Below are 54,556 nucleotides of genomic sequence, written 5' to 3'. Positions count from 1 at the left end.
CACCGCCCAGCGTGGCGTCACTTCACCGGCGCGTACTCCACAAGCGCTGGCCGCTGCCACGGCACAGGGCGATCCACCCGCGCACACCGGCCCGGCGCGAGGGCGCTTCTCCGCCCACGGGTACGCCGGCTCCGGGAACGATTCGTAGCCGGTAGACGACGGCTCGGCGACCGTGTCGTCGGCGAACACGAGGACCCACGGCCCGTGGGACACCCCTACCGACGAGGCGGAGATGTCCTTGTTGGCGCACACCTTCACGTCTGCGGCGCCCCACACGTAGCCGGGCTGCTCGTCGGGGCGGGGCGCGCTCTTGGCGACGTTGTGCCGGTAGCCGTACACGGTCGCGGTGACGTACCCGTCGGCGGTGCGGTCGCGCCTCTTGCCGAGGGGCAGCGGTGTATCCGGGTTGACGGACGGGCTCGGGCTGGCGGTGGGGCTTCCGGTCGGTGAAGAGCTGGCAGTCGGCGGTGGTGGCGAAGATGGCGGCGCGGCTGCGGGCTTGGTGTCGCTGGAGCAGCCGGCGAGCGCGGCGGCCAGGGCGACGAGCGCGGCGGTGGCGGGGAGGGCGCGGATCATCCGCGCACCGTAGCGGCGGCGGTCAAGCGGGACTGTCCGGGAGGCGACAGCCGCCCCGGTAGGATCGGCGGCGCGGTGCTGCCCGGTGACGTCCCGGCCAGCGCCGACCAAACCTCAGCGGCCCTTCTCCGGAGTGGGAGGGCGGGGCCGGTCCTGGGGTGCGGCGAGCGCGGCGAACAGGCCGACGGCGCAGATCAGGTCCTCGTGCTCCTGCAGCACCCAGCGTGCCCGGCACTCGTCCCCGTGCTCCTTTCGAAGCCGGTTGACCAGCGCCTCCAGCGTGTCGGCCAGGCTGTCCACGGTCCTCATCCTCTGAGGGATCGGGCGCCGAGACCACCCCGGGCGGCAGCATCCGGCCGAGGATGCGGAACAAGCGGAGGCGGTCCTGAGGGGTCAGGGCGCTGGTCGGGGTGGCGGTGGCGGGCTGGCTCATGGGATTCCTCCAGGTCGGTACGGGGTGGGGCCGACCTGGTGGTCGGCCCCGGGGGGCGGTCAGCGGTCCTGGGCGGGGAGCCCGGCCCGCCAGGTGGCGGCGGCGAGGGCGGCCGGCGTTGAGCAGGATGCCGGTGGCGGCGGCCAGGGCGGTGCCATTTGGACAATCGGCGGGCGGCGGTGCGGATCGGGCGGCGGTCTCCCTCGGTGCGCTCCCCTTACGCCAGCTGGTTTGGCACAACGGGTTGGCGTGACGCAAGCGGGTAGGCCAAGTTGTTTTGCCAAGCTGGTTGACACTCGGCCCATGGATGAACTGGAGCCCTCGGTAAGAGCACCGCCAGCCCAGAGCGGCCCCCCGCCTCGCGGCGGCCATCGTCGAGGCAGCCCGCGCCCGGCGCCCGCAGCGCGAGATCGTCGCCGCCACCGGCTACACCCGGGAGCGAATCCGCCAGATCTGCCGCGCAGCCGGCGTCGAGCCCGCCGAGTAGCCCTCCCCCGCACACGCAGCGCCCCCGCTCGGCCGGCCAGCAGGCGCTCTGCGTCCAGGGATAGCTCGTGGGCTGCTCGGCGCGGGCGCGCTCCCGGATCCGCCTTCGCCGTCGACTCGCTGACCCGGAACCCACCCATCACGGTGGCGACGATCTCGGCATACGGCACACCCCGGAAGTCGAGGCGGTCGATGACGTCCTCGATCGTCTCCGGCTCGTCCTGCTCGTCGTCGCCGTCCAGGTCGAGGTCCACGTCGGCCTCGCGGGCCCGGCGCCGTCCTGTCCGGACGCGCTGGCCCCCGACCTCGATCGCCCCCACCAGCCGGTGTCACGGTGGTGTCATCGGTGTCGAGCGCCCGCGCTGACCTGCGGTTTGACGCACTGACACTGGTGTCACCCTCCCGGTCGGGGAGGGGTCCTGGCCGGCCGTGGTGGTGGATGGTGGCCCCGGCGATGTAGACGGCGGCGACGATGGCCAGGGCGATGGGCCCCGCCCCAGCCACCAGGACGGCTCCTCGGCGGCGGCCAGCAGCGTGGTGGTCAGCATCAGGCAGCTCGAACAGGAGGGCGGGCAGCGGGGCGACGACGCCGGTCACGATGTCGACCAGCGAGCGGGTGAGGTCCCCGACGACGCCGCCGGGCAGGTCGGACATCATGCCGAGGATGATCGCGACGATCCAGAGCTTCCCGTTGAGCCGGTAGAGCGGGCTCTGCGGGAGCTCAGCGTCGCGAACCATGCCGAGCCCGGCCAGGCAGCAGGCAGCCGATGGTGTAGATCCAGAGCAGGCCGATGATCGCGCCAGGATCGCGTTGGCGCTGGCTCCGGCGATGTAGGCGCCGCCAGTGGAGTCGAGCAGGCTCTGGATGACGCCACCGGCTGCAGCGACAGTCTTCGGGCGACCCGTTGAAGCCCTCGCGGATGGCGGGCAGGGCCATGAAGAACGCGGCCCGGTCGCGCAGCGAGTTCGGGCCGATGCTCATGTAGTCGACGACGATCGCGAGCAGCAGCAGGATCGCCACCGCCGTCGGGGACATGGTGTGTTCCACGTCAGCCCCCCAGCCAGTCGAGGACCGTCGTGCCGGTCCGGGTGTCGCGGATCTCCAGCCGCGGGGAGTCCATCGGTTCGTTCTCCGCCCGCGCCGCCCGGGTGAGGGCGCAGACCGAGCATCCCATCACCGGGGCCCTCCAGGTCGAGCTGGTAGGTGATGACGCGCTTGTGCAGCACCTCGTACTGGCCATCATGCACGCGGTAGATGGTCACCGGTCCATCTCCAGGTGAGCGGGGAACAGCAGGAGGCCGTTCACGACCATGGCGCCGGCGGCGATCCCGGCGAGCAGCTCGTGGCCCTCCAGGATCGCGATGAGCGCGGCGGCCAGGGCGCCGAGGACCGCACCGGCCAGGCCAAGGGCGATGGGCGTCCAAGGCATGGGCCGGGTCAGCCAGACGACCGGCGGCACCGGCCTGGCATAGCTCGGCCGCCCGCCGGTTGGCGTCGTCCTGCGTGCGGGCGGGGAAGGTGATGGTGTGGCCGGCGAGGGCCCGCAGCGGCGAGTCGGCCGGCACGGTGCCGGCGACCCGGTAGGGAGCGGTCATCATGGGTGGTGCCTCTCTGTAGGTGCGGGGCCCGGCCGGGCTGTCCAGGCGTAGGCCGGGCCCCGCGTGGGTGGGTCAGCGGGCGCCGCGCCGCCACGCGTCGTACGCGGCGTCGATCTCCGCCGGGGTGGACGCCTCGCCACCGCGTCCCGGACCGCCGGGCGCTGCGGGCTGTCGATGTCCCGGGCGGCGGCGGTGCGATCCTCGTCGTCGGTCGTGGAGCCGGGCGACCTGGTCCTGCCGCACGGGCGGCTCAGAACAGCTTGCCGAACATCAGCTCTCCTCGGTGGTCTTGGTCCGCTCGGCGCGGACCAGGTTGATGGCGGTCTGGGCGTCACCGGCGCTGGTCCAGCGCATGCGGTCCATGACCGTCCGGCGGCAGGATGTCGCCGCGGTACGCCCCACTTCCGCCTTGAACCATGTCCCGGATCCGGGGCGGCACCTCGCACGCCCCCGGCGGCAGGGCTGACCGGGCAGGCGCGGTCCACGCGGGCGGTGGTCCGCTGCGGACGGCGGGCACAACCGCGCTGGTCGCGGGCGTAGTCCACGAGGGCCGGGTGGTCCGGGCGTGGACCAGGTCGCGCGAAGCCCGGTCTGGTCCGGGATCTGGTCCTCGCTGGTCCGGTCCGGTCCGGCCGGCTGGTCCACCGGAGTGGTCCGCGACTGGTCCAGGTCGGCGGCCGCGGATCTGGTCCGCCGGGTGGTCCAGGTCAGGGGCTTCGGTCTGGTCCACCGTGCTGGTCCGGAATCGGTCCAACCACTCCTGCGGAATCTGGTCCGGGATCTGGTCCGCAATGTGGGCCGGCATCAGGACGCCGTGGACCATCCGGTGGCGGGCCTGCGGCCGGGCGTCGACCGTCCGGATCTGGTCCACCTCGTTGCGCCACTTCGCTGTCGTCATCCGGGTGCTGATGCGGATCTCGTCCATCAGCTCGCGCTCGGTCGCGGTCGGCTGGGTGTCGTCGCGGAACAGCTCGGTTTCGATCGACAGGACCCGGCGCAGTTGCTCCCGAGCGGCCTGGACCGTGTCGGCGTCGGCGGCCTTGGTGAGCTGCTGGAGCCGGCGCAGTGCCCCCGCGAGCGGGTCGGACTTGCGACGCCGCCACCACGTCGGCCGGCTTGTCGCCGCGCAGCTTCGCGGCCTGCTGCAAGCGTACAGCTCCATGCCTGCCTCGACCAGCGCGGAGATTCGCCGCTGAGCGAACACCTCGGTCAGGTCGTCGACCGCGCCGAGGTGTAGGTAGGCGCACGCCGATGCGCTGCGGCGTCCAGATCCACCGGGACGGCTGCCGCTCGGCGGGCTCGACGTCGGCGTACAGGCTCATGTACCAGATACCGGCTGCCAGCGGCGGGGTGACGAGCCGGAGCACCACCTCGGTGACGGAGTTGGAGGCGGTGGAGGCGATGACACCGGAGGCGACCGCGACGAGCCACACGAACCGCATGTGCCTGGTGATGTCCGGGGCTTGACCCTCGGCGGCGGCGGCGAGCTTGTGGGCGGCCAGGCTGCCCTGGTGCAGCATCACCACCTCCGAACGTGGCGCAGAACATCAGCGACCCGGCGGTGTTGAGGCCGGGGGCCGGCGGGCGACCGACATGCCCTCCATCGCGAAGAGGGTGGCAGGCTGACCGCGACCACGCCGAGCTTCTCGATGCACCTCACCGGTGCGCAAGGTCGGGCCAGGGCGAGCAGCGCAGCCCTTCCGGCGCCGAAGAGCATCGGCTGGCCCGTAGCCGGTCAGCCAGGCCGAGGACGGCGTCGATCGTGGAGGTCGGACTGCCGAGGAATCTGCATGCCGATGCTGGCACAGCCATATGCATGAGGCAGCAAGGATGAGTAGAGTCGAGTCTCCAAGGAAGTTGCGCGATCAGGCAGTAAGGTCAGCCGCAGGTCAGCGCGAGTCGAGGGGGAGCCGGATCATGGGACAGCCGAGGTGGGCCACCACCTCCGACCAGTACATCCTGCCGACAGCCGGAGACGCCTGGGCAGCCGAAGCCTCCGCTGGTGGCGAGCGGGGCAGCCAGCGCATCCTCAGCGCCGGCACGATTCCCGCCCCGGACGACATCGCCGAGGGCCCTCGAGCCGGCACGTCGGTCGTCGCCCGGCGACGGTTGATCCTCGCCGACGACCGGCCCGTCGAGATCGCCTGCTCGTACTGGCCAGCGAGCATCGCAGGGATGACCATCCTGGCCGAGCCGGAGAAGGTCTCCGGCGGGACCGCCCGGTTCCTCGCCGAGGTGGGCTACGAACCGCACGAGGTGCACGAGGACATCACCGCCGCCGCAGCGCAGGCCGTCACCAGCCTCGACGAGCGGATGGCGATGCAGCTCGGAGACGGCGACCCGGTCCTGGTGCTCACCCGCATCGTGCTTGACGCCGCTGGCCAGCCCTACCAGGTCGACGTCAACGTGATGGTCGCCGGCAGGCATACCCGCTACGTCCGATCGGCAGGCTAACCCGGTGCCCACCCCTCCCCGCGACACGCGGCCCCGCAGCCAGCAGATCGCCGCCGACCTGCGCGCCGACATCATGAGCGGCGACCTGGCCGCCGGGGCGAAGCTGCCGTCCACCTGGCGCACCCGGCGACCATCCAGAACGCCATCGGCATCCTCAAGGCCGAGGGCTACGTCGAAGGGCAGCCCGGCCGGGGCGTGTACGTCCGTCCCACCCAGCAGCAGACCGTCACCCCGGCCGAGTACGCGGTCCCTGCGGCGCCCGGTCAGCCGTACGCCTGGATCACTGCGGCGACCGAGCGGGGACAACGGGGCGCGTCCCGGCTACTCGACGTCGGCGAGGTGGCGGCACCGGTGCAGGTGGCCGCCGCGCTCGGCCTCGCCCCAGGGCAGCCGGTGCGCCGGGCAGGTGCTGTCCCTGGATGACCCGGCGAGGTTGGTGCACGTCCTGCGGTCGATCTGGCGCGGGGTGGCCCTGGCGGAGCGGCGGATCCGGGGCGGGGCGGGCGTACTCGCCGAGCTGGGCGTGGAGCTGACGGCGTTCGAGGACATCATCCCGGCCGCCCAGCGACGAGTTTGTGACTGGAACTGCCGACAGGGTGCCGGTGCAGAACGTTCCGGGTGGGCTGCGGCGGTGGGCCGACCGGTCCTGTGCGAGGTGCTGATCAAGTCGGGGCATCTGCATGAGCTGCGGTACCGCTGTTCTGTGGCCTGACGCAGAGCCGACCGTGCTGGTCAGGGGCGGCTTTCTGCATGCGTCATCGCGGTGACCGCCTTCTCCTCCAGCGCCACCTGGAGCGCCCAGCTTGAAGCCGCCGGCTCTGCGACGTGGTCTCCCGGGGCGCTCAGCTCCTCCGGCGGCTTGCCCGCGGCGAGCAGTCGGGCCGCCTTGACCGCGACCTGTTCGGCCCGGTCCGCCCTCGACCCGGGGGCGGGGATCTCCAGCACCGGCCGGATGGTCCGGGCGAGTCGCTCGGCCACGGTGGCCAGATGGTCGAGCTGGCTGCGGTCCATGTCGGCGAGGACGGCCGGCAGCGCGTGTGCGGCGTGCTCGTCGGCGGCGAGGGTGATCGCGAGCCACGTCATCTCGTCGTCGGTCAGGGCGGGAGCAGGTGCGTCGGTCACGGGGGCCTTGGGCGGCAGGACACAGAATTCGGCGGGTGGTCGAGGTGCCGAAGGCCGGCGACGATCCGCGGCTCGGGCCTCGGCGCGGCGCCAGCAGCAGGCCACCCGCACCGCGGGCATCGGAAGACTCATCGTTCGCCACCAGGGCCGCGTTGCGCACCCGTCGTAGTCGTGCTCACCGCAGCAGGCCGATGACGGCAGCAGCTACGACCAGGGCGACGCAGATCCAGCCGTAGACGACGGGTGGCCAGCGGCAGCGGCGGCCTGCTGGGCGGCGCAGGGGATGATGTCGCCGTCCGGCTGCGAAGGCCGGCCGCCCACCGGAGTGCGCGTGCGGGAGGCGGGCCGTCGTGCAGGCCGACATCACGGGCCTCGTCGCGGGGAAGTTGGGGGCCGGGCGGGACGAGCCGCCCGGACCAGAATGCCGCGCGACCCGTGCCCAACGAGACCGGGCGACCACCCGAAGGTAGGACTCCAAGTGCTCCTAGTCAACCCAGGACACACACAACGTCACCACTGCTGGCAGGCTCGGATGTGCCAACGAGACCGAGGTACGCCATGCCCAGAACGCCCGTGTACCGGGAGATCATCACGACATCGCGCCGCGGTGATCAGGGCCGAGGCCTTCAACCGGGCGACCGGCTGCCGACGATCGCCCAACTCTGCGAGCAGTACCAGGCCAGCAACACGCCCGTGAAAACCGCGATGCGGCTCCTCGAGGAGATGGGCCTGATCGAGACGTGGCAGGGCAAGGGCATGTTCGTCCGCCAGCGAACAGAGGACGCCAAGTAGATCACCGGTCTACCGGTTAACCGGTGATCCGGTCTACCGGTCGGCTGTCCATACCGTCCATCTCGATCCCCCACTCCAGGGTGCGCTGCACCGGCTCGCTGCTGCGCTGCGGGCCCGGATCGCGGCCGGGGAGTGGGTGCCGGGCACGCTGCTGCCGGCGCAGGCCCGGATCGGGTACGACTACGGCGTGGGCAAGGCGACCGCGCAGAAGGCGATCGACACCCTGCGCGCCGAGGGTCTGATCGACGTCGAGCGTGGCGTTGGCATCCGGGTGCGCGGTCCAGCGCCGGAGGTCGATGAGCTGATCGGCGAGCCGGATCAGCTCGTGACGGCGCGGATGCCGACGCCGGAGGAGCGGGCGCGGTTCGGGATGGCCGAGGGCGTCCCGGTGCTGGTGGTGCGCCAGCCGGACGGGCTGATGGACGTGTATCCGGCCGATGAGTACGGTGTGCGCATTCCGCGCGGTTGATTGCCCAACGTCACTTGATGCGCTATCCGCAGATGTGATGTCCCGGCAATCCTGATTCAGGCTGACGGCAGCCCATGTTACGGACACGTTGCGTGGATATCTAGCAGCGCTCGAAGCGTGGGATTCCCGCATTTCATCACGCTGAGTTGATCAGATATCACGTGCAGCACGCCACCGACATCAGGGTGCTTTCAGGATCGCCGGCAGTTGGCCGGTCACCCCCTTCCCACAGGCTCTCGTACAGGTGTTTTATCTGTCTTTCGCAGCCGCAGCGTCCCTCGGGGGGGATACCACATGCGCCACCATCCGTACGCACCGAAGGCGACCATCGCATCGCAATCGTCGCCAGGACCGCTGCGGTCTGCTGAGCAGTCGGCGGGGAGGCGGGGCGAGCAGCAGCCGGACACCCGGCTGGAGTACTGGCGGATCTACTCGGACGTGCTGGAGGACCTCTGCGGCCTGGATGGCAGCACGCCCAGGCGGTGACAAGATCAGTGACAGTCGGGGCCGACTGAACGGTTGTGCATCGTCATGAAATGTGTTCCGAAACCCGCTCTGACCTGGGCCCACCCGAGAAAGGCCCCGTGACCAGGCGAGATGCCAAGGTCACGGGGCCTTTCTCTGGTGCCGTGGAGATCGGCCGGCGACCCGCCGCGGCTGCCGCTGCGGCGTGCCCGGGCGGTTTGCCACGCGGTGCCGGCACGCGGCTCCGTCGGTCCCCGCCCGGTCGACCGCCCTCGCCCGCCGGTTGATGACTCTGCGTGTACAGGCCGAGGGTTCTTTGCTTCGTCCCTGGGGTGTGGACTCCTCCCCCTGAGCGAACCCTCCGGCAACTAGCACTATCCGAAGAGCAGGCATTCGCGCTGGTAGACGCATGGCCGTCTGGTTACCCTTGGGTCATCTGCCCGACGATGCGCATTTTTGGTCGGGCGCGTCCCGCACTTTCGGTCTGTTACTCGGAGTGATCGTCGTGCTCGGCCCTCCTGACGGAAGGAGGGCTCCATGACCCGGGCCCCGACGAATCTGTCGAACGTTCGGACCCTGTTGTTGTCGTACCTCAAGGACCTGGACCCGGCCGCCGTCGGCATCGTCGGCGACCCGGCCCACCGCGGGGGCTACCACTGCGGCTCCGACCGGGTCGTGGCCAACGACTACTCGGTCGTGGAGTCCCCCCGGGACCGAGCGGGGTTGACCATCGACGCCTCCGCACTGGACGTCGGCTCGTTCACCGTACGGTCTGCCGGCCGTGCCCACGACCTGCGCTCGTTCTCCGTCTGGTGCGTGCAGCAGTGCGCGGCCGGCGCGGCCGACACGCGGGACATCCGGGAGATCATCTACAGCCCCGACGGGAAGACGGTCCGGCGATGGGACCGGCTCAAGCGCCGGTCGACCGGCGACAGCTCCCACCTGTGGCACACCCACTTCAGCTTCTTCCGCGACTCCACGAAGGCGGGTCGGGACCAGGTCCCGCTGTTCCGCCGCTACCTGACGGCCATCGGACTGCTGACCACGACGATCCCGGAGGACGACATGAGCGCTCAGGCCGAGAACGAGATCCACCAGGTGTACGCCGGGCTCTTCACCGGCGGGTCGAGCATGGGCCGGACCGTCGACCCCGACGGCCCCGGGCCCGAGAAGGCCAGCAACAGCATCGTCGCCAAGCTCGACTACGTGATGTCCCGCCTGGACGGTGTGGCCGCCGGGGTCACCACCCTGACCGGGAAGGACTTCACGGACGAGCCGGCCATCGTCGCCGGGGTGCTCGCCGGGCTGTCCCCGCAACGGCTCTCCGAGGCGTTGAAGGCCGCCGGGCTGACCCCGGAGGCCATCGCGGCGGCGGTGCCGCCGGACATGGCCCGACAGGTCGTCGACGAGCTGACCGCCCGGCTGTCCTCCTGACGACGGATGGAGCCGGCGACTCGCCTCCCGCCCGGCGGGGCCGCCGAGGCGGGCAGGGGCCGCAGGGCGAGGTGGGCCGCCCGGGCCCCGGCGCCCCCTGACGGTACGACCGCACAGGTCGCCGTCGGCACCACCGACGGCGCGTGGCGCAGCGCCGCCCACGTGACCGAGTGACCGACCAACTGAGGAGACCCGGCATGTCCGACCCCACCCCCGCCCCCGTCCCCACCTCGACCGCGACCGAACCGCTGTTCACCGTCGGCGGGATCACCGCCGCCGGGACGGCCGTGATCAGCCTGCTGGTCGCCTTCGGCCTGCCACTGTCCGCGAACCAGCAGACCGCGATCCTCGGCCTGCTCGCCGTGCTCGCCCCGCTGCTGGTGGCGGCGATCGCCCGGGGCCGGGTCTACTCGCCGGCCACCGTGGCCCGGCTGCTGGAGAGCCGCCGGTAGCGCCCCGCCCCGAACGTCGCGGCCCGATCGGCTGGACCGGCCCGCCGGACACGCCCGCGGTCCGCGCGCCGCCGCGTCCGCCGGGCCCGGACGCGGCGGCGGCCCGGGCGCGCGCCCGGGCCTGCGCCGTGCCGGGAACTGGTCAGAGCGGCCGGTGGGCGCCGTCGGGGCCGGCGCCGGTCGGGTACGGGGCGCCGGCCGGTGTGGTCGCCCCGGTGCCGGTGTCCCGGCCGGACCCGTCGACCCGGCCGCTGTCCCCCCGGGTGCCGGCGGCGTACTCGACGCCGGGCGTGCCGAGCTGGCGGCCCTCGTCGATCGTGCCGCGCCAGCCCCCGGTCTCGACGCCCCGGCTTTCGATGTACGCCTTGAACCTCTCCAGGTCGGACTCGGCCTGCCGCTCGACGAGGTGCAGCCGGTCGCCGGCCTTCTCGACGAAGCCCTCCGGTTCGTACTCCAGGAACAGCCGGACCATCGTGCGATCCGTGTCGACCGGCTGGAAGTGGACGGCACCGGCGTTGGTGGCGCCCTCGGTGGCGGCCCAGGCGACCTTGCGGTCCGGCACCTGCTCCAGGATCTTCGCGTCCCACTCGCGCTGGACGCCGGCGATCTCGGCGACCCAGTGCATGCGCCTGTCGTCGAGCTGGCGTACCTCCCGGACGCCGCCCATGAACCTCGGGAACTCCTCGAACTGCGTCCACTGGTTGTACGCGGTGCGGATCGGGACGTTCACCTCGACGGACTTCTCGACCGTGGTGGTCATCGGCACTCCTTCGGGTTGTCTCCGCGCTCGCTCGTCGAGAGCGGATCTCTCGTCCACCGGGAGTCGTACCCGGGAGCGGTCACCTCAATCAGGTCCACACCGGGACGCGGGACACACCTCTCCCGCCTGGGCGCGGCGGAGGACTGTCGGTGGCGCCCGCTAACCTCCGCTGCCATGAGCATTTCAGCGGATGGCGTCGCGGAGCTGCCCAGCGTCGAGGACGAGGCCCGGTTCTGGTCCCTGGTGGAGACCGCGTGGGAGCGGCTGGGCCCCGGGCCCGCGGCGCTGCGCCGGGCCCTGCGGGAACGGGACCCGGCGGCCGGTGACGTCGACCCGGACTCCGTCGCCGAGTGGTTCGCCCCGTTCCTCGACAACCTGCGCGCCCTCGGCGCCGACCTGTCCAGCGAGGAGTTGACCGGCCTGGACCGGGTGGTCGAGCGGAAGCTCCACGAGATCGACCGCGCCGACATCCACGCGGTGACCGACGGCTCCGACGACGGCTTCCTCTACGCCCGGGGGCACATCGTCGCCCTCGGGCGGGAGTACTACGAGGCGGTGCGCGCCAACCCCGCCCTGGCCGTTCCGGACGGCAGTTGCGAGAGCATCTGCTACCTGTTCGCCCACCTGCACGACAAGCTGTTCGGGGATTGGCCGCGCAACGGGTCGGGCATCTCCCGGGAGTCGTTCAGCAACCCGGAGGGCTGGCGGGGGTAGGTCAGAGGGCGCGGTACATCACGTGCAGTCCGACCCGGCCCAGGCCCGGGTGGGCGAACGCGCCCGGCACGGTGCCGACGATCTCGAAGCCGTGCCGCCGGTACAGCTCGACCGCCGTGTGGTTGGTCTCGACCACCGCGTTGAACTGCATCCCGGCGTAGCCGTGCTCGTGGGCCCAGTCCAGCGCGAACCGGCACAGCGCGGTGCCCACCCCGCGCCCCCGGGCGTCCGCCGCGACCATGAAGCTCGCGGTGGAGACGTGCGACCCGGGACCGGGCCGGTTGGTGCCCATCTTGGCCGTGCCGACGACCCGGTCGCCCTCGACCGCCACGACGGTCAGGCCGGGCGGGCGCTCCACCCACATGTCGTACGCCTGCCCGGCGGTCATCGCCGGGTCGTACGGGAAGGTCTCCTCGGCCCGGACGACCGCGCCGACGATCTCCCACACCTGCGGCCAGTCGGCCTCGGCGAACTCCCGGATCAGCACGACCGGCGACGCTAGCATCGCCGCCGGCCCGCGCACGACCGAATTCCGGCACCGGTCAGGCGCGGGTCGGCTGCTCGGGCCGGTCGGGGAGTTCCCGCAGGCCGCGTACCGGGGAGAAGAGCACCCAGAGCACGCCGAGGAGCGCGCCGGCGGTGGCGATCGAGAGTGCCGGCCGGACGCCGAGGGCGGTGCCCAGCGCACCGCCGAGCAGCGCGCCGATCGGCCGGATGCCGTAGTTGACCGTGCGCCGTGCGCCCATGGTGCGGGACAGCAGCGAGTCGGGGGTGAGCGCGGTCTGCATCGAGCCGGTGGTGATGTCGAGCATCATCACCCCGACGGCGGAGCCGAACTCGGCGGCGAGGAGCATGCCCAGCACCATCGGCTTGGGCCCGTCGGCGAGCGGCACGAGCAGCAGCGGGGCGGGGAAGGCCACGAAGCTGGCCACCATCGTCGGGCCGACGCCGAACCGCCGGGTCAGCCGCCCGGTGATCGCCGCGCCGAACAACCCGCCCACCGCGCCCGCGCCGAGCACCGCCCCGAGCACGCCGGGGGAGAGGCCGAGTTCCTGGACGGCGTAGAGCACGAAGAGCGCCGAGAACATGAAGTTGAAGAGGTTGAGGGTGGTGGTGCCGAGCAGGATGGACCGCATCGCCGGCGCCCGCGCGAGGAACCGCAGCCCGTCGGCGAGGCCGAGCCCGGCGCCCCGGGCGGGCACCGGCTCCGTCGGTCGGATCCGAACCAGGAAGTACGCGGACACGACGTACGAGGCGGCGTCGACGAGCAGCGCGATCGGCGCGGTGAGCAGTTGCACCAGGACGCCGCCGATGCTCGGGCCGGCCACCAGGGACATCGCCCGGCTGCCCGAGATGAGGGTGTTCGCGGCCACGTAGTCGGGCCGGCGCACCAGCGACACGAAGAGCGGCGCGCGCGCCACCTCGAAGAACACGGCGAGGGTGCCCGTGGCGAAGGCGATCAGGTAGAGCTGGGGCAGGGCCAGCAGGTCGAACAGGTACAGCACCGGCAGGACGGCCAGCAGCAGGGCGCGACCGATATCGGCGAGGATCATCAGCCGGCGCTTGTGCGGCAGCCGGTCGACCCACGCGCCGGCCAGCAGCGAGAAGAAGAGGTTCGGGGCGAGGGCGGCGGCCGTGAGGTAGCCCATCTCGGCCGGCCCGGCGCCGGCCCCGAGCACGGCGAGCAGGGGCAGGGCGAGGGTGGTGACCTCGTCGCCGAAGTAGGAGACGGTCTGCGCCGACCAGTACCGCCGGAACGTCCGCTCGCGCAGCAGGCGCAGCGGCCCGCCGCGTGGGACGGGGCCGGTCGGCGTGGCGGCTACCGGCGCGGTGGTCGCAGCACCGCTCACCGGGTACTGTCCGGGCCGGCGTCCGACCCGGTGCCGCCGCCGTCGGTCGGGGCCGGGGTGCCGAGGAGCGCGAGCTGCACGAGGGTGACCCGGCGGGCGCCCGCCGGCCGGGCGGACGGGTCGGTGATCCGGCCGTCGTACTCGGCGAGCAGGGCGTCCATCCGCGCGGTCAGCGCGGCCATCTCGTCGGCGGTGACGTAGAGCGGCTGGTCGCCGAAGCCGGTTACCGTGCGCCATTCCGTCGGCTCGTCGGCCCGCCGGGCGAGGTACTCCTCGGCCTGCCGGGCGTAGTGGGCGAGCTGGGTGGCGTTCAGCACGTCCGTGGCCGCCCGCACGCGGGGGTCGTCGGAGGCGTCGTCCCAGGTGGTGACGAGCGCGGTGGCCCGCCAGGGGCGTTCCCGGGCGTCGGCGCCGGGGGCCCGCTCGGCGAGCCCGTACTTGGCCAGTTGTCGCAGGTGGAAGGAGCAGTTGGGCACGTTCTCGTCGAGCCGCTCGGCGGCCCGGGTGGCGGTCATCGGGCCCTCCCGCCGCAGCAGCCCGATCAGGGCCATCCGCAGCGGATGCGCGTAGCCGCGCAGGGCGACCGGATCGGAGAGATTCACCCGGGGCAGCGCCATTTGCTAAAGATATCTTTCTAAAGATGTCTATAGCAAATGGGCGGGGCTGGTTCGCCGCAGGTCCGGCGTGGGATCAGGTGTAGATGGACTTCGCGTACGCGGGGCCGTAGTGGCGCTCCAGGTCGGCCAGGCTCTCGGTCGGGGCCTCGACCTCCTTGATCAGCCGGGCCCGGGACGGCAGCGCGTCCGGCTGCCAGGTCTCCGGCCGCCACAACTCGGAGCGGAGGAACGCCTTGGCGCAGTGGTAGAAGATCTGCTCGATCTCCACCACGATCGCCAGGATCGGCCGGTGCCCCTTGACCACCATGTCGTCGAAGAACGGCGCGTCCCGCACCAGCCGGGCCCGGCCGTTGATCCGCAGCGTGTCGGTCCGGCCGGGGATCATGAAGATCAGCCCGACGTGCGGGTTGTCGAGGATGTTGCGGTATCCGTCCGCCCGTCGGTTGCCGGGCCGCTCGGGCACGGCGATCGTCGTGTCGTCCAGTGCCAGGGCGAAGCCGGGCGGGTCGCCCTTCGGTGAGACGTCGCAGGTGCCGTCCGCGCCCGCCGTGGCGACCAGGCAGAACGGCGAGGCGGCCAGCCACTGCCGGTCCCGCTCGTGCAGAACGCTGCGCTCCTTGGCTGCCGCCCGGGCGTTCGGGGTCCCCAGCAGTTCGCGCAGCTCCTCGTGCGAGGTGATCTCCACCGTCACGTCTTCCTCCCCCGACCGTTGACCTCGGTGGCGGCGTGCGGTGCCGGTGCCCAGGCCACCTGTCGCCCTCAGCCTAACCGGGCGCGTCTGGCCGGAGGTTTGTCCGGCGGTGGCCCGGGTACCGCGCCAGCCAGCGCCCCGCAACGACCAACGGAGGCCGCGATGGAGAGCCGACTCAAGGTGCTCGGGCACCCCGTGCATCCGATGCTGATCACGTTCCCGGTCGGCCTGCTGGTCACTGCGGTGATCTTCGACGTCATCGACACCGTCGGCGGCCCGCGGTTCCTCGGTGAGGTGGCCTACTGGAACATCACGGTCGGCCTGATCGGCGGGCTGCTGGCCGCGGCGGCGGGCGCGTTCGACCTGCTCGCCATCCCCACCGGCACCCGCGCGAAGCGGGTCGGCCTCAGCCACGCCGCCGCGAACATCGCGGTGATCCTGCTCTTCGCCGCCGTCTGGGCGGTCCGGCTCAACGCCGACTCCCGGGCGGCCGGCGGCGCGCTCATCGCCATCGAGGTGGTCGCGCTGGCCATCCTCGGCGGCAGCGCGTGGCTCGGCGGCGAACTGGTCGACCGGCTCGGCGTCGGCGTCGACCCGGACGCCAACCTGGACGCCCCCAGCTCGCTGCGGGCACCGGCGGCCACCCACTCGATCGGAGACCTGCGATGAGCGAACAACCCGGAGGCGGACGGGGCTGGCGCGGCCGGCAGCAGGGCTGGGACCCGATGGGGGAACTCCAGTCGCTGCGCGCCGAGCTGAGCCGGCTGGTCGGCGGCACCCGGCCCGGCCCGCCCGAGGTGGAGCTGACCGAGACCGCCGAGGGCTGGCAGGCCGTGGTCCGGCTGCCCGGCGTCGCCCCCGAGGAGGTGGCCGTCGAGCTGGACGACCGGGAGCTCTGCGTCCGGGCCCGCTCCGAGGCCGAGGTCAACGCCGACCAGGGCATCCCGGGCGGCTTCCAGACCCGGGGCTTCGAGTACCGGGTCGACCTGCCGTCCCGGGTGGACCCGGACCGGATCGACGCGGTGATGGACCACGGCCTGCTCCGGGTCCGGCTGCCCCGGGCGGCCCGGCCCGCGCCGCGCACCATCACCGTGGGCCGCGCCGGCCCCCGGGTCGCCGGCCCGGGTACGGGCCATCCGGTCGACCCGGCCGCCGACCGGGAACTGCACCACCCGGACTTGGCTGCCGGCCGGGAACTGCACCACCCGGACCGGGCCGCCGACGAGATCGACCGGCCGTAGCGGGTCGTGGTCACCCCGTTCCCGCTGGACCCGGTGGGCGAGCGCGTGCCCGACGTCGCGCGGATCGCCGTGCTACGGGCCAACGCGCTCGGCGACTTCATCTTCGTCCTGCCCGCGCTGGAGGCGCTGCGCGCCGCGTACCCGGGGGCGGAGATCGTGCTGCTCGGCGCGCCGTGGCACGCGAAGCTCTGGCGCGACCGGCCCGGCCCGGTGGACCGGGTGCTGGTGGTCCCGCCCGCGCCCGGCATCCGCGCCCCCGACCCCGGCGAGCCGGAGTCCTCGATGGACGACTTCGTGGCCGTGGCCCGCGCCGAGCGTTTCGACCTGGCGCTGCAACTGCACGGCGGCGGCGGCAACTCCAACCCGGTCGTCGCCGGCCTGGGCGCCCGGGTCACCGCCGGGCTGCGGGCCGAGGACGCCCCGCCGCTGGACCGCTGGATCCGGTACGTCTACTACCAGCACGAGGTGCTGCGCTACCTGGAGGTGGCCGGCCTGGTCGGGGCGCCCGCCACCACGATCGTCCCGACGCTGGCGGTCACCGACGCCGACCGGGCCGAGGCCGCCGACGTGCTCGGCGCGCCGGCGAGGCCCCGGGTGGCGCTGCACCCCGGGGCCACCGACACCCGGCGGCGCTGGCCGGCCGAGCGGTTCGCCGAGGTGGCCCGCGTCCTGGCCGGCGACGGGTACGAGGTGCTGGTCACCGGCACCCGCGCCGAGCGGGAGCTGGTGGACCGGGTGGTCGCGGCGGCCGGGGTGCCCCTGCGCCCGCTCGTCGGCACGCTCGGCCTCGGCGGGTTGGCCGCCTGCTACGCCGGCTGCGCCCTGCTGGTGTCCAACGACACCGGCCCGCTGCACCTGGCCGCCGCCGTCGGCACCGCCACCGTCGGGATCTACTGGGTCGGCAACCTGATCAACACCGGGCACCCGTTGCGCGCCCGGCACCGCCCGATCGCCTCCTGGACGGTGCACTGCCCGGTCTGCGGCGTCGACTGCACCCCGGGTATCTACCCGCACCGCCCCGGGCACGGCGACTGCCCGCACCGCGACTCCTTCGTCGCCGACATCCCGGCGGTCGAGGTCGTCGAGGCCGCCCGCGAGCTGCTGGGCTGAGCGGGGCGCGCGCCCGGTGGCCCGCCCACCGCCCGTCAGGCGGGCTGCGGGGCGTCCGAGTCGGCGAGGACGACCTCCCACGCCTCCACGTCCCGCTCGGTGACGGTGGTCGGCGACTCCAGGTGGTACGCCCCGCTGGGCAGGACGCCCGCGCCGCCGTGGCGCTCCAGCACGGCGAGCTGGGCGGCCACGTCCTCGCCCTGGTGCCTCTCCTGCACCCGCCGCCAGAACTCGAAGCCGCCCGAGTCGACCAGCGCCGCCCGGTCGTAGAGCACGCACCCGCCGATCCAGGAGACCTTGTACGCCCGCCAGGCCCCCGGCGGCAGGTTCAGCCGCTCCGTGACGTGCAGCAGGTTCGCCGCCGGATGGATCGAGGCCCGCTGCCACTGCGGGGTGCCCGGGCGGACCCGCTCCGGCACCGGCCGGCCCACCCACTCCTCGTAGTGCCCGTGGGTCTCCGGGCGCACGTCGTCGACGTACGACAGCCCGTGCACGGCGTTGCCGACGAAGCCGCAGCCCAGCTCGCCGATCGCGGTGACCAGCCGGTGCAGGGTCCCCGGCTCCAGCCAGACGTCGTCGTCGAGGCAGAGCACGTACCGGGCCGCCGAGCGGTCCAGCAGGTACGCCCGGTGCTCGGCCAGCCCGCGCCGGGGCAGCCGCCGGGTCAGCAGCACCGGGTGGCCCCGGTGGCGCAGCGCCCGCGCCATGGTGGCCGCCGCCGGGTGGGCGTACGCGGGGTCGCCGTCGGACTGGTCGCTGACCACCACCCCGAAGCCGGGCACGCCCTCCTGGGTGGCCAGACCGGAGAGGGTGACCGCCAGCTCGGCCGGGCGGTTCCGGGTCGGGATCAGCACGTCGAGCTGCCGCTCCCGGCGGAACTCACCGGCGTCGCCGGGGTCTAGCGGACGGTTCACGCCGGCCTGCCGGTCAACGTGTGCCCCGGTCCGTCGGACCGGTGTCCGGTGCCGGGCGCGTCCGTCGCCTGCGCCCGGATGCGCTCGATGATCGCCGAGGTGGAGCGGTCCGGCACGTACCCGAGGGTGCGGACCTGACCGCCGAGCCGGCGCACCAGCGGCGCCTCCGGCACCATCTCCGGTGGGTAGTCGCCACCCTTGACGTAGACGTCCGGACGGACGGTCTCGATCAGCCCCGCCGGGGAGTCCTCCTCGAAGACCACCACGTGGTCCACGCAGGACAGCGCGGCGAGCAGCGTCACCCGGTCCTCCACCGGGTTGACCGGCCGGTCCGGCCCCTTCAGCCGGCGTACGCTGCCGTCGGAGTTGACCGCGACCAGCAGCAGGTCGCCGAGGGCCCGGGCCTGTTCCAGGTAGCGCACGTGCCCGGGGTGCAGCACGTCGAAGCAGCCGTTGGTGAACACCACCGACCGGCCCGCATCCCGGTGCGCGGCCACGATGTCCGCCAACTCGTCCGGGGCGACCAGCACCGGGTGCCCGGGAGCGCCGGCCGGGACGCCGAGCGCGTCGAGCAGGTCCTCGCGCCGGCACACGCAGGTGCCGGTGTCCGACACGGTGCTGGTGGCGGCGAGCTGGGCGAGTTGCGCGGCGGTCGGCAGCGGCGCGTCGGCGGCCAGGGCCAGCGTCATCGCGGCCAGGTACGCGTCCCCCGCGCCGACCGCGTAGCTGGCCGGGACGGGGGTGCTGTGGCTGCGCCGGGGCGCTCCGTCCGCGCCGCCGACCACGGCGCCCTCGGTGTCCAGGGTGACCGCGACCACGTCCGCGCCGGTGTGCGCGCGCAGCTCCGCGAGGCGGGACTCGGCCAGCACCGCCCGGTCCACCCCGTCGCCGGCCCCGGCGTTCACGGTCACGCCCGTGCCGGTGACGCTGAGCCCGTCGCCGGTCATCGCCACCCGGTCCTCGCCGGGCGTCGGCTCGCCGGTCGGGCCCGTCGGGCGGCCGAGCGGCACCCGGGACGCCTCCGTCGGCCCGCCCGAGCCGCTGTCGGCGGGGTTTCCGGCCGACCCGGGACGGCCCGGCGCCGAACCCACGCTCAGCTCCGACGGCCCGTCCGCCGGATCGGACCCGGGGTGGTCCAGGTGCAGGTGGGAGTCGGACCGGGCGGCGGCCCGGGCGAGCAGCCGGGTGGCCTCGGCGAAGCTCGGGGTGACCACGGTGGGCGCGAGGCCCCGCCAGTCGGCGAGGTCGTGCGCGTCGAGCGCGACGGTGGCGTACCGGTCCCGGGCGGCGACCAGCCAGGCGCGCACGGGGGCGGGCAGCGAGCCCAGCCCGTAGTCGCAGACCACCAGGGTGGGCACCTCGCCGCCGGCGGCGGCCCGCAGCTCCTCGGTGGCGCACTCCAGCGCCGTGAGCAGGCGGACCACGCCGTCCTGTTCGAGTGCGTCGTCCGGGTCGCCGGAGTCCTCGCGCAGCAGGATCTGGTTGCCGGCGAGCATCCGCCGCTTCACCGGGGTCGGCCGGCCGGGCTGGTTGACGGTTCGATCCCAGACGCCGGCCCGGTCCAGGCAGTCGTGCAGCTCGTCCCCGGCGGCGTCCGCGCCGACCGGGGCGACCAGCACCGCCCGCCCGCCCAGGGCGGCCACGTTGACGGCGGTGTTCGCCGCGCCGCCGGCCGCCGAGAGGCGTCGGCGCAGGCTGAGGACGGGGGCGGGCGCCTCTCGGCAGAGTCGGTCGGACTCCGCGAACCGCCACTCGTCGAGCATGGCGTCGCCGATCACCAGCACAGGACGGCCCAGCCAGCTCTCCACGACGGTGGCGAGCCGGCGCTCTTCCGCTGCTGCTCCTGCCATGCCCGTCGGGTCCCCCGCGGGTGCCGGGTCAAACCTGGGCCGCCGCCCGCCCGTTGGGGCGTGGAGCGGGTCACCTCGGGGGCCGGGTTTCGGGCATCCGGGCCCGGGAACGGTCCAGAAGTACCTCGGAGAGGAGATGCACGAGATGGCAGCGACGACACTACAGGGCAAGCGGATCGCCTTCCTGGCCGCCGACGGCGTCGAGGAGGTCGAGTACACCCAGCCGCGCGAGGCGGTCGAGAACGCCGGGGCCACGGCGGAGCTGGTCTCGCTGAAGCCCGGCCGGATCCAGGCATTCAACCATCTCGACCACGGCAGGACGTACGACGTGGACGTGACCGCGGCGGACGCGGACGCCGGCGGCTACGACGCCCTGGTGCTGCCGGGCGGGGTGGCGAACCCGGACTTCCTGCGCACCGACCCGGACGCGGTGCGGTTCGTGAAGGCGTTCTTCGAGGCCGGCAAGCCGGTCGGGGTGATCTGCCACGGCCCGTGGACGCTGGTCGAGGCGGACGTGGTGCGGGGCCGCCGGATCACCTCCTGGCCGAGCCTGCGCACCGACCTGACCAACGCCGGCGCGGCCTGGGTCGACGAGCAGGTGGTCACGGACAACGGCCTGGTCAGCAGCCGCCGGCCGGACGACCTGCCGGCCTTCTGCGCCAAGATCGTCGAAGAGTTCGCCGAGGGCCGCCACTGACCCCGCTCACGGGTCAGCCCTGGGGCGCCGCCGCGCGTTCCGGGGCGGCGGCGGCCCAGGCGGCGTCCTCGGACTGCTTGCGGGCCAGGCCGGCGCGGCCGTCGTAGCGGACGAGCTGCGGCAGGGCGGCGGCCAGGGCGATCGTGCCGAGGACGCAGAGGACCCCGCCGGAGACGATCGAGCCGCCCACCCCCAGCGGGGTGCGGGCGACCAGGCCGGAGCGGAGTTGGCCGAGCAGCGGGCCGGTCGAGTACGAGAGCATCTCGATGCCGGCGAGCCGTCCGCGCAGGTGGTCCGGGATGGTCTGGTTCCAGATGATCATGCGGAACAGGCCGGAGACCATGTCCGCCGCGCCGGCCAGGGCCAGGAAGAACAGGGCGGCCCAGAGCGAGCCGACCAGCCCGAAGCCGACGATCGCCAGCCCCCACGCGCCGGCCGCGAGCACCACCATCAGCCCGTGCCGGTGCACCCGGGCGGTCCAGCCGGAGCCGACCGTGGCGACCAGCGAGCCGACCGCCGGCGCGGCGTAGAGCAGCCCGAGCACGGCCGGCCCGCCGAGCTTCGCCGCCATGAACGGGTAGAGCGCCTGCGGCATGCCGAAGAACATCGCGTTGATGTCGACGAGGTAGGTGCCGAGCAGTTCGGGGCGACTGCGGGCGTACCGCAGGCCGGTCACCACGGAGCGCAGCGACGGCCGGTCGGCGGCCGGGGGTGGCGGCACCGCGCGTACCAGGGCCAGGCAGGCCAGCGAGAACGCGAAGGTGGCCAGGTCGATCGCGTACACCCAGGCCAGGTCGACCGAGGCGATCAGCACGCCGGCCACCGCCGGGCCGCCGAGCTGCGCCACCTGCATCCGCAGCGAGTTCAGCGCGCTCGCCGCCGGGATCTCGTCCGGGGTGACGACACGCGGGGTCAGCCCCTCCAGGGCCGGGCGTTGCAGCCCGTCCACTGCCGCCGTCAGCCCGGCCACCAGGTAGAGCAGCCAGAGCTGCGGGGTCTGACCGAGCGAGTTGACCAGCAGGACGGCGCAGAGCAGCGTGAACCCGACCTCGCCGCCGAGCACCAGCAGCCGCCGGTCCAGGAAGTCGGCGAGCGCGCCGCCGACGAAGGCCATCACCAGCAGGGGTACGAGCTCACAGACGCCGAGCAGGCCGACGAGCAGCGGATCCCCCGTCAGCTCGTACACCTGGTACGGGACGGTGACGTAGGTGATGAAGGACCCGAAGGCGGACACCCCCGCACCCGAGAAGACCAGCCGGAAGTCCCGCGAGGTGCGCAGCGGGGTGACGTCGAGCGCGAGGCGGCGGGGCGGTTCCACGCTCGGGATGCTGACTCACCCGGGCGCTGGTGTCGACGGGATTTCCGGCGCTGGGCATGTTCTCCGCCGGACGGGAAAGAAGGCGGGGTGACCAGCGAAGCCCGCACCCGCCCGACGCTGACCGCCCGCCAGCTCCGCCTGCTCATGTTCGGCCTGATGACGGGCATGCTGCTCGCCGCGCTGGACCAGACGATCGTCGGCACGGCGCTGCCCACCATCGTCGGTGAGCTGGGCGGGATCGACCACTACTCCTGGGTGGTCACCGCGTACCTGCTCGCGTCCACGGCCTCCACCCCGCTGTACGGCAAGATGGCCGACCTGTACGGACGCCGCCCGGTGTTCCTCTTCTCGATCGGCACGTTCCTGCTCGGCTCGCTGCTCGCCGGGCTGTCGCGGGACATGACCCAGCTCATTCTGACCCGCGGCGTGCAGGGCCTCGGCGCGGGTGGCCTGATGACGCTGGCGTTCACCATCATCTCGGACGTGGTGTCGCCCCGGGAGCGGGGCCGCTACCAGGGCCTGTTCGGAGCGGTGTTCGGCATCTCCTCGGTGGCCGGTCCGCTGGTCGGTGGCTACTTCGCCGAGACCAACTGGCGGTGGATCTTCTACATCAACGTGCCGCTGGCGATCCTGGCCATCGTGGTCTGCTACCACGTCATGCGGCTGATCCCGTTCGAGCGGCGGGAGCACGCGATCGACTGGCTCGGCGCGGGGCTGCTGGTCGCCGGGGTGAGCTGCGTGCTGCTCGCGCTGAGCTGGGGCGGCACCTCGTACGCCTGGGGCTCCGGCCTGATCATCGGGCTGTTCGTGGCCGGGGCGGTGCTGGCCGGGCTCTTCCTGGTCCAGGAGGCCCGGGTCGGCGAGCCGATCCTGCCGCTGCGGCTGTTCCGCAGCCGGACGTTCGCGCTGGCCAACGGGGCCGGCTTCGTCATCGGCCTGGTGATGTTCGGGTCGATCATCTTCATCCCGCTGTACCTCCAGATCGTCAAGGGCGCCTCGCCGACCCGCAGCGGCCTGCTGATGCTGCCGATGATGGCCGGCATCATCGTCACCTCGATCGTGACCGGCCAGGCGATGAGCCGGATCGGCCGGTACAAGTGGTTCCCGGTGGCCGGCTCGGCGGTGCTGCTCGCCGGCATGCTGCTGTTCACCCGGCTCCAGGTCGCCACGTCGCTCTGGCTGGCCTTCGGCTACATGGTGGTGATCGGCGTCGGGCTGGGCCTGTGCATGCAGTCGCTGATCCTGGCCGTGCAGAACGCGGTGCACATCCGGGACCTGGGGGCGGGCACCTCCTCGGCGACGTTCTTCCGGTCGCTGGGCGGTTCGTTCGGGGTGGCGATCCTCGGGGCGGTGCTCTCCTCCCGGCTCACCGACCAGCTCGCCGACCGGCTGCCGGGCGCGATCGCCCAGCTCCCGCCGGACCAGCGGGCCGCGGTGGCGGCCAGCGGCGGGACGCGCATCTCGATCAACGACCCGGCGACGATCATGGCCCTGCCCGGCCCGGTCCGCGCCGCCATCCAGTCCGCGTTCGTCGAGTCGCTGCACCTGGTCTTCCTCACCACCGGGCTGATCGCGGTGCTGGCGGTGCTGTTGACCCTGGCCCTGCCGAACGAGCAGCTACGCGGCACCGGCCCGCAGGGCGCCACCGGCGGCGCCGACCCGCTGGGTGGCAAGGCGCCCGCACCGGGCGGACGGCCGTTGCCGAAGGAGTCGAAGGACGAGGCCGCCGCCGACATGGAGGCCAAGAGCCAGACCATGCTCTGACCCGGCCCGGGCCGACCGGGGACCAGGAGCCGGCCGGCTCCGGGCTACTTGAGGATCAGCCGGTTGGTCTGCTCGAAGACGTCCAGGTCGGCGAGGGTCTCGGTGACCGACGCGGACAGCGGGGTGGGGAACCGCTCGCGTGGGAAGAACCCCGCGTCGGTGGTCTCGTCGGTCACCCGGGCCAGCTCGCCGTCCCAGTCCTCGATCCGGAAGGCGACCGTGAAGACCTGGTAGGTGTGGCCGTACATGTTGGTGTTGATCCGGTCCGGGCCGGTGTAGAGGGCGAAGGCGCCGACCCGCAGGGCGCGCAGCCCGGTCTCCTCGCGCACCTCGCGGACGGCGCAGTCGGCGATCGACTCGCCCAGCTCCATCGCGCCGGCCGGCATCGCCCACTGGCCGTTGTCGGACCGCCGGATCAGCAGCAGCCGCCCGGCGCTGTCGCGGACCACGGCACGGGCGCCGACGAACATCAGGGTGCGGTCACCGGCCAGGGCGCGGAGCTGCCCCACGTACGAGTCGGCCCAGGAGATGCTCACCAGGACAACCTAACTGGGGTTCCCAACGTGTGACCGCCGACACTAGCTTGTTACCCATGCGTAGCACGATGATGGACGCCCCCCTCCAGGTCGCCCGGATCCTGGGCCACGGCGCGACGGTGCACGGCTCGGCCGAGGTGGTCACCTGGACCGGCGGCGAGTCCCGCCGCATGCCGTACGCCGAGGTGGGGCGGACAGCAGCCCGGCTGGCCCACGCGCTGCGCGACGAGTGCGGGGTGACCGGCGACGAGCGGGTCGCCACGTTCATGTGGAACAACGCCGAGCACCTGGTGGCGTACTTCGCCGTGCCGAGCATGGGCGCGGTGCTGCACACGCTCAACATCCGGCTCTTCCCCGACCAGGTCGCCTACATCGCCAACCACGCGCAGGACCGGGTGGTGCTGGTCGACTCGACGCTGATCCCGCTGCTGGCCCGGGTCATCGGCGAACTGGCCACCGTGCGGCACGTGGTGGTGGTCGGCGGCGGCGACCCCGCCCCGCTGCTGGCGGCGGCGGGCGACCGGATCGCCGTACACCACTGGGACGCCCTGCTGGCCGGGCGGCCGGAGGTCTTCGACTGGCCAGAGGTGGACGAGCGCGACGCCGCCGCCCTCTGCTACACCTCCGGGACCACCGGCAACCCCAAGGGGGTCGCCTACTCGCACCGCTCCATCTACCTGCACTCGCTCCAGGTCTGCATGCCCGAGGGGTTCGGCCTCGGGCCCACGCACCGCGAGCTGGCCATCGTGCCGATGTTCCACGCGATGTCCTGGGGCCTGCCGTACGCGGCGTTCCTCTCCGGGGCGTCGCTGATCATGCCGGACCGGTTCCTCCAGGCCGCCCCGATCGCCGAGATGATCGCCGCCGAGCGGCCCACCCTGGCCGGCGCGGTGCCGACCATCTGGAACGACCTGCTGGCCTACCTGGACGGCCACGACGTGGACGTCTCCTCGCTGCGGGAGGTGATCGTCGGCGGGTCGGCCTGCCCGCCCGCGCTGATGCACGCGTTCGACGAGCGGCACCACATCGACGTCATCCACGCCTGGGGGATGACCGAGATGTCCCCGCTCGGCTCGGTGGCCCGGCCGCCGTCCGGCGCGACCGGCGAGGACGCCTGGCGCTACCGGTACACCCAGGGCCGGGTCCCGGCCGGGGTCGCCGCGCGGATCGTCGGCCCGCTGGGCGAGCCGCTGCCCGCCGACGGGACCTCCGTCGGGGAGTTGGAGGTCCGCGGGCCGTGGGTGACCTACCGGTACGTCGGGGACGACACCCCGGACGAGGAGAGGTTCCGCGACGGCTGGCTGCGCACCGGCGACGTCGGCACCCTGTCGCCCGACGGGTACATCACGCTCACCGACCGGGCCAAGGACGTGATCAAGTCCGGCGGTGAGTGGATCTCCTCGGTGGAGCTGGAGAACGCCCTGATGGCCCACCCGGCCGTGCTGGAGGCGTGCGTGGTGGGCGTGCCCGACGAGCGCTGGGACGAGCGTCCGCTGGCCACCGTGGTGGTCCGCGAGGGGGCCGAGGTGAGCGCCGAGGAGTTGCGCGACTTCCTCGCGCAGTCGGTGGCGCGCTGGCAGCTTCCCGAGCGGTGGGCCTTCATCGACACGGTCCCGAAGACCAGCGTCGGCAAGTTCGACAAGAAAGTGCTCCGTTCCCGGTACGCCGACGGCGGGCTGAGTGTCCGGGAGCTGACAACGCCGTAACGCTTTCAGGCGCATCTTCGCCTGAAGGGGCAGGGACGTACTCCTGACATCCCTCCCCAGGGGGCGGCCCCGGCGTTCGCACCGCGCCGGGGCCGCCCGTCTCACGCGGGCCGCCCGCCTCGCACGGCGCGTCCCCGCACTGCCATTGTCGCGAAACTTGTTCGGCTCTGTCCCAGCGTCGGGGAAAACAGCCGGTGAACCCGGTCAGTCGGCGGTGCTGACCAGCACCTTCCCGACTACCGAACCCTCCACCGCCTGGTGCGCCGCCGCCGTGTCGGCAAGCGGGTGCCGGTGCAGCGGCAGGCCGGCCTGCGCGCCCACCCGTACGCCGCCCTGCGCCACCGCCGCCGCCACGTCGGTGACCGCCTGCGCCTTCGCCGCCGTCGGGGCCGTGTAGACCAGCACGAACTGCCAGCGGGCGTTCGGCGCCATCAGCGGCCGGATCGGCAGCGTCACCTCGTCCCCGCCGTCGTCGGCGTAGACGCAGACCGCCCCGCCCCGGCGCAGTAGCTGGACGTCGGCCGCCGCGTTCCTCGCCGCCGAGACCTCGACGATCGTGTGCACCCCGTCGGGGGCGATCTTGCGGGCCTCCTCGACCACGTCCTGCTCGCGATAGTTGATCACGAACGAGGCCCCGGCCGCCGCCGCCAGGTTCGCCTTCTCCGCGCTGCTCACGGTGGTGATCACGGTGGCGTCCGCCCACCTGGCGAGCTGGATCGCGGCGTTACCGACCGCGCCCGCCCCGCCCTGCACCAGCACCGTGTGGTCGGTCAGCGCGCCGGCGTGCAGCCTGTCGGGCATGAACTCCCCGGCCGTCAGGCAGCGGTGCGCGGTGAGGAACGGGATGCCCAGGCTCGCCCCGAGGTCGAAGGAGGCGTCCCCGAGGGGAACCACCTGCCGGAGCGGGACCACCGTGTACTCGGCGGCGGTGCCCCACGGGCGTTGCCAGGCGGCCTCCCAGATCCACACCCGCTCGCCGATCAGATTCCGGTCCACGCCCGCGCCGACCGCCTCGACGACCCCGGCCCCGTCCTGGCCGGGGATCTGCCAGCCGACCGGCGGCCCCTGCCGGCGGGACTTCCAGTCGGTCGGGTTGACCCCGGAGACGGCCACCCGGACCAGGACCTCGCCGGGCCCCGGCTCGGGCACCGGCCGGTCGACCAGGCGCAGCACCGAGGCGTCACCGCCGGACTCGTACACGATCGCCCTCATCGTCGTCTCCTCGCGTCAGGACGTGCGTTCCGCCCTACCCCGGCGGGCCCTGATCATTCCGGGTGCGGCCCGCCGGGACAGGGCGGTGACCGGTGCCGCCTCGCGGGCGGCGGAGGACCGAGCTGGAGGCGGCACGGCCGCGGACACGTCCGGCGTCAGGCCGCCGGCTTCAGCACCACCTTGGAGTAGCCGGCCTCGCGCCGGTCGAAGTGCCGGTACGCCTCGGGCGCCGCGTCCAGCGGCAGCTCCTTGCTCACCACGAAGCTCGGCTTCGCCCGCCCCGCCATGATCAGGTTGCGCAGGTACTCGTTGTACGACTTGACGTTGGCCTGTCCGGTCCCCATCCGCAGGCCCTTCTCGAAGAACTTGCCGACCTTGAACACCAGCTCGCCCCGGCCGGAGCGCTCGTCCGACGCGCCCGGGTCGTGGGCCAGATAGAGCCCGACCACACCGATCGACCCGGTCGCCCGGACCACCTCCACCAGGCTGTTCAGCACCGCCGCCGGGTGCTCCTCGCCGCCCGCCCCGGACGCCTGGTAGCCCACCGCGTCCACGCCCCGGTCGGTGCCGATCCCGTCGGTCTGCTCCCTGACCTGCTCGACCGGGTCGCCCTTCGAGAAGTCGACCGGGATCGCGCCGATCGACTCGGCCAGCCGCAGCCGGTCGGGGACCTTGTCGACCACGAACACCTCGGCCGCGCCCATCAGCAGCGCCGAGTACGCGGCCATCAGCCCGACCGGCCCGCCGCCCATCACGGTGATGTTCTCGCCGGGGCGCAGCCCGGTCATCGCCACCCCGTGGTAGCCGGTCGGGAAGATGTCCGCCAGCATCGCGAAGTCGTTCTCGTGCTCGGTGCCGGGCGGCAGCCGCAGACAGTTGAAGTCGGCGAACGGCACCCGCAGGTACTCGGCCTGCCCGCCCCGGTACGGCCCCATCGCCACGTAGCCGTACGCGCCCCCGGCGGAGCCCGGGTTCACGGTCAGGCAGAAGCCCGTCCTGCCCTCCCGGCAGTTGCGGCAGAACCCGCAGGCCACGTTGAACGGCATCGAGACCCGGTCGCCCTTGCGGATGTGGGTCACCCCCGGGCCGACCTCGACCACCACGCCCATGTTCTCGTGGCCGAACACGATGCCCGGCTCGGCCAGCGTGCGGCCCTCGTACATGTGCAGGTCCGACCCGCAGATCGCGGTCGTCGTGATCTTGACGATCACGTCGTTCGGCGCCTCGATCCTCGGATCGTCGACCTCGTCCACCGCCACCTCGTGCGGCCCCTGGTACACCACAGCCCTCATGTCACCGACGGTAGGCCGGGGCGGCGGGCAAAAGCCGCTACTCGGGCATAAATGCCACTCGTTCGCCCGGCTCAGTCGAGGGCGGCGACGACCTCCGGGGTCAGGTCGCCCACCGCCGGCAGCACCACGGCCGCGAGCCGCTCGGCGTCCGGGTCCAGCGGGTACGCCCCGTGCGGCACCGCCACCACCCGCATCCCGGCGGCGGCGGCCGACCGTACCCCGTTGGAGGAGTCCTCCACCGCGACGCAGCGGGCCGGGTCGACGCCGAGCCGCCGGGCGACGGCCAGGTACACGTCCGGGGCGGGCTTGCCGTGCGCGGTCTCCTCGGTCGACAGCGTCGCCCCGAACGCGTCGGTCAGGTCCGTCGCGGCCAGCGCCGCCGCGATCAGCCGGGTCGGCGAGGAACTGGCCAGCCCGAGCGGCCAGCGCGTCGCCAGCCGGCGCACCACCCGGTCGGCCCCGTCGATCACCGGTACGCGCTGCGCGTACCGCCGGGTCATCTCGTCGACCACCTCGGTGGCGACCTGCTCGGCCGTCCGGTCGACGCCCAGCTCGCCGCTGAGGTACCGGGCCCACTCGCCGGTGCTCATCCCCATCAGCCGGCGCTGGGTGTCCGGCTGCCAGCCGCCGCCGTGCGCCGCCACGTACGCCCGGCGGACCTCCTCCCAGACCGGCTCGGAGTCCACGATCACGCCGTCCAGGTCGAAGACCACCGCATCCGCCACGCACCCATCCTGCCCGAGCTGGGCCGGCTCCGCGACGGGCGGGCCGGCACCGCGACGGGCGGGGTCGCCGGGGTGTTCCCGCCGGATGGACCGGCGCCGGGCTCAGACCGACAGCGGGGGCAGGCCGATCGGGCTGTCCGGTGGGATCACCGTGTGTCCGGCGCGGGCGATCGGTTCGAGCAGCTCCCGCAGCCGCTCGGTGCGGTCCGCGCCGAGCGCCCGCCACGGGTGGGCGGCGGCCAGGTCGGTGGCGTCCTCGACGGCCCGGAACGCGGCCCGGCCGGGCCCGGTCGGCCCGCCGTCGGGCGTCAGCCAGCCCCGATCGACCAGCCGGCCGGCCGCCGCCCGCCACTGCTCCTCGGACCAGCCCCGACCCAGCAGGTTCACCGGCGTCATGCCGTCGGCCACCTTCCAGGCCAGCGTCTCCACCGGGTCCAGGCCCGCCGCGACCAGCGCGGCGACGTGCCCGTCGCCCCGGTGCTCGCGCAGCGTGGTGGCCGCCTGCCAGAGCCGGGCCAGCGGGTACTCGGCGGCCGGCAGGGCGGCGTTCGCGGCCCCCAGCACCCGACCGGCGGGCTGCGCCGCGCGGGCGGCCGTCTCCAGCAACTCGGCGGCCTCGGCGAGGTGCCCCTCCGGCAGCTCGTACGTCAGCTCGGCCAGCGCCTGCACCGCCCCGGTGAGCCGGGCGCGCAGCGCCTCCTCCGGGGTGGCCAGCCGCCACACCGCCGGCAGCGCCCGGGCCACCATGTGCGGGGCGAAACTGAAGAACGCCGCCACCACCGGGGCCGCCTCGGTGGCGCCGAGCGGGGCGGCCCGGCCGGCGAAGTACCCCCGCCAGTAGCCGCGCAGCCCGACCGCCTCGTAGGCGGCGCGGGCGCGTGGGTGGAAGTAGGTGACCGCGTGCACCGGCTCGAAGTGCGTCCACATCAGCCGGGCGAACCCCGGGTCGTCCAGCGCCGCCACGTGCACCTCCGCGTCGGGTCGGGAATCACCGTGGCACGGCCGGAACCGCCCACGGTGACCCCGAACCTACTGGTCGTGGGCGACCGGAAGGAAGACCGCTGTGAACTACCGCATGACCGGCCGCGCTACTGGGCGCCGAGCACGTCGACGACGAACCGCAGCGGGCCGGTCGGCCGGCCGCTGGAGGCGTCGTTGCCGTACGCCAGCTCGGCGGGCAGGTCGAGCTGCACCCGGCTGCCCACGGTCACCCCGACCAGGCCCTGGTCCCAGCCCTTGATGACCTGCCCGACGCCGATCGCGAAGGTGGCCGGCTGGCCGTTCTTCCAGGACGCGTCGAACTCCTTGCCGTCCTTGTAGAACACGCCCACGTAGTTGGTGGTGATCTGCTGGCCGGACTTGACCGCCGGGCCCTTGCCCTTGACCAGCGTGGTCACGGTGAGCTTCTTCAGCTCGCCCTTGCCCGCCTCGACCTTCGGCTTGGTGGCCAGCGCCGGGTCCATCCCCTCGGGAAGCTGCGGGGCGGGCGGTGCGGTGGGCTCGGCCGACGGGGCGCTGGCCCCGGCCGACGGGGCGGACGCCGTCTGCTCCGGCGCGTCGTCGTCGCCCCGGTTCACGGCGACGAAGACCCCGATCAGGATCGCCACGACGGCGATGCCGGAGAGCGCGCCGAGGATGGACTGCCGGCGACGCTTCGCCTCGGCGGCCTTCTTCGCCGCCAGTTGGACGGCCAGCCGCCGCTCCGCCTTGCCGCCCGGGCCCTGGCCCGCCGACCGGTTCTGCACACGCTCGCTCACGTCGACTCCCTGATCAAGAGGTGGGGGCCCGGCGGCCGCTGCCGAGGCCAGCGCACACGGTACCCGCCCTGCTTCCCTCGGTGCTGCCTCGGCCGGTGCCCGTCCCGTCCCCCGCGTCCCGTTCCCGCGCGTCCCGTCCCGTTCGGCCGCTGCGGGGCGACCGCTGCACGGTTACCCGGTGCGGGGCTCCCGGCGGGGGTAGTTTCACGACCATGGCGATCCTCACCGAAGTAGATCTGGCCCTGCTGGCCGAACCGCAGCTCGCCCACGTGGCCACCATCGAGCCGGACGGCACCCCGCACGTGACGCCGGTGTGGGTGGACACCGACGGCGAGCACATCGTGTTCAACACCGCCAAGGGGCGGCAGAAGTACAACAACCTCCAACGCAACCCGGTGGTCGCGGTCTCCGTCGTCGACAAGGCCGACGACTTCCGCACCCTGTGGGTGAAGGGCACCACCGAACTGGTCGAGGAGGGCGCCGACGAGCACATCGACCGGATGGCGCAGAAGTACCTCGGGCAGGACACCTACCCGTTCCGGCAGCCCGGCGAGGAGCGGGTGATCGTCCGGGTCACCCCCACCCAGAAGCTCGGCCGCGGCTGACGTGCGGCGGGGCCTCCGGCCGACCGGAGGCCCCGCCGCAACCGTCAGGCGGTCTTGCGGGGGGCCTTCTTCGGGGCGGCCTTCCGGGCCGGGGCCTTCTTCGCGGTGCCGGACTCCGCGGCCTTCTTCGGGGCCGCCTTCTTCGTACCCTCGGCCTTCTTCGCGGCCGTCTTCTTCCCGGCGGCCTTCTTCGCCGGGGCCTTGGCCGCCTTCTGCGCCGACCGGGCCGAGGTGATCGGGGTCGGCTCCCCGCCGCCGGTCTCCGGCTGCTCGCCGCGCGCCGCCCGGGCCCGCTCGACCGACGCCTTCAGCGCGGCCATCAGGTCCACCGCCGCGGCCGGGGCCTCCTCGACCTCCTCCGGCTGGACCACCTCACGGCCCTCCACCTTCGCGTCGATGACCTCCTGCAACGCCGTGCGGTAGTCGTCGGTGAAGACGTCCGGCTCGAACTCGCCGGCCATCGAGTCGATCAACGAGCTGGCCATCGCCAGCTCCGGGGGCCGGACCTTCAGGTCCTCGTCCAGGAAGCCGAAGTCCGGGGTGCGCACCTCGTCCGGCCAGAGCATCGTGTTGAGCAGCAGCACACCCTCGCGGACCCGCAGGGTGGCCAACTGCTCCCGCTGGCGCAGCGCCACCTTGACGATCGCCACCCGCTCCGAGTCGGCGAGCGCGTCGCGCAGCAGCACGTACGGCTTGGTCGCCGCGCCCTCCGGCTCCAGGAAGTACGCCTTGTTGTAGAGGATCGGGTCGACCTGCTCCGCCGGGACGAACTCCAGCACGTCGATGGCGCGCGAGGTGGTCAGCGGCAGGTCGGCGAAGTCGGAGTCGGTCAGGATCACCATCTCGCCGCCGCCGATGTCGTATCCCTTGGCGATGTCGTCGTAGGTGACCTCCTCGCCGCAGACGGAGCAGGTGCGTTTGTAGCGGATTCGCCCGCCGTCCTCCCGGTGCACCTGGTGGAAGCGGATGTCCTTCTCCTCGGTGGCCGAATAGAGCTTCACCGCGATCGAGACCAGCCCGAACGAGACCGCCCCCTTCCAGATCGCCCGCATACCCCGCTCCTCTCCCCGGTTCAGCTCAGGATCCCAAAGGATCGAAGCGGGCGCGAGCACTTCCATTGCCCTACTACAGTCAGGAAATGCCCGGCGCGCCGCTGAAGCCGATGCTCGCGATGACCGGCCCGCTGCCCGCCGGCGCCGACTGGGCGTACGAGTTCAAGTGGGACGGCGTACGCGCGCTGGCCGACACCACCGCCGGCCGGCAGCGCCTGTACGCCCGCTCCGGTGTCGAGATCACCGTCGCGTACCCCGAGCTGATCACCCTCGGCGAGCAGGTCGACGACGCGCTGCTGGACGGCGAGGTGGTGCTGTTCAACCAGGCCGGGCAGCCGTCGTTCACCGCGCTCGCCGAGCGGATGCACGTGCGGGACGCGGCGAAGGCGGCCCGGCTCGCGGCGACCGCGCCGGTGACGTACATGATCTTCGACCTGCTCCGGCTGCGCGGCGCGGACCTGACCGGCCGGCCGTGGCGGCAGCGGCGGGAGCTGCTGGAGGGCCTCGGCCTCGGCGCCGCCCGGTGGGCGGTGCCGCCGACCTTCACCGACGGCCCCGCCACCTACGAGGCGGCCGGCGAGCACGGCCTCGAAGGGGTGATGGCCAAGCGGGCCGGCTCGGTCTACCGGCCCGGGGTCCGCTCCCCCGACTGGGTGAAGGTCAAGCTGGAGGTGACCGGCGACTTCGTGGTGGGCGGCTGGCGGCCCGGCGCGCGCAAGATCGGCGGGCTGCTGGTCGGGGTGCCCGGCCCCGACGGCCGGCTCGTCTACCGGGGCCGGGTCGGCGGCGGCATCGGCGCGGCCATCGAGCGGGAACTGCTGCGCGAGCTGGAGCCGCTGCGCGCCGACACGTCGCCGTTCGCCGGGGACGTCCCGCGCGAGGACGCCCGGGCCGCCATCTGGGTACGGCCCGCCGTGGTGGTCGAGGTGAAGTACGGTCAGCGCACCCCGGACGGGCGGCTGCGTTTCCCCCGCGTGCTGCGGATCCGCCCGGACAAGCCGCCGCAGGAGGTGGAGGATGCCGGGTGACCGGTTCCGCGTCGACGTGCAGGGGCGCTCGCTGGAGCTGTCCAACCTGGACAAGGTGCTCTATCCGGCGGCCGGGTTCACCAAGGGCGAGGTGATCGACTACTACACCCGGATCGCCCCGGTGCTCCTGCCGCACCTGGCCGACCGGGCGCTCACCCGGATCCGCTTTCCGAACGGGGTGGCGGACAAGAGCTTCTTCGAGAAGAACGCCCCGGCCGCCACCCCGGACTGGGTGCGCGTCGAGACGCTGCCCGCGCCCGGGTCGACCAAGGGGCGGGAGACCATCGACTACGTCGTGGCCGACGACCTGCCCACCCTCGTCTGGCTGGCCAACCTCGCCGCCCTGGAGCTGCACACCCCGCAGTGGAGGATCGGCACCCACCCGGACACGATGGTCGTCGACCTGGACCCGGGCCCGCCGGCCGGGCTGCGCGAGTGCTGCGAGGTGGCGCTGCTGCTGCGCGACCGCCTCGCCGACGACGGCATCGACTCGTACCCGAAGACGTCCGGCAAGAAGGGCATGCAGCTCTGCTGCCCGATCGCCGGCACCCAGTCCTCGGATGTCGTCTCCGAGTACGCGCACCGGATCGCGCAGGAGCTGGAGTCCGCGCACCCGAAGCTGATCCTGTCGAGGATGGCGAAGAACTTGCGCGGGGGAAAGATCTTCATCGACTGGAGTCAGAACAACGCGGCGAAGACGACGGTCGCGCCGTACTCGCTGCGGGCCCAGCCGGTGCCGTCGGCGTCGACGCCGCTGACCTGGGACGAGGTGGCGGCGGGCGCGGCCGGGAAGCGGCCGGCGGCTCGCCCCTATACCGCCGCCGAGGTGCTCAAGCGGGTGGAGAAGCAGGGGGATCTGCTCGCCCCGCTGCTCGACGGCGGTCCGGCGGTGGCGTAGCGGCACCGTCCTCCAGCCGGATGGGGGAGATGTCTACCGGAGGCTCAGTGTGGCGCAGGGGACTGGTGGCTCAGCCGCCAGAACGCGCAGCCGAGCAGCGCGAGCGTGATCACGCTGATGGCGACGTCGGTGACCAGGGCCTCCGCCGGTGACGTCCGTGCGTAGCTCGGCACGACGTACGCGAATGCGGCGGCGTTGACCAGCCCAGCACCCCAGGCGGCGAGGACGTGCCGCTGCCCCCAACCGGCCCGCCGTGACCAGGCCACGACCACCACCACCGCCACCGTGGCGGCCACCGCCTGGACCGCCACGGTGAGCCACCCGGTGAACAGGGCTGCGCCGAGGTGGGCACCCAGCACCACCGCCCCCACCCAGACGGGCCGTGGGGCACGGGCCGCCACCGGCTCCGGCCTCGCTCCAGGCACCGGGGCATTCGTCGTCCCTGCCTCGGGCGCTGGGGCATTCGCCGCCCCTGCTCCGGGCGCTGGGGCACTCGCCGGTCCCGCTCCGGGCGCTGGGGCATTCGCCGCCCCCGCTCCAGACACGGAGCGAGCCGCGAACCCTGCCCCGGGCGTGGGGCCGCCCGCAGGCATGCCGGCGGGCGCCTGCCGGCGGTCGCGTCGCCAGCGGGGCAGCAGAGCCGCGCCGACGAGCGCGAGCGCCGTCAGGGCCGCGACGGACAACTGGACCGGGCTGGCCAGGAAGCCCTTGCGTCCGCCGTCGTCGGAGAAGATCAGCAGGCTGCCGAGCAGGTAGAGGACGCCGACGACCGCCAGGCCGGGCCGGCCCAGCCACGGCCGGTGCCGGCGCTCCGGGCGCAGGAACGACTCCACGATCGCGATCGGCGCGCAGATGCTCAGCGCGATGTGGTTGCCGATGTAGCCGAGCGCCTGCTGGACGCTGACCCCGAGCATCGGCACCAGGGTCGCCCGAGCATCGGCGTCCAGGCCGGCGAACTCGGTGTCGTCGAGGAACCCCTTGTTGAACAGGGACTGGTCGACCAGCCCGGCCTGGACCACCCCGAACGCGGCGGCGAGCAGGACGATGGCCGGCCAGCCGCCGCCGGTGCGCCGGGCCGTCTCCCGGATGAGTATCGCGGCCCCGCCGTACATCGGTCCCAGCACGGCCACGACCAGCGGAAATTCGGTGACGGCGAAGCCACCCCAGGAGCATTCGGCGGCCCACGGGGCGAGTGTCAGGAGCGCGAGGACGGGAACGATCCGCCGCCGGAACGGAAGGGCCTGCTCCGCCGGGGCGCGTTCCGCGTCGGCCGTCCGCTCGCCTGGCGTCTGCTCTGGTCGCGGTGATCCCATCATGGCGCTACCTCGCGGTGTCGGTGGTCCTGCGGTCGCGGCGCCGGTGTGGCTTCCGACCGCTGCGTTCCGGCCCGGACCGGCGTGTCTCCACACTCGCCGACCCGGCCGCCGGCGGAAACGGCCGACGGTCGACGTGCCGTCGACCAAAGTCGACACCGCTCCCGTCCGCCGGTCTCCACGAGATCGCGCCAATTCCGGGAATCAGTGGCCTCGTGGTCGGCGCAGGGCCACTGATTCCCGGAATTTGCGCGCTACCGGAGGGGAGCCCGGCGGGCGGCGTCGGGGGCGTCGGGAGGGGGTTGGCGGTCGGTAGGGTGGCGGGGACGGTGGTCGGCGGAGGGGGTGTCCGATGGGACCAGGTCTTGCCATGTCCCGGCCGGAAGGTGTGACCGAGGGGGCCGACCGGCCGCTGCTCACCTTCTGTGACGGCGCGACGGGTGAGCGCACCGAGCTGACCGCGACCGAGCTGGGCGGCTGGGCCGCGCGCACTGCCGCCCTGCTGCGCGACGGCTGCGGGCTGGACGTCGGCGACCGGGCGGCGGTGCTGCTGCCGGCGCACTGGCAGACCGCCGCCGTGCTGCTCGGCGCGTGGTCGATCGGGGTGGCGGTGTCGTTCCGGCCGAGGGCGACGGCCGGCCTGCCGGTGCTCGGGCCCGGCGCCGACGAGCCGCTGGACGCGGTATTCGCGTCCTGGGCGCGGCTGGACGACTGGCTGGAGAACGTCCCCGAGGGGCGGCACCGCTTCGTGCTGGGCCTCGGCGACCCCCGTGCCGAGGTGCCCGACGGGTGGCGGGACTTCCTGCCCGAGGTGCGCCGGCACGGCGACGCCCCGCCCGCGTACGCGGCGGTCCACCCGTCGTTCGCGGCGACGCCCGACGGGACGAGCTACCACGCGTGGGGCGAGCTCGCCCGGCACATCGCCGACTCGCTGGACCTGCGCCCCGGCGACCGGCTGCTGGTCGACGCGGCGGAGCACGAGGAGCCGGTGAAGTGGCTGCTCGCGCCGCTGGTCGCGGGTGCGTCGGTGGTGGTCTGCGCCAACCTCGACCCGGCCCGGCGGGACGCGCTGATCGCCGCCGAGGGGGTCACGAAGGTGCTGTGAGTCCGTGGTCGACCCGGGTGACGCGTGCGCGGTTCCCGGCGTGCGGGAGACCGCCGATGCGCCGTCCACCGGGTCGATAGGGCGAGGGGCGATTTAGTGGGAAGGACGGTAAACAGCGCTCCTCGGACGCCTGCCGTTACATGACGCCAAGCCTGTTCCCCAGGTCTGTCGTCGGCGCCACCGACGTGGTCTCATACCGGAACGACGACGCCATCGACCTGGTCATGGCAACCTCGCGTCGATCAGCACCGCTTCCATCCCCTCTGAAAGGTGCACCGATGCACAGGAGATCGACCTTCCGACTGGCAGTCCTCACCGCCACCGCTGCGACGTTCCTGACGTCCGGTGGCGCCTACGGCGCGGTGGGCGTGGCGGCGCCCGCGACCGTCTCCCCGGGCGTCGCGGTGTGTGAGCCGGGTGCCGAGGGGTCCAGCGCGGCCCGGGTCAGCGAGGGCGCCACCGCACAGGAGCCGGAGCTGTACTCCAAGAACGAGGCGAAAGCCTACGGCGTGATCAAGGATGGCGCGCGCCTGCCCAACGGCAGCGTCACCGTGCCGACGGTCTTCCACATGATTTCCGACCACCCCCTCAGCGCGGCCGAGACCAACCGGTGGAACACCCTGATCGCGGCGCAGATGACCGTGCTCAACGACTCGTACGCCGGCCGCACCGCCGCGGACGCCTCCGACACGCCGTTCCGGTTCTCGCTCGTCGACACGACGTGGACGGTGAACAGCGACTGGTACACGGTCGTGCCGGGCAAGAACGAGCGGGACATGAAGAAGGCGCTGTACACCGGCGACTCCGAGACCCTCAACGTGTACGCGGCGAACATCGGCGACGGGCTCCTCGGCTGGGCGTACTTCCCGAAGGGCTACAACAACGGCCGGGACTACATCGACGGCGTGGTGATGCTCGACGAGTCGATGCCGGGCGGGACGGCCGGCAAGTACGCCCTCGGTGACACGCTGACGCACGAGGTCGGGCACTGGCTGATGCTGGAGCACACCTTCGCGCACGGGTGCTCCGCTTCCGGCGACTTCGTCGCGGACACCCCGCGGGAGGCTGCGCCGCAGTTCAACTGCCCGGCGGGCGCGGACACCTGCACCGCACCCGGGCTGGACCCGATCCACAACTTCATGGACTACACGCAGGATTCCTGCATGAACATGTTCACGCCGGGCCAGGCGGACCGGATGAGCGACGCCTGGGTGGCGTTCCGGGCCGGCGGCGCCGGGTAACCGAGCCTTGCTGAGGGTTGGCGGACCGCAGGCGGCGGCCCGCCAACCCCTTTCCCTTTCGAGGCCGGGCGTGCCTGGCACGACCATCTGAACCCCGGCCGGCCTCACCGACGGAGCCAGGGCACCCGCCGCGAGCAGGGGGCGGTGTGGTCGACCGGCAGCGCACACCGCGCGCCGCCGGGTAGTAGCCGGTCGCAGAAGACCCAGTGGCGTACGTGCTGCTCGTCCTCGGCCGAGACCGTCACCCCGCCCGGCTCGACGCGGGCGCTGAGTCGGGCCAGCACCCGGGCAGCCGTACGGGCGAAGATCCGCGCCCGGAGCAGGTCGGGCGCGGTGATCGGCAGGTGGATCACCCAGCGGTCCGTCATCGGTACCGGTGCTTTTCGGACTGGCTGCTCTGCCACGTGTGCAGCGCCCGCCGGATGCGTACGTTCTCCTCCCGTACCGCGACCACGACGGCCTGTGCGACGGCCAACTCGTCGGCGACCTCGTGCAGGAACGCGCGGATCTCGAACGGGTCGAGCCCGTGCCGGCGGACGGTGAACCGCCGGTCGCGGATCTGCGCGGGGCGCAGCGGTTGCCTCGTTCTCTCCTGTCGGCCGGTCAGCCAACGGATCAGGTGGCGCACGGGGACCGCCCTTCGTCGGGTTCACGTCGAAGTGGAGGGGCGGCCCCCGTGCCAACCGACCGCAGCAGCACCGCATCACCGACAGCGACGCTATCGCCACTGATTCACCTATGTCAAGCATGTCTCTGAGTTATCTGCCCACCTATGTCATTGGCGCTACGTGTGTTGCCTGTGTCGTGATTGTTGATCGATACTGGGCGGGCCAACCGACTGCAAGGGGCCCGATGTGCCTATTCCGCCCACGATGGACGAGCTGCTCGAGGATCTCCTGAAGAAGATCAAGAACGGAACCTATCCGCCTGGATCTCAGCTCCCGTCCGGGCGGGATCTGGCGGACGTGTATGACGTATCGCAGTCCACGATCAGCAGGGCGGTGGCGACACTGCGGGAGCAGGGTGTGCTGGTCGGCCGTCCGGGTCGCGGTGTCTTCGTCGCGGAGTCCTCCCGGCCCTGATCAACGGAGAAGTGCCACGTGGAGCGGACCACTGTCCCGGCGGTCACGGCGACCGTTCCGTCCCCGGCCGCGACGGTCGGTGACGCCGACCATCCACTGTTCACCTTCCGTGACGACGCCACCGGTGAGCGCGTCGACCTGACCGCCGCCGAGGGGATCACCCGGGCGCTCTGAGTGCCGTTGGGCCGGCCGGAAACCCTTTGACTCCACCGGGCTCCGCGACGCCTACTTTCTCTCGGCGAACAGGACGAGGAAGGGATCCCGGTGGACCGGACGGACATGGGCGTGGACGCCCTCACCTGGGGGGATGTCGGCGAGCAGCACCTCCCGGCGCTCACGGAGCTGGCCGAGGGATGCCTGGTCGCCGACGGAGGGCTGCCGCTGTTCGCCCGTCCCCCGTTGCTGCGGGCCCGGCTGTTGCAGACTCGTACCCTCGGTGCCTGGCACGATGGCCGCCTGGTCGCGGCCGTCGGCGTGGGCACCGGCCGGGAGCCGGCCACCAGCACCGGCCTGGTGCATCCGGGCTGGCGCGGGCGGGGTCTCGGCGGTCGGCTGCTGGACTGGGCAGGCGAGCAGGCCGGGGGCGCCGAGCTGCTGCTGACCACCGAGTCCTGGAGCCCTGGCGCGGACGCCCTGCTCGTGGCGCGCGGCTTCGAGCGGACCTTTGTCGAGTGGGTGCTGCGGCACGACCTCGCCGCCCTGCCGGACGTGCCGTCGCCCGCCGGGGTGCGCACCGGGCCGGTGGTCCGGGAGGCCGGCCCCGAGCTGTTCGAGACGTACCGGGCGTCCTTCGCCGACCGACCCGGATTCCGGGCGCCCGAGGCCGAGGAGTGGCTGGGCGAGCTGCGGGACGACGACGGGTACCGGCCGGACCTGTCGCTGATCGCCCGCGGTCCCGACGGCGCCGCCGTCGGCTTCCTCAACGTCATCGACAACTGGGTCGACCAGGTGGGCGTGGTCCCCGGCTGGCGGCAGCGGCGGGTCGGGGCGCACCTGGTGGCCGTCGCGCTGCGGTCGCTGGCCGCTGACGGCGCCGGGGAGGCGTGGCTCTGCGTCAACGACGACAACCCGGCCGCCGTGCTGTATCGGGGGCTCGGGTTCCGCGACGCAGGCCGCCGCGCCCGCTACCTGCGCCGCAGCCCCTGAAGCGGTCGGCCGGGCGGTCGCGGCCGGCGACGGCCGGCGACGAGCGGTGACGGCCCGGCTCGCGAGTCGACGGACGGCCCGGCCGGCGTGGTCAGTCGACCGAGGGCAGCGACGGGCCGAGGATGTCGTCGGCGTCGACGATCGTGTACGCGTACCCCTGCTCGGCGAGGAAGCGTTGCCGGTGGGCCGCGTACTCGGTGTCGATGGTGTCCCGGGAGACGACCGTGTAGAAGTGCGCCTGCCGGCCGTCGGACTTCGGCCGCAGCACCCGGCCGAGCCGCTGCGCCTCCTCCTGCCGGGAGCCGAACGTGCCGGACACCTGGATCGCCACCGCCGCCTCGGGCAGGTCGATGGAGAAGTTGCCGACCTTCGAGATGACCAGGGTGCGGACCTCGCCGGAGCGGAACGCGTCGAACAGCCGCTCCCGCTCCTTGTTGGTCGTCGAGCCCTGCACGATCGGGGCGTCCAGGTACTCGCCGAGCTGGTGGAGCTGCTCGATGTACCCGCCGATCACCAGCACCTGGTCGTCCGGGTGCCGGTCGACCAGCGCCTTCACCACCGGCAGTTTGGTGCGGGCGGTCGCCGCCATCCGGTAGCGCTCCTCGGGCTCCGCCGTCGCGTACGCCATCCGCTCCGTGTCGGTGAGGGTCACCCGCACCTCGGTGCACTCGGCCGGGGCGATCCAGCCCTGCGACTCGATGTCCTTCCACGGCGCGTCGTACCGCTTCGGGCCGATCAGGCTGAACACGTCGCCCTCCCGGCCGTCCTCGCGTACCAATGTCGCCGTGAGGCCGAGCCGGCGGCGGGCCTGGAGGTCGGCCGTGAACCGGAAGATCGGCGCGGGCAGCAGGTGCACCTCGTCGTAGACGACCAGGCCCCAGTCGCGGGCGGAGAACAGGTCCAGGTGGGTGAACGCGCCGCCGCGCCGCGCGGTGAGCACCTGGTACGTGGCGATGGTGACCGGGCGGATCTCCTTGCGCTCGCCCGAGTACTCGCCGATCTCGTCCTCGGTCAGCGAGGTGCGGGCGATCAGCTCCCGCTTCCACTGCCGGCCGGCCACGGTGTTGGTGACCAGGATCAGCGTGGTCGCCTTCGCCTCGGCCATCGCCGCCGCCCCGACCAGCGTCTTGCCCGCGCCGCAGGGGAGCACCACCACGCCCGACCCGCCGGCCCAGAACGCCTCGACCGCCTCCCGCTGGTACGACCGCAGCGTCCACGGCTTCCCGCCGTCCTTGCCGGCCTCGGCCAGCTCGATCGGGTGGGCCTCCCCGTCGACGTACCCGGCCAGGTCCTCCGCCGGCCAGCCGAGCTTCAGCAGCGCCTGCTTGAGCCGGCCCCGCTCGGACGGGTGCACCGCGATCGTGTCGTCGTCCAGCTTCGCGCCGAGCATCCCGGCGAGCTTCTTGCTCTTGGCGACCTCGATCAGCACCATCCGGTCCAGCGCGCGCAGCACCAGGCCGTGCGCCGGGTCGTTGGCGAGTTGCAGCCGGCCGTACCGGTCCATCGTCTCGGCCACGTCGACCAGCAGCGCGTGCGGCACCGGGTAGCGGGAGTACTTGAGCAGCGAGTCCACCACGCCCTCGGCGTCGTGGCCGGCGGCCCGCGCGTTCCACAGCCCCAGCGGCGTCAACCGGTACGTGTGCACGTGCTCGGGGGAGCGCTCCAGCTCGGCGAACGGGGCGATCGCCATCCGGCAGGCCTGGGCGTCGGGGTGATCGATCTCCAGCAGCAGGGTCTTGTCCGACTGCACGATCAGTGGTCCACCGCTCACGCCAGCGCCTCTCCTCGCCCGGTCGCCGGCCGCCTCGCGGGCGTCTTGGTCACCCCGGGCCGACCATCCAGTCTTGCACGGAAGCGGATGAGGGCAGAAAATCGGACACCTGGTGCAACCCATTCCGGTACGTCCGGCGTCTAGCAGAGGGACGACCACCCCGGGAGGCCTCATGAGACAGGTTCCGTTCACTGCCCGGGTTGTCGCCCTGGCCGTGGTCACGCTGGTCGGCGTCGGTGCGTGCACGCCCGATCGGCAGGCCGACCCGGGTGGCCGTGGAGGAGGGCTCGCCCAGGTCGGCTCGGTCGAACAGGGAACGGGGGCGGGCGGTTCGTCCGGCCCCGACCAGCGGACCCGGCCGAAGCCCACCCCGACGAAGGCGAAGCCGAAACCCCGGCCGACGCCGAAGCCGACCCGCACGGCGGCCCCCGAGCGGACCGCGCCGACGCGGGCCGCCGGCTGCCCGCAGGGCGAGCACCAGCGCGAGGTGGAGACGTATCTCGCCCGGCTGGGCGGGTTCGGGCGGGTGACCGTGGACGGCCGCCAGTCCGCCGCCGACTGCGCCGCGATCAAGAAGTTCCAGCAGCGGTACGACATCCGCCCGGCCGCCGGCCGCGCCGGCCCCACCACGTACGACGTGTCGAAGCGGTTGGCCACCACCGACACCCGCCGGTGCAAGGCCGGGTCCTCCGGCACCACCTTCTGCATCGACCTCACCCGGCAGACCACCTGGGCGGTGCGCGGCGGGAAGGTCGTCTGGGGCCCGACGGTGACCCGGACCGGCATGCCGGGGTACGCCACCCCCGCCGGCACCTACAAGATCAATTACCGGAACCTGAAGGAGTGGTCCGACCCGTACGAGGTGTGGCTGCCGTACTGGCAGCACTTCACCCAGGGGATGGGCTACCACCAGACCACCACCTACCTGCACGACAAGTCGATCGGCTCGCACGGCTGCGTGAACCTGCTCCCCGCCGACGCCCGCCGGGCGTGGGAGCTGGGCAAGGTCGGCAGCCGGGTGGTCCTCTTCGGCCGCCGCCCCGGCACCTGACCGCCCGGCCCGCCCGAGATCCGTCCGGCCCGAGATCCGCCCCGGCACCCGATCCGTCCGGAACCCGACCAGCCCGGCTCCGAGGAGGCGGCGATGAGCGTCGACCACGAGATGGCAGCCGAGGACGATCCCGTGCCCGGCATCGCGGTCACCGTGGTCACCGTGGTCGGCTATGGGCTCGCCGCCGTCGTCCTCGTCGCCTGGTTCCTGTACGGCTGGCTGGTCCAGCGGCAGGGCTTCGTCGCCTCGGTCGGCGAGTCCGCCGGGGCGGGGTTCGCCCTGCTGCTGGCCGTCTCCGTGGTGGGCACCGTGCGGCGCAGCCGCCGCTGACCGGGCACGCTGCCTCGACCGGGGACGGTGTGCGGTCAGCCGTCCAGGACCGCCGCGGTGATCCGGTGCAGCGCGAAGGTGTGCAGCATCTCCGTCCGCTCGTCCTCGGCCCGCAGGTAGCCCGCACCGATCGACACCGGACGGAGCAGCCGCGACGCGGTCGCCCCGTGCGCGTCGACGTACCCCACCCAGACCAGCGCCTTGTCCCGGACCGCCTGCTGGAGCACGGCGAGCGCGTCACTGTGGCCGTGCGCCGGCGTCGGACCGGAGCGGGCCGCCCCGCCGCGCACCACCGCCGGGGCCCGCCGGGCCGCCCGCGCCGCCGCCTCGCCCCGGCGGATCTGCTCCACGACGCCCAGCAGTCGCGGCACGGCCAGCTTCGGGGACGCCAGCGGGTCGACCGTCCGGGCGACCGGCGCCCGTCCCGGGGCCCGCCGGGTCTTCGGCCGGGCCAGCACCGCCGCGCCCGAGGCATCCTCCGGCACCGGGGCGTACCCGGCGTCGCGCAGCGCCATCAGCATCCGGTTCACCTGGTACGGGGTGGCCAGCACCGTCGGGGCCAGCCGGCGGAACGCCAGCGACTCCAGCCGCCGGTCGGCCAGCACCTCGGCGAGCAGCGCCTCGTCGTCGCTGCGCACGTACCCGCCGGCGGAGCCGACCCGCAGCCCGCCGTGCTTGCGGGCCACGTCGTCCACCAGGTACGTCAGCCCCTGCGGGACCGGGGTGCGGGAACGGCGACGGAACAGGGCGTGCAGGTCGTCGGCCGAGTACCCGGCGTCCAGGGCCCGGCGCACGCTCGCCGTGCTGACCCGGTGCACGCTCGCCCCGCCCGCCGACTCGTGCTCGGCCACCACCTCCAGCTCGCCGGCCAGCGCCGGGTCGGGCGGGCCGGGCACCACCACGGTCAGGTCCGCCTGCACCAGGAAGTGGTCGACGGGGGCGGGCAGCAGGGCGTCCAGCGCCCGCACCGCGGTGGACGCGGCGCCGTCTTCCGCGTCCGCGTGCAGCCCGAGCGGGTCGTCCGACCCCCGCTCGTCGGCGTCGGTCACGTCGGCCAGCAGCAGCCGCCCGTACGAGGTGAGCGCCCCCAGCCCGGTCACCCCGAGCCGGGCGGCCTCCGCCAGCACCTCCCGGTGCGCGGCCTCCCGGCCCCGGCTGCGCCGGGGTGCCCGCCAGTCGAGCAGCCCCAGCACCTCCTCCGGGGTCGGGGCGGTGGCCGGCTCCAGGTCGGTCAGCACCGACAGCACGGCCCGGCGGGCGGCGGGTGCACCGGCCCGTTCCGCCTCGGCCGAGAGCACGGAGATCGGCCGGTCCCGGTCGTCCCGCTGCCCGACCAGGCCGGCCTGCCGGGTCATCACCAGCCACGCCCGGGCCAGTTGGGCCCAGCGCTGGGCCAGCGACATGGCCTGCCACACCTCGTACCCGCCGGTGGGCAGGATCTGTTGGTCCGCGCCGTACCGGGTGGTCGCGGCCCCGGTCAGCTCCAGCTCGCCGGCCAGCCCGGCCGCGTACGCCACCTCCAGCAGGAGGGCGGCGGTCGGGTCGTCCACGCCGAGGGACTTGGCCAGCCGGCGCAGGTCACGCACCCCGACCCCGCCCGAGCGCAGCACCGGCGGCGGCTCGGCGGACAGCAGCTCCAGCAGCGCCTCGGTGTGCCGGACCACCTCCATGGTCTGCCCGGCCCCGGCCGAGTCGACGGCCTTCGCCTCGCGTGGCGTGGCGGACACCGGCGGGGGGCTGGTGCGCACCGGACCGAGCGGGCCGGTGTCCCGGCGCAGCAACAGGCCCACCTCGCGGGGCAGCTCCACGGTGCCGGCGGAGACCAGCACCAGCAGCCGGTTGTCCACCAGCCAGCGCACCGGCGAGCCGGTCGGCGCGCCGCCGTTCGTCGGATCGGGCGGGACGCTGTCCTCGGCGCCCAGCGGCGGAGCCTGGAGCGCGCCCGGGGGCACGCTGCCCACCGGCGGCCCGGCGGCCAGCCTGTCGAGGATCGCCCGGGCCGACGGCGGCGCGGCCAGCAGCGCGCGGCGCAGCTTCGCCGGGTCCGCGCAGAGGGCGGCCGTGCGCGGGTCCAGCTCCGCCGCCGGCCGGCCCAGCCCCGCCGGGTACGGCGAGACCTCGTCCACGCCGCCCACCACGCGGAGCGCGTGCTCCGGCCCGTACAACAGGAACAGTGCGCGCAGCTTGTTGACCGCGCCCCGGATGGTGGCCGGGGCCGGCGGGCGGGGGCCGGCGGTGGCCATGGCGAGCACCGCCTCCGTGGCGGTGGCGCCGTCGAGCGGGTCCCGGGTCAGCCGGGCCGCGTCGAGGATCTGGAGGGTGAACTGGTCCAGCCCGTCCAGGGCCCGGGCCACCGAGACCCGGGACTGGGCCCGGATCGCGAGCGCGGACACGTCGGCCGGCACGGGCACGACGAGGTCCGGCCGTAGCTGGAGCAGGGCGGCCAGGGACTCGTCGGGCAGCGTCCGCAGGTGGTCGGCGAGTGAGATGGTCATCGTCGTTCCACGCTAGCCCGCTTCGGGGCCCGCGCGCCCCTCGGACGTCCGGCTCGGCCGGTGATGGGCGGGTACGTTCTCGGGATGCCCCCTCTGACGGTCGGTTTCGACCTCGACATGACCCTGGTCGACTCGCGCCCCGGCATCGCCGCGACCTACCGGGCGCTCACCGCGCTCACCGGCATGCCCGTGGACGCCGACGCGGCGGTGTCCCGGCTCGGCCCGCCGCTGCGGGTGGAGATCGCCCGCTGGTTCCCGCCCGAGCGGGTCGAGTCGGCCGTCGAGGCGTACCGGGAGCTGTATCCGGCGTACGCGATCACCCCGACCCTGCCGATGCCCGGCGCGGTCGCGGCGATCGCGGCCGTGCACGCCCACGGTGGCCGGGTCCTGGTGGTCACCTCCAAGATCGGCCGGCTTGCCCGGCTGCACCTGGACCACCTCGGGCTGGCCGTGGACGAGCTGGCCGGCGACCTGTTCGCCGAGGAGAAGGCGACGGCGTTGCGCGAGCACGGTGCGACCCTGTACGTCGGTGACCACGTGGCCGACATGGTCGCCGCCGGGGCGGCCGACATCCCGGGCGTGGCCGTGGCCACCGGCCCCTGCCCGGCCGAGGACCTGCGCTCCGCCGGGGCTCACCTCGTGCTGGACGACCTCACCGGATTCCCGGCGGCGCTCGACCGCATGATCCGGCTAGCCTTGCAGCAGTAGACGTCTCAAGTGAAGCAGGGGTTTTCAGGTGCCGACGGGTCGAGTGAAGTGGTATGACGCGGCCAAGGGATACGGGTTCGTCACCAGTGACGAGGGTGGCGACGTGTTCCTGCCCAAGGGCGCGCTACCGGCGGGCGTCACCGACCTCAAGGGTGGCCAACGGGTCGACTTCAGCGTGGTGGACAGCCGCCGGGGCGCCCAGGCGATGGGGGTCAAGCTGTTGGACGCTCCGCCCTCCATGGCGGAGCTGCGCCGCCGGCCGGCGGAGGAGCTACACGGCCTCGTCGAGGACATGATCAAGGTGCTGGAGGCGAAGGTGCAGCCGGACCTGCGGCGGGGCCGCTTCCCGGACAGGAAGACCGCGCAGAAGGTCGCTCAGCTCGTCCACGCGGTGGCGAGCGAGCTGGAGGTCTGAGGTACGAGCCCGGCGTCGGCAGCCCGGCCCAGCAGCGCCTCCACGGCGGCGAACCCCGCGTCCCCCAGGTCCGCGGTGAACTCGTTGACGTAGAGGGCGATGTGCCGGTCCACCACGCCGGGCTCCATCTCCTGGGCGTGCGCGAGCACGTACTCCCGGCTGGCATCCGGGTCGGCCCACGCCTGACGGACCGACTCGCGGATCCACCCGGCCGCCTCGACCGGGTCGACCACCCCCTTGCGGGCCAGGATCGCGCCGAGCGGGATCGGCAGCCCCGTCTCGCCCTCCCACCACTCGCCGAGGTCCACCAGAGCGGTCAGTCCGTGCCGGGGGTACGTGAACCGCGCCTCGTGGATCACCAAGCCGGCGTCGTACCGCCCGGCCGCCACCCCGGGCATGATCTCGTGGAACGGGACCACCTCGATGCGTGCGGGCGGCCGGTTGGCCGACCAGAGCCGGAACAGCAGGTACGCCGTGGTCCGGTCCCCGGGCACCGCGACCGTCGCACCGGCCAGGTCGGTACGGCCCGACCGTTCGGCCTGGTCGGCCTGGTCAGCCCGGTCGCCGCAGGTCAGCACCAGCGGCCCGCAGCCTCGGCCGAGCGCGCCACCACAGGGCAGCAGGTGGTAGTCGTCCAGCAGCCAGGGCAGCGCCGCGTAGCTCACCTTCACCAGGTCGAACGCCCCCCGCTCGGCGGCGGTGTTGGTCACGTCCACGTCGGCGTACGTCACCTCGACCGGCGGGGCGCCGGGCACCCGGCCGTGCACCAGAGCGTCGAAGACGAACGTGTCGTTGGGGCAAGGCGAGATCGCCAGGGAGAGCGCCACGTCCCCACCGTATCCCCGCCCCCACCGCCGCGCCCCGGCCCGCCCCACCGCTGTGACCCGCCCCGCCCTGGCGAACGGCCCAGCAACTGCGGCCTCAGAGGGCTCCGGCCCTAGGGTCCCGCCTTCAGGTTTGCGCCTCCGAGCTTCCGGCCTCGGAGTTGCCCCTCCGGACCCCGTCCTGTCGGTCCGCTGCCGGCCCGGTGCGGCCTGGCCAGGCGCGGTGCGGTGCGGTGCGGTGCGGCCCAGCGTGTTCCGGCGCGGCGCGGGCGCGGCGTGGTCCGGCGCGGCCCGGTCCGGCGCGGCGTGGTCCGGCGTGGTCCTGCGTGGTCCGTTGTGGTCCGGCGTGGTCCGGCGCGGTGCGGCGTGGTCCGGCGCGGTGCGGGGCGGCCCGGCGTGGTCCGGCGCGGTGCGGCGTGGTCCGGCGCGGTGCGGGGCGGCCCGGCGCGGCCCGGCCAGGCGCGGCGCGACGTGGCTCCCGCAGCGGAAGCGCACTCCTGCTGCCTATGGAGCTGATGTCGTCAACGACTCAGCCGGGTGGGCGACCAGCGCCCTGCCCGGGGCGGTGATGTCGTCAATGACTCAGCTCCAAAGCGTCCTCGGCAGAGGTCCTTTCCCCAGGCGGACGAGGTTATCCACAGGTTGTCCACAGTTGGGCGGGGTCTGTTGAGGGGCGGGCGGGACGACGGCAGCATCGGGATGTGGGCGGCTGGAGGAAGAACGTGGGCGACCTGAGGGACCCGATGAACCTGAAGGATCCAACGAAGCCAGGGGAGCCAAAGAAGCCAGGGGAACCAGGGGAGTCTGAGGGGCCGGGGGAGTCTGGAGAAGAGGAGCCGGTGGACCTGGGTGGCCTGCTCCGCGCATTGCGTCGGCGGGCGGACCTGAGCCAACGCGGGCTGGCCGAGAGGTCCGGGGTGCCTCAGGCGACGCTGGCGCGTATCGAGGCTGGGCGGGCGGCTGACCCGCGGTTCCGTACGGTGGAGCGGCTCGTGCGGGCGGCCGGTGGCCGGCTGGCGATCGGGGCGCCGGACGTCCACGGTCCCGACGGGCCGCCCGACGAGGTGGTGGCGGTGCCGGGGGTGCCGCACGACGGGATGCGGGACGAGGCGGGGCGGCGGTACCCGGCGCACCTGGACGTCTGGGAGGTGCACGACCCCAGGGACTGGCCGGGCGCCTGGTGGGCGGAGTGGTACAAGCTGCCACCGGAGCGGTTCCCGCGACCGGTGCCGGCTGCGACGTACGAGCTGAGCCGCCGCTACCGGGACCAGCGCCGGTGGGCCGACCGGATCCGCCGCGAGGTGGCGGTGCGCCAGGTCACCGACGAGGGCCTGCCCTCGACGTGCTGGCGGTTCGTGGCGGAGCTGCCCGACGGCCGGGTGCTCGGCGAGCTGCGGGCGCACGAACGCAGCCCTCGCCTGCTGTACGGCGACCTGATCGATGCCGGGGAACGGGAGATCGTGCTGGACGGGGTCCTGGTGACCGGGGCGTGTCGCCGGCTCGGCATCGGGCGGCGGCTGGTGGAGGCGCTCACCGCGGAGATGGACCGAACGGGGCTTCGCGTGGCGCACGCCGTCGCCGACTTCGGGGGCGTCGATCTGTTGCTGGCCTGCGGGTACCAGTTGGAGCCGAGCCGGCCCTATGCGCTTCGCCTCGACCGCTCGCCGCCCCGGTGGGCGTGCTGAGGGCCCTGACCCAGCCCAGCGCGGTCCCCTGACCCAGCCCAGCGCGGTCCCCTGATCCAGCCCAGCGCGGTCCCCTGATTCAGCGCAGCGCGGCGGTGGCCGCCGTGAGGGCGGCGAACGCCTCACGAAGCCGCCAGGAGGCGCGGTCGCGGGGGCCGATCGGGTTGGAGACGGTGCGCAGCTCGGCGAACGGCAGGCCGGCCTGGGCGGCGGCGACCGCCACCCCGTACCCCTCCATGGCCTCGGCCACCGCGTCCGGATGCCGGTTGGCCAGGGCCTCGGTGCCGGCGGCGGTGCCGGTCACCGTGCTGACGGTGAGCACCGCGCCCACGGTCGCCCCGGGCAGGGCGGCGCGCAGCGCGGCGAGTAGCCCCGGGTCGGCGGGCACGGTGCTGCCGCCGCCGAGCAACTCGGGCGGCATGCCCAGCTCGTCCACCGGGATGAAGCCCTCGGGTGACTCGGCGCCGAGGTCCGCGGCGACGCTGCGGGTGGCGAGCACCGTTCCGCCGACCGGCACCCGCCCGACGAAGCCGCCGGCGATCCCCGCGCTGACCACCGCCCGGTACGGGCGGCCGGCGGCCTCGGCGAGCGCGAGCAGCCGGGCGGTGGCCGCCCCGGCGACGGCCGGTCCCACCCCGACCGGCACGACGGTGACCTCCGGGCCCGGCGGCGTCGCCGGCGATCCGGCACGGCTCGGCGCGGGGGCCGGGAGGCCGGCGCGGACTGCCTCGGCCTCGGCCGGCACCGCGGTCACCACGAGCAGTGCCCCGGGGGCGGTCCGCGCGGCGGTCGAGCCGGTCACGACACCGGGCCCCGGGGCTCCCGGCGGGTCTCGTCGTCGGCCCCGCCCGGGCCGCCGGAGCCGGCGACGGCGGAGGAGGGCCGGTAGATGTGGTACCCGGGTGGAGCCAGGGCCGGGTCGTCGGCCGGATCGGCGTCGGGACCCCGGGCCGGGGCGGGTGAGGTCGGGGCTACGCCCGCCGCCGTGTCGTCGGCGTCGGGCGGGTCCGGAGTCGCCTCCTCGGCCAGCTCGTCGTCGCCGAGCGGGCGGCCGACCAGCCGCTCGTCGCGCAGCTTCCCGGCGACGTACGCGCCCCGGGCGGCGGCGAGCACGCCGACCCCGGCGGCGACGGCGATGCCGAGTCGCCCGTCGAACGGGACCAGGCCGAGGCCGCCGCCGGCCACGAAGGCCAGCATCAGCGCCGTCTCGGAGTGGGCGAACGAACTGGCCCGCAGCCGCTCCGGGATGCGCTCCTGGATGGAGGCGTCGACCGCCAGCTTCGACACCCCGCTGGCCAGCGCGGCGACCAGGCAGAGCAGGGCCACCATCGGCAGCGAGAACTGGATGGTGGCCAGGACGGCCGTGCCGGCCACGATGACCATGCTGCTGGACTGGATCGCGGTGGGTCGGTGGATGCGCAGCCGGGTGCCGACCGCCGTGGCCAGGAAGGTGCCCACCGCGAGCGCCCCGCCGACCAGGCCGAGCGCCACCTCCGCGCCCAGGTTCCGGCCGAAGAAGTCGGTGGTCAGGTCGCCCTTCTTCAGCGCGAACGCGAGGAAGAGCAGCAGGAAGCCGTACACCGCGCGGGGCAGGGCCGCGCCGATCAGGGTGGCGATGACGAGTCGGCCGGCCGGGCGACCGCGCCCCAGCGGGCGGTCCCCGGCGGCCCGCCGGCCGAGCGAGCGCAGCGGGCGGGGGACGCGCTCGGGTGGGTCCGAGTCCGCCCGGGGCGGCAGCCGCAGCGCGATCACCATGCCGACCAGGAAGATCACCGAGGCGACCCGGAGCGGCCACTGCGGGCCGAACCAGAACGCGGCCAGCCCGATCGGGGCGACCAGCCCGCCGGCCACGGTGCCGTAGACGCTGGCCCGGGCGCCCACCTGGGACAGCCCGAGCCCCTCCGGCAGCAGCCGGGGCACCGCCGCCGAGCGGGCCACCCCGTACGCCCGGGAGAGTGCGAGCACCCCGAAGGCCGCCGGGTAGAGGCCGAAGCCGTTCATGTGGTCGGAGATCATCCAGGCGAGGAAGGCCCGGCCGAGCATGGTGGCGGCGAGCGCGTACCGCCGGCCGTGCCGGAAGTGGTCCAGCAGCGGGCCGACCACCGGCGCGAGCATGGCGAACGGCACCATCGTGACCAGCAGGTACAGCGCCACCTTGCTGCGCGCCTCGCCCAGCGGCACCTCGAAGAAGATCGTGCCGGCGAGCCCGATCGCGATCAGGGTGTCCCCCGCACAGGAGACCGCGTGCAGGTCGAACAGGCGCACCATGCCGACCTCGCCGCCGGCGCCCCTGGTCCGGGCCGAGCCGGCCCGGCGGGTCATCCAGCGCCCGCCCCGCGCGGAGCCGCGCAGGAGCAGGCGGACGGCGCGGATGCCGGTGCCGACGGTCCGCCCGAGTAGGGACCGCTCGGAGCGGGAGAACAACGGCATGTGCACCATCCTCGCCCATGCACCCCACCCCCGCGCCACCACCACCGGAGAACACGCTCCGGGGAGTGCCTGTCGGTCGTTGCCGCGCATGGGGGACAATGGTCGGGTGACCAGGCCCGCCTCCGCCCGTGCCGCCCGCCTCGACCAGGTCTGCGCCGCCGCCGTCGAGGTGGCCCGCGACGCAATCACCGAGGTGGAGCCCTCCGACATCGGCGATCACCTCCAGGCCGTCGCCGAGGCCGACCGGCTCGTCACCCACTACTTCGAGTGCCGGCTGCCCGGTTACCGGGGCTGGCGGTGGGCGGTGACGGTGACCCGGGTGCCGCGCAGCCGCAAGGTCACCATCTGCGAGACGGTCCTGCTGCCCGGCCCGGATGCGCTGCTCGCCCCCGGCTGGCTGCCCTGGCAGGAGCGGCTCAAGCCGGGCGACCTCGGCCCCGGCGACCTGCTGCCCACTCCGCCGGACGACGAGCGGCTCGTTCCAGGGTACGTGCTCTCCGACGACCCGGCCGTCGACGAGACCGCCTGGGAGTTCGGCCTCGGCCGGCCCCGGGTGCTCTCCCGCGAGGGACGCGCCGAGGCCGCCCAGCGCTGGTACGACGGCGACCACGGGCCCGACGCGCCGATCTCCACGGCCGCCCCGGCCGCCGCCCGCTGCGGCACCTGCGGCTTCTACCTGCCGCTGGCCGGCGCGCTGCGGCAGGTCTTCGGCGCGTGCGGCAACTTCTACGCCCCGGACGACGGCCGGGTGGTCAGCGCCGACCACGGCTGCGGCGCGCACTCGGAGACCCTGGTCGAGACGCCCGACAGCCCGGTCGACGAACTGCCAACGGTGTACGACGACAGCGCGGTCGAGGCGATGTCGGTGAGCCGGGCCCCGGGCTCGGTGGAGGCGGCGGAGCCGGCCGAGCCGTACGGCCACCCCTGACCGGTCGGCGTCAGCGGCCGGCGTCCTCCGGCCGGACGGCCTGAGCCGTCGCGCGGCGGCGACGCCGGTTGGCGTCGTGGCGCATCATCACCGCGAGACCGGGAAAGCCCCAGAGGAATCCGGCCAGGCAGGTCCAGAGCCAGTCCTGACGGCCGTGCTCGGTGAGCCAGTTCCGGAAGAAGATCAGCAGCACCAGACCGGCCACCGCCCAGACCGCCAGCCCGGCGACCGCGAACGGCACCATCGGCGGGTCGAGCGGCTCGGGTCGCGGCGGTTGCTCCTGTCGCACGGGGGCAAGCGTACGCGATCAACTTTTGCAGGTGGCCGGTGATCTGCGACGATGCGCGCGACACACGGAAGATCACCTGCGAGGACCTGATGGCGATTGCGCCGCCGTACAAGAGCAATGCACCCGATCCCGGCCACCCCCGTAACGGTTTCGACCGGTTCTTCGAGATCACCGCTCGGGGCTCGACGCCGAGCCGTGAGGTCCGTGGTGGTCTGGCGACCTTCTTCACGATGGCGTACATCGTGGTGCTCAACCCGCTGATCCTCGGCGGCGCCGTCGACGGCGACGGCAAGAAGCTGGCCATCCCCGCGCTGGCCGCCGCCACCGCGCTGGTCGCCGGCCTGATGACCATCCTGATGGGGGTCGTCGGCCGGTTCCCGATCGCGCTGGCCGCCGGCCTGGGCGTGAACGCGCTGGTCGCGTACGAGATCGCCCCGCAGATGACCTGGGCCGACGCGATGGGCCTGGTGGTGATCGAGGGTGTGCTCATCGCGATCCTGGTGCTCACCGGCCTGCGTACGGCGGTGTTCCGCTCGGTGCCCACCCAGCTGAAGACCGCGATCGGCGTCGGCATCGGCCTCTTCCTGACCATCATCGGCCTGGTCGACGCCGGCTTCGTCCGTCGGATCCCGGACGTGGCGAACACCACCGTCCCGGTCGGGCTCGGCATCAACGGCAAGATCGTTAGCTGGCCGATGGCGGTCTTCGTGGTGGGCCTGCTGATCACCCTGGTGCTGGTGGTCCGCCGGGTCCGGGGCGCGATCCTGATCGGCATCCTCGCCACGACCGTGCTGGCGATCATCGTGGAGGCGGTGGCCAAGGTCGGCCCGTCCTTCGTCAACGGCAAGCCCAACCCGCACGGCTGGTCCCTGAACGTGCCGGAGCTGCCGAACAAGATCGTGGATGTCCCCGACCTGTCGTTGCTGGGCAACTTCAACGTGCTGAACTCCTGGGGCCGGGTCGGCTGGCTGGTCCCGCTGATGTTCGTCTTCACCCTGCTGATCACGGACTTCTTCGACACCATGGGCACCATGGTCGCGATCGGCCAGGAGGGGGACATGCTCGACGAGCGGGGCACCCCGCCGCGGGCCAAGGAGATCCTGCTGGTCGACTCGATCGCCGCG

At 73.5% G+C, this 54,556-nt stretch carries 59 protein-coding genes and 1 pseudogene (2 of these 60 cut by a window edge); 30 read left to right on the top strand and 30 right to left on the bottom strand.

What is annotated here, in order from left to right:
• The 5 genes from OOK41_RS31445 to OOK41_RS31425 form a co-directional block, all read right to left on the bottom strand.
• On the bottom strand, positions 1 to 576 hold the 5' portion of the coding sequence (locus OOK41_RS31445; protein ID WP_266267687.1) for a hypothetical protein. The gene continues 6 nt to the left of window position 1, outside the view; 576 of the gene's 582 nt are visible here — the first part of the coding sequence; its start codon is at positions 574 to 576; its stop codon lies beyond the left edge, outside the window.
• 114 nt (positions 577 to 690) lie between these two features.
• Positions 691 to 876 carry a hypothetical protein gene (locus OOK41_RS31440; protein ID WP_266267686.1) on the bottom strand — a complete coding sequence of 62 codons (186 nt, stop codon included), beginning with the start codon at positions 874 to 876 and terminating at the stop codon, positions 691 to 693.
• Positions 877 to 2,216: 1,340 nt separating this feature from the next.
• The gene (locus OOK41_RS31435; protein WP_266267685.1) at positions 2,217 to 2,516 is read right to left on the bottom strand and encodes a hypothetical protein; all 300 of its coding nucleotides are present in this window, start codon (positions 2,514 to 2,516) and stop codon (positions 2,217 to 2,219) included.
• A gap of 28 nt (positions 2,517 to 2,544) precedes the next feature.
• Positions 2,545 to 2,673 carry a hypothetical protein gene (locus OOK41_RS31430; RefSeq protein WP_266267684.1) on the bottom strand — a complete coding sequence of 43 codons (129 nt, stop codon included), beginning with the start codon at positions 2,671 to 2,673 and terminating at the stop codon, positions 2,545 to 2,547.
• Positions 2,674 to 2,754: 81 nt separating this feature from the next.
• Positions 2,755 to 2,925: a hypothetical protein gene (locus tag OOK41_RS31425; RefSeq protein WP_266267683.1), complete on the bottom strand. Its 171-nt coding sequence runs from the start codon at positions 2,923 to 2,925 to the stop codon at positions 2,755 to 2,757.
• 734 nt (positions 2,926 to 3,659) lie between these two features.
• Between OOK41_RS31425 and OOK41_RS31420 the strand changes: the two genes are divergently transcribed.
• The 4 genes from OOK41_RS31420 to OOK41_RS31405 all read left to right on the top strand — a co-directional run bounded on the left by OOK41_RS31420 (position 3,660) and on the right by OOK41_RS31405 (position 6,260).
• Positions 3,660 to 4,331: a hypothetical protein gene (locus tag OOK41_RS31420; protein WP_266267682.1), complete on the top strand. Its 672-nt coding sequence runs from the start codon at positions 3,660 to 3,662 to the stop codon at positions 4,329 to 4,331.
• Positions 4,332 to 5,011: 680 nt separating this feature from the next.
• Entirely contained in the window at positions 5,012 to 5,548 is a 537-nt protein-coding gene (locus tag OOK41_RS31415) for a UTRA domain-containing protein (RefSeq protein ID WP_266267681.1), read from the top strand.
• Positions 5,549 to 5,743: 195 nt separating this feature from the next.
• Positions 5,744 to 5,971, top strand: coding sequence for a hypothetical protein (locus OOK41_RS31410; RefSeq protein ID WP_266267680.1), 228 nt, complete (start codon positions 5,744 to 5,746; stop codon positions 5,969 to 5,971).
• Positions 5,955 to 6,260, top strand: coding sequence for a hypothetical protein (locus tag OOK41_RS31405; RefSeq protein WP_266267679.1), 306 nt, complete (start codon positions 5,955 to 5,957; stop codon positions 6,258 to 6,260). Before OOK41_RS31410 ends, OOK41_RS31405 begins: the two co-directional genes overlap by 17 nt.
• Positions 6,261 to 6,280: 20 nt before the next feature.
• Here the strand turns inward: OOK41_RS31405 and OOK41_RS31400 are convergent, their stop codons facing one another.
• A complete protein-coding gene (locus OOK41_RS31400; RefSeq protein ID WP_266267678.1) occupies positions 6,281 to 6,670 on the bottom strand; it encodes a hypothetical protein in 390 nt (129 codons plus the stop codon).
• Positions 6,671 to 7,243: 573 nt separating this feature from the next.
• On the opposite strand from OOK41_RS31400, the gene OOK41_RS31395 reads away from it, so the two are divergent.
• From OOK41_RS31395 to OOK41_RS31380, 4 genes are all read left to right on the top strand, one after another.
• A complete protein-coding gene (locus tag OOK41_RS31395) occupies positions 7,244 to 7,462 on the top strand; it encodes a winged helix-turn-helix domain-containing protein (protein WP_266267677.1) in 219 nt (72 codons plus the stop codon).
• Between the two features lie 85 nt (positions 7,463 to 7,547).
• On the top strand, positions 7,548 to 7,931 hold the full coding sequence (locus tag OOK41_RS31390) for a GntR family transcriptional regulator (RefSeq protein WP_266268061.1): 384 nt from the start codon (positions 7,548 to 7,550) through the stop codon (positions 7,929 to 7,931).
• A 1,002-nt stretch (positions 7,932 to 8,933) separates the two neighbouring features.
• Positions 8,934 to 9,830 (top strand): hypothetical protein, encoded by an 897-nt coding sequence (locus OOK41_RS31385; RefSeq protein WP_266267676.1) that lies wholly within the window; start codon positions 8,934 to 8,936, stop codon positions 9,828 to 9,830.
• Between the two features lie 197 nt (positions 9,831 to 10,027).
• Positions 10,028 to 10,282 carry a hypothetical protein gene (locus OOK41_RS31380; RefSeq protein ID WP_117668539.1) on the top strand — a complete coding sequence of 85 codons (255 nt, stop codon included), beginning with the start codon at positions 10,028 to 10,030 and terminating at the stop codon, positions 10,280 to 10,282.
• A gap of 310 nt (positions 10,283 to 10,592) precedes the next feature.
• Here the strand turns inward: OOK41_RS31380 and OOK41_RS31375 are convergent.
• Positions 10,593 to 11,042: pseudogene (locus OOK41_RS31375) on the bottom strand (SRPBCC family protein); the annotation flags it as partial.
• Positions 11,043 to 11,216: 174 nt separating this feature from the next.
• Here OOK41_RS31375 and OOK41_RS31370 point away from each other — a divergent pair.
• Entirely contained in the window at positions 11,217 to 11,756 is a 540-nt protein-coding gene (locus tag OOK41_RS31370) for a DUF4240 domain-containing protein (RefSeq protein ID WP_266267675.1), read from the top strand.
• 1 nt (position 11,757) lies between these two features.
• On the opposite strand, the gene OOK41_RS31365 is transcribed toward OOK41_RS31370, so the two are convergent.
• The 4 genes from OOK41_RS31365 to OOK41_RS31350 all read right to left on the bottom strand — a co-directional run bounded on the left by OOK41_RS31365 (position 11,758) and on the right by OOK41_RS31350 (position 14,914).
• A complete protein-coding gene (locus OOK41_RS31365) occupies positions 11,758 to 12,243 on the bottom strand; it encodes a GNAT family N-acetyltransferase (protein WP_117668542.1) in 486 nt (161 codons plus the stop codon).
• Between the two features lie 55 nt (positions 12,244 to 12,298).
• Positions 12,299 to 13,537, bottom strand: a complete 1,239-nt coding sequence (locus OOK41_RS31360; RefSeq protein ID WP_266268059.1) for an MFS transporter — start codon at positions 13,535 to 13,537, stop codon at positions 12,299 to 12,301.
• Between the two features lie 65 nt (positions 13,538 to 13,602).
• On the bottom strand, positions 13,603 to 14,223 hold the full coding sequence (locus OOK41_RS31355; RefSeq protein ID WP_266267674.1) for a helix-turn-helix domain-containing protein: 621 nt from the start codon (positions 14,221 to 14,223) through the stop codon (positions 13,603 to 13,605).
• 73 nt (positions 14,224 to 14,296) lie between these two features.
• A complete protein-coding gene (locus tag OOK41_RS31350) occupies positions 14,297 to 14,914 on the bottom strand; it encodes a pyridoxamine 5'-phosphate oxidase family protein (protein WP_266267673.1) in 618 nt (205 codons plus the stop codon).
• Between the two features lie 162 nt (positions 14,915 to 15,076).
• Here OOK41_RS31350 and OOK41_RS31345 point away from each other — a divergent pair, with 162 nt between their 5' ends.
• Genes OOK41_RS31345 through OOK41_RS31335 form a run of 3 tightly spaced genes read left to right on the top strand, consistent with a single transcriptional unit; the run spans position 15,077 to position 17,265 of the window.
• A complete protein-coding gene (locus tag OOK41_RS31345) occupies positions 15,077 to 15,583 on the top strand; it encodes a DUF2231 domain-containing protein (RefSeq protein WP_117668544.1) in 507 nt (168 codons plus the stop codon).
• Positions 15,580 to 16,155 (top strand): Hsp20/alpha crystallin family protein, encoded by a 576-nt coding sequence (locus tag OOK41_RS31340; protein ID WP_266267672.1) that lies wholly within the window; start codon positions 15,580 to 15,582, stop codon positions 16,153 to 16,155. Before OOK41_RS31345 ends, OOK41_RS31340 begins: the two co-directional genes overlap by 4 nt.
• Positions 16,156 to 16,161: 6 nt before the next feature.
• Positions 16,162 to 17,265 carry a glycosyltransferase family 9 protein gene (locus OOK41_RS31335; RefSeq protein WP_266267671.1) on the top strand — a complete coding sequence of 368 codons (1,104 nt, stop codon included), beginning with the start codon at positions 16,162 to 16,164 and terminating at the stop codon, positions 17,263 to 17,265.
• Between the two features lie 35 nt (positions 17,266 to 17,300).
• Here the strand turns inward: OOK41_RS31335 and OOK41_RS31330 are convergent, their stop codons facing one another.
• Together OOK41_RS31330 and rfaE2 are read right to left on the bottom strand one after the other, a co-directional pair.
• Positions 17,301 to 18,179: a glycosyltransferase family 2 protein gene (locus OOK41_RS31330; RefSeq protein WP_266267670.1), complete on the bottom strand. Its 879-nt coding sequence runs from the start codon at positions 18,177 to 18,179 to the stop codon at positions 17,301 to 17,303.
• Positions 18,176 to 20,029 carry a D-glycero-beta-D-manno-heptose 1-phosphate adenylyltransferase gene (rfaE2, locus tag OOK41_RS31325; RefSeq protein ID WP_266267669.1) on the bottom strand — a complete coding sequence of 618 codons (1,854 nt, stop codon included), beginning with the start codon at positions 20,027 to 20,029 and terminating at the stop codon, positions 18,176 to 18,178. The genes OOK41_RS31330 and rfaE2 overlap by 4 nt, the downstream gene beginning before the upstream one ends.
• Positions 20,030 to 20,174: 145 nt before the next feature.
• Between rfaE2 and OOK41_RS31320 the strand changes: the two genes are divergently transcribed.
• The gene (locus OOK41_RS31320) at positions 20,175 to 20,726 is read left to right on the top strand and encodes a type 1 glutamine amidotransferase domain-containing protein (protein ID WP_266267668.1); all 552 of its coding nucleotides are present in this window, start codon (positions 20,175 to 20,177) and stop codon (positions 20,724 to 20,726) included.
• Positions 20,727 to 20,739: 13 nt separating this feature from the next.
• Here the strand turns inward: OOK41_RS31320 and OOK41_RS31315 are convergent, their stop codons facing one another.
• A complete protein-coding gene (locus tag OOK41_RS31315) occupies positions 20,740 to 22,044 on the bottom strand; it encodes an MFS transporter (protein WP_266267667.1) in 1,305 nt (434 codons plus the stop codon).
• Positions 22,045 to 22,131: 87 nt separating this feature from the next.
• Here OOK41_RS31315 and OOK41_RS31310 point away from each other — a divergent pair, with 87 nt between their 5' ends.
• On the top strand, positions 22,132 to 23,808 hold the full coding sequence (locus OOK41_RS31310; protein ID WP_266267666.1) for an MDR family MFS transporter: 1,677 nt from the start codon (positions 22,132 to 22,134) through the stop codon (positions 23,806 to 23,808).
• Between the two features lie 44 nt (positions 23,809 to 23,852).
• Here the strand turns inward: OOK41_RS31310 and OOK41_RS31305 are convergent, their stop codons facing one another.
• Positions 23,853 to 24,344 (bottom strand): NUDIX domain-containing protein, encoded by a 492-nt coding sequence (locus tag OOK41_RS31305; RefSeq protein ID WP_266267665.1) that lies wholly within the window; start codon positions 24,342 to 24,344, stop codon positions 23,853 to 23,855.
• A gap of 71 nt (positions 24,345 to 24,415) precedes the next feature.
• Here OOK41_RS31305 and OOK41_RS31300 point away from each other — a divergent pair, with 71 nt between their 5' ends.
• Positions 24,416 to 26,050 (top strand): fatty acid--CoA ligase, encoded by a 1,635-nt coding sequence (locus OOK41_RS31300; RefSeq protein WP_266268058.1) that lies wholly within the window; start codon positions 24,416 to 24,418, stop codon positions 26,048 to 26,050.
• Between the two features lie 204 nt (positions 26,051 to 26,254).
• Here the strand turns inward: OOK41_RS31300 and OOK41_RS31295 are convergent, their stop codons facing one another.
• The 5 genes from OOK41_RS31295 to OOK41_RS31275 all read right to left on the bottom strand — a co-directional run bounded on the left by OOK41_RS31295 (position 26,255) and on the right by OOK41_RS31275 (position 31,036).
• Positions 26,255 to 27,262, bottom strand: a complete 1,008-nt coding sequence (locus tag OOK41_RS31295) for an NADPH:quinone reductase (protein WP_266267664.1) — start codon at positions 27,260 to 27,262, stop codon at positions 26,255 to 26,257.
• A gap of 155 nt (positions 27,263 to 27,417) precedes the next feature.
• Positions 27,418 to 28,554 carry a glutathione-independent formaldehyde dehydrogenase gene (locus tag OOK41_RS31290; RefSeq protein ID WP_266267663.1) on the bottom strand — a complete coding sequence of 379 codons (1,137 nt, stop codon included), beginning with the start codon at positions 28,552 to 28,554 and terminating at the stop codon, positions 27,418 to 27,420.
• A 71-nt stretch (positions 28,555 to 28,625) separates the two neighbouring features.
• Positions 28,626 to 29,279, bottom strand: coding sequence for an HAD family phosphatase (locus OOK41_RS31285; RefSeq protein ID WP_266267662.1), 654 nt, complete (start codon positions 29,277 to 29,279; stop codon positions 28,626 to 28,628).
• A 102-nt stretch (positions 29,280 to 29,381) separates the two neighbouring features.
• Positions 29,382 to 30,206 carry a hypothetical protein gene (locus OOK41_RS31280; RefSeq protein WP_266268057.1) on the bottom strand — a complete coding sequence of 275 codons (825 nt, stop codon included), beginning with the start codon at positions 30,204 to 30,206 and terminating at the stop codon, positions 29,382 to 29,384.
• A 161-nt stretch (positions 30,207 to 30,367) separates the two neighbouring features.
• Positions 30,368 to 31,036 carry an FKBP-type peptidyl-prolyl cis-trans isomerase gene (locus OOK41_RS31275; RefSeq protein ID WP_266267661.1) on the bottom strand — a complete coding sequence of 223 codons (669 nt, stop codon included), beginning with the start codon at positions 31,034 to 31,036 and terminating at the stop codon, positions 30,368 to 30,370.
• Positions 31,037 to 31,248: 212 nt separating this feature from the next.
• Here OOK41_RS31275 and OOK41_RS31270 point away from each other — a divergent pair, with 212 nt between their 5' ends.
• Positions 31,249 to 31,641 (top strand): PPOX class F420-dependent oxidoreductase, encoded by a 393-nt coding sequence (locus tag OOK41_RS31270; RefSeq protein ID WP_117668556.1) that lies wholly within the window; start codon positions 31,249 to 31,251, stop codon positions 31,639 to 31,641.
• Positions 31,642 to 31,685: 44 nt separating this feature from the next.
• Here OOK41_RS31270 and OOK41_RS31265 read toward each other — a convergent pair whose 3' ends face one another.
• Entirely contained in the window at positions 31,686 to 32,693 is a 1,008-nt protein-coding gene (locus OOK41_RS31265) for a Ku protein (RefSeq protein ID WP_266267660.1), read from the bottom strand.
• A gap of 86 nt (positions 32,694 to 32,779) precedes the next feature.
• Between OOK41_RS31265 and ligD (OOK41_RS31260) the strand changes: the two genes are divergently transcribed.
• On the top strand, positions 32,780 to 33,721 hold the full coding sequence (ligD, locus tag OOK41_RS31260) for a non-homologous end-joining DNA ligase (RefSeq protein ID WP_117668558.1): 942 nt from the start codon (positions 32,780 to 32,782) through the stop codon (positions 33,719 to 33,721).
• Positions 33,711 to 34,619: a non-homologous end-joining DNA ligase gene (gene ligD / locus OOK41_RS31255; RefSeq protein ID WP_266267659.1), complete on the top strand. Its 909-nt coding sequence runs from the start codon at positions 33,711 to 33,713 to the stop codon at positions 34,617 to 34,619. Before ligD (OOK41_RS31260) ends, ligD (OOK41_RS31255) begins: the two co-directional genes overlap by 11 nt.
• Before the next feature lie 44 nt (positions 34,620 to 34,663).
• On the opposite strand, the gene OOK41_RS31250 is transcribed toward ligD (OOK41_RS31255), so the two are convergent.
• Positions 34,664 to 35,935, bottom strand: coding sequence for a hypothetical protein (locus tag OOK41_RS31250; protein WP_266267658.1), 1,272 nt, complete (start codon positions 35,933 to 35,935; stop codon positions 34,664 to 34,666).
• A 367-nt stretch (positions 35,936 to 36,302) separates the two neighbouring features.
• On the opposite strand from OOK41_RS31250, the gene OOK41_RS31245 reads away from it, so the two are divergent.
• Together OOK41_RS31245 and OOK41_RS31240 are read left to right on the top strand one after the other, a co-directional pair.
• On the top strand, positions 36,303 to 37,037 hold the full coding sequence (locus tag OOK41_RS31245; protein ID WP_266267657.1) for a TIGR03089 family protein: 735 nt from the start codon (positions 36,303 to 36,305) through the stop codon (positions 37,035 to 37,037).
• 278 nt (positions 37,038 to 37,315) lie between these two features.
• Positions 37,316 to 38,278: a zinc metalloprotease gene (locus tag OOK41_RS31240; RefSeq protein ID WP_266267656.1), complete on the top strand. Its 963-nt coding sequence runs from the start codon at positions 37,316 to 37,318 to the stop codon at positions 38,276 to 38,278.
• A gap of 104 nt (positions 38,279 to 38,382) precedes the next feature.
• On the opposite strand, the gene OOK41_RS31235 is transcribed toward OOK41_RS31240, so the two are convergent.
• Positions 38,383 to 38,646: a hypothetical protein gene (locus tag OOK41_RS31235; RefSeq protein WP_266267655.1), complete on the bottom strand. Its 264-nt coding sequence runs from the start codon at positions 38,644 to 38,646 to the stop codon at positions 38,383 to 38,385.
• On the bottom strand, positions 38,643 to 38,906 hold the full coding sequence (locus tag OOK41_RS31230) for a DivIVA domain-containing protein (RefSeq protein WP_266267654.1): 264 nt from the start codon (positions 38,904 to 38,906) through the stop codon (positions 38,643 to 38,645). Before OOK41_RS31230 ends, OOK41_RS31235 begins: the two co-directional genes overlap by 4 nt.
• Positions 38,907 to 39,150: 244 nt before the next feature.
• Here OOK41_RS31230 and OOK41_RS31225 point away from each other — a divergent pair, with 244 nt between their 5' ends.
• From OOK41_RS31225 to OOK41_RS31215, 3 genes are all read left to right on the top strand, one after another.
• Positions 39,151 to 39,360, top strand: coding sequence for a winged helix-turn-helix domain-containing protein (locus OOK41_RS31225; protein ID WP_117668563.1), 210 nt, complete (start codon positions 39,151 to 39,153; stop codon positions 39,358 to 39,360).
• Positions 39,361 to 39,378: 18 nt separating this feature from the next.
• On the top strand, positions 39,379 to 39,534 hold the full coding sequence (locus OOK41_RS31220) for a hypothetical protein (protein ID WP_266267653.1): 156 nt from the start codon (positions 39,379 to 39,381) through the stop codon (positions 39,532 to 39,534).
• A 90-nt stretch (positions 39,535 to 39,624) separates the two neighbouring features.
• Positions 39,625 to 40,506, top strand: coding sequence for an N-acetyltransferase (locus OOK41_RS31215; protein ID WP_243639583.1), 882 nt, complete (start codon positions 39,625 to 39,627; stop codon positions 40,504 to 40,506).
• A gap of 91 nt (positions 40,507 to 40,597) precedes the next feature.
• Here OOK41_RS31215 and OOK41_RS31210 read toward each other — a convergent pair whose 3' ends face one another.
• Positions 40,598 to 42,277 carry a DNA repair helicase XPB gene (locus OOK41_RS31210; RefSeq protein WP_266267652.1) on the bottom strand — a complete coding sequence of 560 codons (1,680 nt, stop codon included), beginning with the start codon at positions 42,275 to 42,277 and terminating at the stop codon, positions 40,598 to 40,600.
• A gap of 172 nt (positions 42,278 to 42,449) precedes the next feature.
• Here OOK41_RS31210 and OOK41_RS31205 point away from each other — a divergent pair, with 172 nt between their 5' ends.
• Positions 42,450 to 43,328 carry a L,D-transpeptidase family protein gene (locus tag OOK41_RS31205; protein WP_266267651.1) on the top strand — a complete coding sequence of 293 codons (879 nt, stop codon included), beginning with the start codon at positions 42,450 to 42,452 and terminating at the stop codon, positions 43,326 to 43,328.
• Positions 43,329 to 43,421: 93 nt separating this feature from the next.
• Positions 43,422 to 43,658, top strand: a complete 237-nt coding sequence (locus OOK41_RS31200; protein WP_266267650.1) for a hypothetical protein — start codon at positions 43,422 to 43,424, stop codon at positions 43,656 to 43,658.
• Positions 43,659 to 43,693: 35 nt separating this feature from the next.
• Here OOK41_RS31200 and OOK41_RS31195 read toward each other — a convergent pair whose 3' ends face one another.
• Complete coding sequence (locus OOK41_RS31195; protein WP_266267649.1) at positions 43,694 to 46,153, bottom strand: helicase-associated domain-containing protein; 2,460 nt, start codon at positions 46,151 to 46,153, stop codon at positions 43,694 to 43,696.
• Between the two features lie 84 nt (positions 46,154 to 46,237).
• Between OOK41_RS31195 and OOK41_RS31190 the strand changes: the two genes are divergently transcribed.
• A complete protein-coding gene (locus OOK41_RS31190; protein WP_266267648.1) occupies positions 46,238 to 46,861 on the top strand; it encodes an HAD family hydrolase in 624 nt (207 codons plus the stop codon).
• A 28-nt stretch (positions 46,862 to 46,889) separates the two neighbouring features.
• Entirely contained in the window at positions 46,890 to 47,276 is a 387-nt protein-coding gene (locus OOK41_RS31185; RefSeq protein WP_091244711.1) for a cold-shock protein, read from the top strand.
• Here the strand turns inward: OOK41_RS31185 and OOK41_RS31180 are convergent.
• Positions 47,237 to 48,103 carry a 1,4-dihydroxy-6-naphthoate synthase gene (locus OOK41_RS31180; RefSeq protein ID WP_266267647.1) on the bottom strand — a complete coding sequence of 289 codons (867 nt, stop codon included), beginning with the start codon at positions 48,101 to 48,103 and terminating at the stop codon, positions 47,237 to 47,239. The genes OOK41_RS31185 and OOK41_RS31180 overlap by 40 nt on opposite strands.
• Positions 48,104 to 48,939: 836 nt before the next feature.
• On the opposite strand from OOK41_RS31180, the gene OOK41_RS31175 reads away from it, so the two are divergent.
• Positions 48,940 to 49,785: a helix-turn-helix transcriptional regulator gene (locus OOK41_RS31175; protein ID WP_243639585.1), complete on the top strand. Its 846-nt coding sequence runs from the start codon at positions 48,940 to 48,942 to the stop codon at positions 49,783 to 49,785.
• 79 nt (positions 49,786 to 49,864) lie between these two features.
• Here OOK41_RS31175 and OOK41_RS31170 read toward each other — a convergent pair whose 3' ends face one another.
• Together OOK41_RS31170 and OOK41_RS31165 are read right to left on the bottom strand one after the other, a co-directional pair.
• Positions 49,865 to 50,548 (bottom strand): futalosine hydrolase, encoded by a 684-nt coding sequence (locus OOK41_RS31170; RefSeq protein WP_117668607.1) that lies wholly within the window; start codon positions 50,546 to 50,548, stop codon positions 49,865 to 49,867.
• 35 nt (positions 50,549 to 50,583) lie between these two features.
• The gene (locus OOK41_RS31165; RefSeq protein WP_117668570.1) at positions 50,584 to 52,215 is read right to left on the bottom strand and encodes an MFS transporter; all 1,632 of its coding nucleotides are present in this window, start codon (positions 52,213 to 52,215) and stop codon (positions 50,584 to 50,586) included.
• 88 nt (positions 52,216 to 52,303) lie between these two features.
• On the opposite strand from OOK41_RS31165, the gene OOK41_RS31160 reads away from it, so the two are divergent.
• Complete coding sequence (locus tag OOK41_RS31160) at positions 52,304 to 53,143, top strand: DUF3027 domain-containing protein (protein ID WP_266267646.1); 840 nt, start codon at positions 52,304 to 52,306, stop codon at positions 53,141 to 53,143.
• A gap of 10 nt (positions 53,144 to 53,153) precedes the next feature.
• On the opposite strand, the gene OOK41_RS31155 is transcribed toward OOK41_RS31160, so the two are convergent.
• Positions 53,154 to 53,432 carry a DUF2530 domain-containing protein gene (locus tag OOK41_RS31155; protein WP_117668572.1) on the bottom strand — a complete coding sequence of 93 codons (279 nt, stop codon included), beginning with the start codon at positions 53,430 to 53,432 and terminating at the stop codon, positions 53,154 to 53,156.
• A gap of 89 nt (positions 53,433 to 53,521) precedes the next feature.
• Here OOK41_RS31155 and OOK41_RS31150 point away from each other — a divergent pair, with 89 nt between their 5' ends.
• Positions 53,522 to 54,556, top strand: the 5' portion of a protein-coding gene (locus OOK41_RS31150; protein WP_266267645.1) for an NCS2 family permease. 444 nt of this gene lie beyond the right edge of the window; the window shows 1,035 of its 1,479 coding nt (coding positions 1-1,035); the start codon lies at positions 53,522 to 53,524; its stop codon lies off the right edge, out of view.

This window comes from Micromonospora sp. NBC_01655 (assembly GCF_026339755.1).
GTDB lineage: Bacteria > Actinomycetota > Actinomycetes > Mycobacteriales > Micromonosporaceae > Micromonospora.
The sequence above is the reverse complement of the archived record's forward strand: the minus strand, read 5'-3'. Positions and strand labels throughout refer to the sequence as shown.

Bases quoted from the DNA above. Each gene is read 5' to 3' on its own strand.
- OOK41_RS31425 (WP_266267683.1), bottom strand. From the start codon at position 2,925: ATGCCTTGGACGCCCATCGCCCTTGGCCTGGCCGGTGCGGTCCTCGGC.
- OOK41_RS31290 (WP_266267663.1), bottom strand. From the start codon at position 28,554: ATGAGGGCTGTGGTGTACCAGGGGCCGCACGAGGTGGCGGTGGACGAG.
- OOK41_RS31295 (WP_266267664.1), bottom strand. From the start codon at position 27,262: ATGAGGGCGATCGTGTACGAGTCCGGCGGTGACGCCTCGGTGCTGCGC.
- OOK41_RS31200 (WP_266267650.1), top strand. From the start codon at position 43,422: ATGAGCGTCGACCACGAGATGGCAGCCGAGGACGATCCCGTGCCCGGC.
- OOK41_RS31345 (WP_117668544.1), top strand. From the start codon at position 15,077: ATGGAGAGCCGACTCAAGGTGCTCGGGCACCCCGTGCATCCGATGCTG.
- OOK41_RS31240 (WP_266267656.1), top strand. From the start codon at position 37,316: ATGCACAGGAGATCGACCTTCCGACTGGCAGTCCTCACCGCCACCGCT.
- OOK41_RS31165 (WP_117668570.1), bottom strand. From the start codon at position 52,215: ATGCCGTTGTTCTCCCGCTCCGAGCGGTCCCTACTCGGGCGGACCGTC.
- OOK41_RS31355 (WP_266267674.1), bottom strand. From the start codon at position 14,223: ATGGCGCTGCCCCGGGTGAATCTCTCCGATCCGGTCGCCCTGCGCGGC.
- OOK41_RS31280 (WP_266268057.1), bottom strand. From the start codon at position 30,206: ATGTGGACGCACTTCGAGCCGGTGCACGCGGTCACCTACTTCCACCCA.
- OOK41_RS31235 (WP_266267655.1), bottom strand. From the start codon at position 38,646: ATGACGGACCGCTGGGTGATCCACCTGCCGATCACCGCGCCCGACCTG.
- OOK41_RS31270 (WP_117668556.1), top strand. From the start codon at position 31,249: ATGGCGATCCTCACCGAAGTAGATCTGGCCCTGCTGGCCGAACCGCAG.
- OOK41_RS31340 (WP_266267672.1), top strand. From the start codon at position 15,580: ATGAGCGAACAACCCGGAGGCGGACGGGGCTGGCGCGGCCGGCAGCAG.
- rfaE2 (WP_266267669.1), bottom strand. From the start codon at position 20,029: ATGGCAGGAGCAGCAGCGGAAGAGCGCCGGCTCGCCACCGTCGTGGAG.
- OOK41_RS31380 (WP_117668539.1), top strand. From the start codon at position 10,028: ATGTCCGACCCCACCCCCGCCCCCGTCCCCACCTCGACCGCGACCGAA.
- OOK41_RS31415 (WP_266267681.1), top strand. From the start codon at position 5,012: ATGGGACAGCCGAGGTGGGCCACCACCTCCGACCAGTACATCCTGCCG.
- OOK41_RS31225 (WP_117668563.1), top strand. From the start codon at position 39,151: ATGGACGAGCTGCTCGAGGATCTCCTGAAGAAGATCAAGAACGGAACC.
- OOK41_RS31300 (WP_266268058.1), top strand. From the start codon at position 24,416: ATGGACGCCCCCCTCCAGGTCGCCCGGATCCTGGGCCACGGCGCGACG.
- OOK41_RS31160 (WP_266267646.1), top strand. From the start codon at position 52,304: ATGGGGGACAATGGTCGGGTGACCAGGCCCGCCTCCGCCCGTGCCGCC.
- OOK41_RS31205 (WP_266267651.1), top strand. From the start codon at position 42,450: ATGAGACAGGTTCCGTTCACTGCCCGGGTTGTCGCCCTGGCCGTGGTC.
- OOK41_RS31370 (WP_266267675.1), top strand. From the start codon at position 11,217: ATGAGCATTTCAGCGGATGGCGTCGCGGAGCTGCCCAGCGTCGAGGAC.
- ligD (WP_266267659.1), top strand. From the start codon at position 33,711: ATGCCGGGTGACCGGTTCCGCGTCGACGTGCAGGGGCGCTCGCTGGAG.
- OOK41_RS31245 (WP_266267657.1), top strand. From the start codon at position 36,303: ATGTCCCGGCCGGAAGGTGTGACCGAGGGGGCCGACCGGCCGCTGCTC.
- OOK41_RS31385 (WP_266267676.1), top strand. From the start codon at position 8,934: ATGACCCGGGCCCCGACGAATCTGTCGAACGTTCGGACCCTGTTGTTG.
- ligD (WP_117668558.1), top strand. From the start codon at position 32,780: ATGCCCGGCGCGCCGCTGAAGCCGATGCTCGCGATGACCGGCCCGCTG.
- OOK41_RS31250 (WP_266267658.1), bottom strand. From the start codon at position 35,935: ATGATGGGATCACCGCGACCAGAGCAGACGCCAGGCGAGCGGACGGCC.
- OOK41_RS31195 (WP_266267649.1), bottom strand. From the start codon at position 46,153: ATGACCATCTCACTCGCCGACCACCTGCGGACGCTGCCCGACGAGTCC.
- OOK41_RS31190 (WP_266267648.1), top strand. From the start codon at position 46,238: ATGCCCCCTCTGACGGTCGGTTTCGACCTCGACATGACCCTGGTCGAC.
- OOK41_RS31320 (WP_266267668.1), top strand. From the start codon at position 20,175: ATGGCAGCGACGACACTACAGGGCAAGCGGATCGCCTTCCTGGCCGCC.
- OOK41_RS31265 (WP_266267660.1), bottom strand. From the start codon at position 32,693: ATGCGGGCGATCTGGAAGGGGGCGGTCTCGTTCGGGCTGGTCTCGATC.